Raw genomic sequence first — 56,770 nt, 5'->3', positions numbered from 1 at the left:
GCGTGCGATACTGGCAGCTCTACGCTCGCTTATCTCGTCGCCGTAACCGCGTCGATCACGATCCATGCGCCGATTATCGTCTGGATTGACCTGAATCCCGTTGGGCCCGATTTCGATGCTTTGGGCCTGTGCTGGAACGGTCGCCACAAGCGCTGTCACCATCACCGCTGCGATTGCCGAAAACTTATACATGGCACCTATCCTTATCTCGCGCCCGCCGTGCAAATGAACGGCCAGACCCGCCTGTGGTTCCTGTTGGCGCGGTCAACTCTTTATAACGGGGCGATATATTGATCGTTGCGCTGTTGGGCGTGGCGCGGTGCAGCGTCCATGAGAACGACAACGGGGGCGAGAGGCATAAGTGGTGTAGAAATTATGCCTCTCGCGGGGGCGGGCAATTGCTTAGGCTGCCCGGCTCGGGACTTAATACTCACGTGTTTTAGCTGCAACTTTTAAACGCATAGCGTGTGTCTTATTCGATCAGAACGGGACATTTCTGGCACGATTAGACAAGAAAGGGGGCCAGTCCGCTGCTTGTGCCGCAGAACGGCCCGAGCGGATGAATAAAAAACCCCGGACAAGCCGGGGTTTCAAGCTATTGCCGCCGTCTGGTATCCCAGAAAAGCATCGATACGACCCAGAGAAACGCAAAGAGGATCGTTCCCTCAATCAGAAAATACCAATGCATTGCCATTCCCTCATACAGGAACGCGGCCACCGCCATTGCCATGCGAAATCATCCACGGCATGGCGGCTTCAGGTTTTTCGAGAATATTTCGCTTTCGCGCAAATCCTTCAAATGCGTTTTGCGCCACGATCAGCGGCTTTTGTCCGCTGTGAGCGTCGCAACAGGCGCTCCATGCCACTTCATAGATGATATCGCGATCATCCTGTGGCCATTCATAAAGAAAATCGATTGCGTCGATCGGGCCTGCAATCTCCCTGATTAGAAATTTGCCGTCCTTCACAAAAACAGGACTGTCAAACAAACGGTCGCTCATCGGAACCTCCATTTGATCGAACGATAAAGTTGGAATGACGGCTTCGATTTAGTAATCGCTCCGACGGTTTCAAGAACCCCACAGCATGAATTTCACGAAAGTGCAGCGAGCAAAACAACACGCTTCGCAGATGCGAGGCGCGTGTTTTTAGCGACTATAAGAGGCGGCAGGCTTCAGCTGCAGAGGGGCGCGGCCCTGCTGCATGTGCAGATCAGTTTGCGGCAAGCAGCGCGCTTATTTTCTTCGTTCAGCCATGTCGAAATACGACAGATGACGTATGGCGTTTCATCCGGCTTTGTCGTCCTCTGTGTCAAGATCGTGCACGTCACCTGCACGGTCGTTTCTGTGTTTGGCGAATTGCTGGCGAGACCAGCAGAGGAGGGCATATGAAAGCCATAGCGATAATAGCAATCGGATCGATGATGGTGTCTGGCACTGCGCTTGCTGCGGCACCGGTCGTGGGCGCACAAAAACCTGCGGTAGCGACCAGCAAGGAAAACGGTAAGCCTGTTTTGCTGGCGGTCGGACCGACGCGAAATATAGGTCCAGGCAAAATATTTGGTACCAAAGGCGCTTAGCAGAGGCATTTGCCCCGGTTGACAGCGGGGCAAGTCTTCTATGACCCCATTCGTATACCAACGGCATTTCAGCGGGATTGGACAATCCCGCCGTGAAGCCGTTGTCGCTTGCGCGAAATCTCGCTAAATATGGGGCCACAAACGGGTGCACTTATGGGTGCACAAATATCGGATCGTGTTTGTAGGACCTCGCAATGATTGGATGCCTGCCGCCGCTTATCCTGCTGATTTTAGGGGCTGGCATTGGGGCATTGATCGGCGGCAACACCGATGCCGTCTATGGCGGTTTGATTGGTTTGGCGATCGGCCTCGTCGTAATGATCGTTCTCATCTGGATTCTGATGAAGGCCCGCAACCGATAGGCTCAGAGGCGCGCGTCGTCCTCATGCGCGCGCACTGGTGATAGCCTTTCATGGGCGCAGAAATAGTGAACTATCTCTGGCAGTTTTCTGTGCAATATTAAAAATATAACTATGCGTCATCTGTTACAGGAGTGGCGCATGCAGCGTATCGTTTTATCAATATTCTTATTGTTTTTAAATTTTCCTTTGGCCAATGCTGCGGACAAGGCCGCGGGGGTTCAATATACAAATATAGACAAAAGCTTCACCTTTTTAGGCGGTGTCGGCTACGCTTGGGTCAAGGCGGACGAAATCGTCTACAATGGCGGAAACCGCATGAGCCATTTGTTTTGGCAGTCGCAAATGCCTGTGCTGACCGGCGCTTTCAGGGCCGAGCCCATGAATAATATAACTGTGGTTGGCCGTGTGAAAATCGGGCTGGGTGGCACCCACAAGATGGAAGACTACGATTGGTTAGCGCCATATTTGAAAAGTTATGATTTTGATGACTGGACAGATCGTTCGGTTAGCGATGAGACAGATCTGGATCGTTACATCAATCTGGATATTGCCGTTGGGCATGATTTCGAGATCAATCAACATAACGTCTTCAATCTGCATGGCGGGTTCAAATATACGAATGTGAAATGGACCAGCGGTAACTCGCAATATGTCTACAGCGAAGAGGGATTTCGCGATAAAACGGGCGTCCTCTCTGGGAAGGGGATCAGCTACGAGCAAAGTTTGCCAGCGCTGTTTGTGGGCGGCGAATGGCGTTCAACATTCGAAAAATGGTCTTTTTCGTTGCTGGGGCGCGTAGGAGCAACTGTCGCTGCCAAGGACATCGACGATCATTGGCGCGGGGATAAGCGTTTTACCGATACGTTCGGAAGCCGGGCGTTTCTGGATACGCAGGCCGAAGTCGCTTATGCCTTTACCGAGCGCACAAATGTCTATCTCTCGGCGGCTTATGAAAAATACTTCCGCATGAGGGGCGACACGATGATGGAAAACAGAACAACGGGGGAGGTTAAGAGCTTCCCCGATGATGCAGGCGCCGGCTTGCAGGCGTTCACGCTTGGCGGCGGCCTGAAAGTCAGTTTCTAACATTGCAAAAAGAAAATCGGCCAGAGTTTTGCTCTGGCCGATTTTTAGGAATACTGAGGCTGGCGGCTTACCGGCCAGCGAGAATGCCCGCGATGATGCCCGTTGCCGTGGTGACCAGCAGGAACTGGTTGTCAACCTTCACCCAGCGCTGGCCCGGACCCGGACGGCGCAGACCATAACGCTTGTAGTCGCGCACTTCCGGCTGGCGGCGCCAGTCATTGTAGCGCTGGCCCTTGGACCAATGCTGACGGCCATGGTCACGCGGGTCTTTACGACCGAATTCCTTGCCATGCGGCGGACGCGGCTTCTGGTCCATGCGGTGCGGACCCGGCTTGCGCTGATAATCCTGCGCCTGTGCGGCCAGCGGTGCGCCGATGAAGGAAAGGGCTACGGCTGCAAGAATGACTTTTTTGAACATCATGTTCTCCTTTGCTGTTGGGTGGACACTATTGGGAGACGAATGAACGGAAGATGAATGTCTGCATTTTGAAACATTAAATAAAATCAATGTGATATTAACGCTTTGTTAACCATGGCTTTATGCGCTTGGGCAAACCGCCAAATGGAAACAGAGCCACTTGACCTCAGCGCAATGCGAACGTAATAGTATTACGACGGTTCCCCGACCGAGAGTGAAGGGGATTAATAGGGAACACGGTGAGGACGACCCGAAAAGGGACTGAGACCGTGGCTGCCCCCGCAACTGTAAGCGGATTGCTGTTCATCCTTGTGACGCCGACGGGCGTCATGCCACTGTGTTCAACCGGCGAAAGCTGAAAGACACGGGAAGGCAGATGGAAGCGATTATCTGCAAGCCAGGAGACCTGCCGTCATAGGGCCTTTGGGCCATCATTATCCATTGTCACGGGCGGGGATGCCCGGAGCAGGAGCAGGTTATGACAGCACATCGCGCCGCAAGGCGCTTTCTTTCATCGTCATCCATATCCCCGGATATCTCCGTTTGCTCACGGCGTCTTATCGCCGTCGCTTGCTGACGTGGCCATTTCTCTCACCATTTCGGGGTTTCCCATGACATTGCACGGCAAGACGTCGTTTCGCATCGCTTTATGCGCTCTTTTTCTGTTTGCAGGCGCGCCAGCACTGCAGGCGGCGGAAACGCAATATCCGCTGACGCTGAAGAACTGCGGACGCGACGTTACTTTCAAACAGGCCCCGACGCGCGCAGTGGCTGTCGGTCAAAGCAGCACGGAGATTTTGTACAGCCTTGGTCTGGGTGACAAGGTGGTCGGTACGGCGGTGTGGTTCGGCCCGGTACTGAAAGGCTTTGAAGAGGTCAACGCCAAGGTCAAGCGACTGGCCGATAACGACCCGAGCTTCGAAAGCGTGCTGGCGCAGAAGCCCGATATTGTGACGGCGGATTTCCAATGGCATGTCGGGCCGAATGGCATTGTCGCCAAGCCGGAGCAGTTCGAGGAACTGGGCATCCCGGCCTATACCTCGCCTTCGGATTGTGTCGGCAAGGATAATTCCGGCGGTGGCGACGGCGTGCGCACGGCAGCCTTCACGATGGATATCGTCTATCAGGAAATCGGCGAGCTGGCCGCAATCTTCAACGTGCAGGATCGCGGTGAAAAGCTCATTGCCGAGCTGAAAGGGCGCGAAGATGCGGCGCGCCGCAAGATTGGCGCCAGCGGGGCCAAGCTTTCCGCTGCGGTGTGGTTTTCCAGCACGCAGATTGACGCCGATCCCTATATCGCCGGAAAATTCGGCGCTCCGGCCTATATCCTGTCGGCGCTCGGCATCAGGAATGTGGTCGACAGCCAGGAAGAATGGCCGACCATCGGCTGGGAAACCATCGCCAAATCTGGCCCGTCGATGATCGTGGCAGCAAAACTTGATCGTCGCCGCTATCCGGCGGACGATATTGCCGTGAAGCGCAAATTCCTCGAAAGCGATCCGGTGACAAGCCTGATGCCTGCCGTCAAGGACGGCCACGTCTTTGACATGGATGCGCAGTCGATGAGCACCTCGCTGCGGGTGATTGAGGGCATCGAAACGCTGGCGGCGGCCATCGCTGCCTCGGACCTCAACAAATGACGGCATTGGTAGCCATAGGAAGGCTTCCGTTCAGCAACAAGGTGAGCGCCGGGGTTCTGGCGCTCATCCTGCTGCTTGCCGCCTTGTGGCTGGGCGCAGCGATTGGCGAAACCGCCATACCGCTCGATGTGGTGGCAAAGACCGTCGCCAACCGGCTGTGGCATGCAGGCTATGTGCTCGATCCCATCGATGAAGGGATTGTGTGGAGCTATCGTCTCAGCCGTGCCGTGGTGGCGGCGTGCTGCGGGGCGGCGCTGGCGCTTTCCGGCGTTGTGCTGCAATCGTTGCTGCGCAATTCTCTCGCTGACCCTTATATTCTTGGCATTTCCGCCGGGGCCTCGACCGGGGCTGTCAGCGTCGCCATTCTTGGCATCGGCGCTGGCGTTCTCACTTTGTCGCTTGGCGCATTCATCGGGGCGATTTTTGCCTTTGTGCTGGTGTCGCTGCTGGCGTTGAAGGCGGGGCGGGGCAACAGCGCGATCATTCTGGCCGGTATTGCCGGATCGCAGCTTTTCAACGCGCTGACCTCGTTCATCGTGACCAAGGCGGCCAATGCCGAGCAGGCGCGGGGCATTATGTTCTGGCTGCTTGGCAATCTGTCCGGCGTGCGTTGGCCGGATGTGACGCTGGCGCTGCCTGCTTGCCTGATCGGGCTGGTGGTCTGCCTGTGGCATGCGCGTGCGCTCGACGCCTTCACCTTCGGCGCGGAATCGGCTGCTTCGCTGGGCATTCCAGTGCGGCGTGTTTATGCCGTGCTGATTGGCGCAAGCGCCATGATGACGGCGGTTATGGTCTCCATTGTCGGGTCCATTGGCTTTATTGGCCTTGTCATTCCCCATGCGGCGCGGATGGTGGTGGGTGTCCGGCATGGCGTTTTGCTGCCCACATCCGCTTTGATCGGTGCGATCTTCATGATCGCAGCAGACATCGTGTCGCGCATCATCGTGCCGGGACAGGTGCTGCCCATCGGTGTGGTGACGGCGCTGGTCGGCGCTCCGGCCTTTGCGCTGCTGCTTGGACAGAGGAGGGCGCGGGCATGATGCTGTCGGCACAGAATCTTTCATGGTCGGCAGGCAGCGTCGAAATCCTGCGCGGGGTTTCGCTCGATGTCGTTGAAGGCGAGTTTCTTGGCATTATCGGGCCGAATGGTTCCGGCAAGACCACGCTTCTATCGCTGCTTTCAGGTCTGAAGCGCCCGCGCAGCGGTACGGTTTATCTCGGCGAGGCGCCGATTGAACGCTTCAACCGCCGCGAGATTGCGCGCTTGCTGGCGCTGGTCGAACAGCAGGCGGAAACGACCGAGCGCATCACCGCCCGGCAGGCAGTGGAGCTTGGGCGCACGCCTTATCTCGGTGCGCTTTCACCATGGTCTGCGGAGGATGACGCCATCGTCGATCAGGCGCTTGCGCATGTGGACATGTCGCATCTGGCCAAACGCAACTGGCACACATTGTCGGGCGGTGAACGCCAGCGCCTGCATATTGCCCGCGCTCTGGCGCAGCAGCCGCGCATCCTGTTGCTGGACGAGCCGACCAATCATCTCGATATCGGCCACCAGATCGGCCTTCTCGATCTCGTCCGGCGTCAAAGTCGAACGATGGGCCTGACGGTAGTGGCAGCGCTGCATGATCTTAATCATGCAGCCATGTTCTGCGACCGCATTGCGGTGATGGACCGGGGGCGTCTGGCGGCGCTGGGCGCGCCGCGAGAGGTTTTAACCGTGGAACGCATTCGCTCCGTGTTCGGTGTCGATGTGGAGGTCGAGCATAGCGGCGAGCGCGGCTGTCATATCCGTTACTGCGCCTGCGCCGCTTGACGGCTTACAGCGCCGCTTTCAACCGGCGCTGTTCCAGACCGAGCCCCAGCTCTTCCGCCCGCGCGATGATGGGCGCAAAGCGGCGCTGCTTCTTTTCCGCGTGATTGGAAGCAATATCGGCGATGCGGTGCTTCAGGAACGGGTTGAGAAAACGATTGCGCACGGAAACCACATAGGCTTCCGCTTCCGCGCCAAGCCCGTCTGCTGCGAAAACCGGCAGCACTTCCTCACGCCACAGGGCTTCCAACTCGCTGCGGATGGTTTCATCCTGCATGGCTTCCAGCACGATTTCGTCTTTCGGGCGATTGCCCTTCAGCCAGCGTTCGGCAATGAAACTATGGCCGAGATTGAGCAGATAAAGCTTCAACCGCTCATAGCGCGCCAGATCGTCGGTGACGACGATATCCTTGTGACGGCACGGCAATGTCAGTCCGTCGGCCTGCTCGATGGCCCAGATCGCATAGGGTTCGGCAATAGCACCGACCGGTTCGATGGCCTCGGAGACGATGCGGTCCACCAGACTATTGGCAAAGATGCATCGCGTTTCCAGCCAGTGGGCAAAGCTGTCCGGCAGTTTCCAGTCCTGCGTCAGCCTGATCAGAATTGCGCGCAGCTTGTCGCCATTGCGGGAAATCAGCTCGCACGGAAAAATCGAGAGCGGTGCATCCGGGTTGTTCTGCCAGCGATGGTGCAGAAGCACGAGCAACTTGGCCGGAAAGCTTTTCGGCAGGGTCTGCGGATTGGCGATGAGCGATGCGTCGTCGCTTGCATCCAGCTCATAACCTTTGTCGCCGGTGTTCGAGAGAATCACCTGGACCGTCGCGCCGAGATCGAGAATCGCGGCCCAGTCGGTATGCGCGGAATAGGCAGCGGTCACGCCCCTGGCGTTGTGCTCTGTTTCCGACGGCTTGCCATCGACCAGACCACGGATCACGACCGGATAACCCTTGCCCTCGTTCAGTGCGGCGATGCGTTGCGCGCTTTGCGGATTGGAGGTGGTCTGCACCACGGCAATCGTGCCGATTGCATCGCCCGTTGCCAGCGCTTCGGCGACGAAGAAATCGGCATGGGCGAGCAGAAAACGGCTGGTGCCGAACTGAAGAATCGCTGGCTTGTCTTGCATGGAATGCTCCCGAATTTGCAGGACACAACTAAGCAATCCGCACTAAATTGGTCAAGCCAATAGGCTTTATAGCCCGAAAATAGCGTTGAACTTTTCGGTGGTACTGCGCGATTTGCCGCATTTTCGCACCGATTCAGGCATATTGCGCTTCGGGCTGACCGGAATTATGGTAAGGCCAATTTGGGAGCGACCATGAGCGACTTTGCGGCCACAGCGGAACCCCGCAGGCTTTACCAGCAGATTGCCGACCGGTTGAGAGGTCTCATTCAGGCCGGGCAGTTTCCGGCGGGAAGCAGGCTTCCGGCTGAGCGCGAGCTTGCCCAGCAATTGGGCGTGTCGCGCCCGTCGCTGCGCGAGGCGCTGATCGCTCTCGAAATTGCCGGCAATGTCGAAATCCGTATGGGTTCCGGCATTTATGTCAGCGCCGAGCCGGAAAAGCGCGTTGTGACGCAAGGCGTTTCGATCGGCGAAAGCCCGCTTGAAATCATGCAGGCGCGCGAGTTGATCGAAGGCAGTTTGGTGGTGATGGCCTGTGCGCGCATGACGCCGGAGACCTTGGCTGCCTTGCGCGCCACGCTCGACGAAATGCGCGCCCAGGTGCATGTCGACCGCCGGGCGATGGAGCTTGACCGGCAGTTTCACCTGTTGTTGGCCGAACAGGCAGGCAATTCGGTGGTGGTACGAATTATCCGCGATCTCTTCGATGAGCGGCACAGCCCGCTGACGTCGCAGATCAGAACGCGGTTTGAGAATAACGATACGTGGGTTCTGGCCTTGGCAGAACACGAAATCGTCTATGCAGCGCTGGAGGCGAGGAATCCGCTTCAGGCGCAGGCGGCCATGCGAACGCATCTGGAGCAATCCAAGCAGCGTTGGATGGATAACGAGCCGCGCGACAGATCGCCTATAGCGACATGACCGCGACGACATGAATTGGGAGTGAGGTCAGACCCATGAATATTTCCGTTTCTCCGGCTGCCGCAGCGCCGGTCATTCTCTTGCATCCGTCCGACGATGTCGCGGTTGCGCGTATTTCCGTTCGTGCTGGCGACCCCATCGGTCTGGAAGGCATCAATGCACGCGAACTGATTGGACGCGGCCACAAGGTGGCGATCCGCGCCATTCCAGAAGGCAAGGAAGTTCTGAAATACGGACAGGTCATCGGCGTTGCCACCAAGGACATTGCGCCCGGAGAGCATGTGCATCTGCAAAACCTCGCCATGCTGCCTTCCGAACATGAACACCAGTTCTCCATCGATATCGAAGAACGCGGCATGTTGCCGGAAGCCGAACGCCGCCATTTCATGGGCTATGACCGCGGCGCTGGTGGCGTGGGCACGCGCAACTATATCGGCGTCATTTCCTCGGTAAACTGTTCGGCCACCGTGTCGCGCTATATCGCTGACTATTTCAACCGCATGGGCGGTCTCGACGGATTCGACAATGTGGATGGCGTTGTGGCGCTGACCCATGGCAGCGGTTGCGCGCTCAACACCAAGTCTGAAGGCTATCGCCTTTTGACCCGCACCATTCAGGGTTATGCCAAGCACCCGAATTTCGGCGGTATCCTGCTGATTGGCCTTGGCTGCGAAACGAACCAGATCGCGCCGATCCTCGAACATTACCGCATGGAAGAAGGCTCGCGCCTGCGCACCATGACGATCCAGCAGCACGGCGGCACACGCAAGACCATTGATCATGCGATTGCCGAGATCAAGGAAATGCTGCCGCTGGTCAATTCGGCGGTGCGCACCAAACAGCCGTTGTCGAAGCTGAAAGTGGCTCTGGAATGCGGCGGCTCGGATGGTTATTCCGGCATTTCGGCTAATCCGGCGTTGGGCTATGCCTCTGACCTGATCGTGCGTAATGGCGGCACGACCGTTCTGGCTGAAACGCCGGAAATCTATGGTGCAGAACATCTTTTGACGCGCCGCGCCGTGACGCCTGCGGTGGCGGAAAAGCTGCTGCAGCGCATCGACTGGTGGCGTGATTACACGGCGCGCAATGGCGACGAACTCAATAATAATCCATCGCATGGCAACAAGCTTGGCGGCCTGACCACCATTCTGGAAAAGTCGCTCGGTGCCGTTGCCAAGGGCGGCTCGATGCCGCTCAAGGCGGTCTATGAATTTGCCGAAACCGTCACGGAGCCCGGCTTCGTCTTCATGGATACGCCGGGCTATGATCCGGTTGCCGTGACAGGACAGGTGGCGGGCGGCTGCAATGTCATTTGCTTCACCACGGGCCGTGGTTCGGTTTCCGGCTTCAAGCCCTCGCCCTGCATCAAGATCGCCACGAATTCCGAAATGTACGAGCACATGAAGGAAGACATGGACATCAATTGCGGCGGCATCGTCACCGGCGAGGAGACCATCGAGGAATCCGGCACGCGCATCTTCGAATATATCATCGCGGCCGCCTCCGGCGAAAAGACGCTGAGCGAAATCTACGACTATGGCGACAATGAATTCGTGCCATGGCAGGTCGGCGCCGTTACCTGATCCGCATCTTTCAATCTGTAACCGACAGGAATATCCGATGGTCAAAGCTCTGCGTATAGAGAGCGAAAACGTTACCCGCTTCGCCGAAATCGACGAAGCGCCGCTGCTCCCCGGTCATGTGCGCGTCAAGGTGCGCCATGTCGGCCTCTGCGGCAGCGATCTGAACACCTTCAAGGGTCTCAATCCGCTGGTGCAGCTGCCGCGCATTCCCGGCCATGAAATCGGCGGCGAAATCATCGAGGCCGGTGCGGGCGTCAGTGCGGCCTATGCCGCAGGCACGCGCGTCATCGTGCTGCCCTATACGAATTGCGGCGAATGCTCGTCCTGCCGCAAGGGACGTCTCAATGCGTGCCGCTACAACAAGACGCTCGGCGTGCAGCAGAATGGCGGTCTGGCCGACCAGATCGTGCTGCCAGCCGAAAAGCTGATCCTCAACGATACGCTGGAACCACGCCATTTGGCGCTGGTCGAGCCGCTTTCGGTCGGTTTCCATGCGGTTGCTCGTGGCCGCGTCGAGGCGGGCGATACGGTTGCGGTGCTGGGCTGCGGCATGATCGGCATGGGTGTGCTGATCGGCGCTGTGGCGCGCGGCGCCAAGGTGATCGCCATCGATCCGAGCGCCGAAAAGCGCGAGCTGGCGCTGCAATTCGGTGCCACGCATGTTCTGGCGAGCGGCGAGGATGTGGTGCAAAAGGTCTTGGAACTGACCGGCGATGACGGCGTGGATGTCGCTTTCGAAGCGGTTGGCTTGCCCATCACTTTCACGCAGGCCGTCGATCTTGCGGGCTTTGCGGGACGTGTGGTCTATGTCGGCTACTCCAAGGCACCTGTCACCTATCAGACCCAGTTCTTCAATCTGAAGGAACTCGACATCATGGGCTCGCGCAATGCGACGCTGACCGATTTCGAGGCGGTGGTTTCGCATCTGGAGAAGCTTGGTGCCGACGCCGACAAGCTGATTTCAAAGGTGTTCCCGTTCGATGAAGCCGAACAGGCGCTGCCCTATTGGGATGGCGATCGCAATGTGCTGAAAATCGTGATCGAGCGGGCGTAAGCCGTGGCAAATCGAATAAAGGGGAGCCGGTCTGGCTCCCCTTTTTTTATCGCTTTAGGCAATGCCGATTCTCTTTCAGACCGCATTTGCCGGACCTTGCGTAAAAATTTTTTTGGGCGCTGCCGCGAGAAACCGGCAGATACTTTCCTTCTGCCATCGCAAGGCCGTGCACCGAAAAAATACGGGCTTCGTCGGCCATAAGAGATACCGCTAAAAATAGCGGATTCAGCCCGTTTGGGCGCAAATGGGGCAGGTTTCTGCCCATTTTCATGTATAGACCAATACATATCGGACGACAGTATAATCATACTGTTTTTCTATAATTATAGCGATTTCGTCTTCAATCTATAGTCGTCGGTCTGATGTCGCAGCTGATGGCATATTTGTCGCATGCCGTTCGTGCAATTGAGTGGCGGAGGACTACTATTGTCCTCATGCTGGCCGACTTCGACCTACTTAAGTAATGCCCCGGCCAGCCTGCATATTTCGTCGCGCAACCTTTCAAAAAAGCATTAAAGGGGATGGGTGCGCTTGGATGAATTCACCGCAGTGGGTGGACATGTCGGGAAATGACCTATATAGAATCAGGCAATCTTTCGCTAATCATTCCGTGCGAACCGTTCGCGGTTCGCAGATTGTGTGTGCGCGATTCGCGCTGGAATGAAGTCATATCAATCTTGAAAAGGAGATTAAGTCCGCCAGCACAGCGGGGTTAAACTTAATGCATGGTATTTTATACAAGGATGAAAGTATGAAGTCGCCGGCTAAGACAAAGATAAGCTTGAATGGCGTGTTTAAAGTCTTCGGCGACGACCCGAAGCGTGCAATGGAAGCGTTGCGCGCAGGCAAGTCAAAAGCGCAGATTTACAGCGATCTCGGGGCCACAATCGGCGTCGATGATGCAAGTTTCGATATTTATGAAGGCGAAGTATTCGTCATCATGGGTCTGTCCGGCTCGGGCAAATCGACCCTCCTGCGCCTGCTCAACCGGCTTATCGAACCGACCGCCGGATCCATCGAAGTGGAAGGCCGCGATATCGTCAAAATGACGAAGCGCGAGCTGATCGATCTTCGCCGCCGCGACATGAGCATGGTTTTCCAGTCATTCGCGCTGTTGCCCAATCGTTCGGTGCTGAACAACGCCGCCTTTGGCCTTGAAGTGGCCGGGATGGGCGAAGCCGAGCGCCACGCCAAGGCGTTGACCGCGCTCGCAGCCGTCGGTCTCGAACCCTATGCCAACAGCATGCCGGACCAGCTTTCCGGTGGTATGAAGCAGCGCGTCGGCCTGGCGCGGGCTCTGGCCAGCGAGCCGACGATCCTTTTGATGGATGAAGCGTTTTCTGCGCTCGATCCGCTGATCCGCACCGAAATGCAGGATGAGTTGAAGCGCCTTCAGGCCGAGCATAGCCGCACCATCATCTTCGTCAGCCATGACCTTGATGAAGCGATGCGCATCGGCGACCGTATCTGCATCATGCAGCACGGCAAGGTCGTGCAGGTGGGCACGCCGAACGAGATCGTCTCGGAGCCTGCCAATGATTATGTCCGGTCCTTCTTCCGCAATGTGGATGTGTCGCGTGTCTTCAAGGCCGCCGATGTCGCCCGTGAGGATGAGTTGATCGTGTTTGAACCCGAACAGCTTGCCACCGCTCTTGAGCGCTTTGACGCCAGCGGCAAGACCTTTGGTGTGCTGATCGATGCAGACCGCACCTATCGCGGTCTTGTCAGCCGGGATGCGCTGGCCAAAGGCGTCCCCGCCGAGGCAGGAACGCGACTTGACGATGTGGCCGCCATCGAGGCGGAAGCGCCACTGTCGGGTCTCCTGACGCAGGTTGCCGCCAGCCCGTGGCCGATGCCCGTCACCGACCAGCATAACCGCTACGTGGGCGCGATCAGCAAGTCGGCATTGCTTGAAACCTTGGGCCGGGCGGGCTGATTGCCCGTCGCCAATTCGCTCTCGCACGCTTTGTGTGACGCATTTCCAGCAAAACCGGTTACCACTTTTGCTGGAAATGTTTCCCACCCAGTCCAGAAATACGGAAATGGACGGTAAAACATGGATTTGAATTTCAGTGTTGGTGGTGCGGCTGATGTTGTGGTCAATTACATTCTCGACCACTTCACGCCTGCACTCGACATAATCGCAGCGACCATCGGTTTTGTGACCGATGGTATTCAAAACGCTCTCATCGCTATTCCACCCGTTGCTGGTGTGGCCATCCTCACCTTGCTCGCGCTGTGGCGCGTGGGCTGGAAGTTTGCGATCTTCACCCTTCTCGCATTGGCGCTCATCATCCATATGGAATTGTGGAGCGGCACAATGGAAAGCCTGTCGCTGGTGCTGGCATCGACCGTCATCGCGGTGGTGATTGGCATCCCGCTTGGCATCGCCATGGCGCGCAGCGACACGGTGGCGTCAGTCGTGCGCCCGGTGCTCGACCTGATGCAGACGATGCCAGCCTTCGTCTATCTTATTCCGGCGGCGATGTTCTTCGGCCTTGGCGCCGTGCCCGGCACGATTGCGACGGTAATTTTCGCCATGCCGCCGGTGGTGCGCCTGACCAATCTCGGCATTCGGCAGGTTCATGCAGAATTCGTCGAAGCGGGTCTAGCCTTCGGCTGCACATCGCGCCAGCTTCTGTTCAAGGTGCAACTGCCAAACGCCATGCCGTCGATCATGGCCGGTGTAAACCAGACGATCATGCTGTCGCTGTCGATGGTGGTCATCGCATCGATGATTGGCGCGGGCGGCCTTGGAAATACGGTCCTGACCGGCATTCAGCGCCTCAATGTGGGGCTTGGCTTCGAAGGCGGACTGGCCGTGGTCATTCTGGCGGTCATTCTCGACCGGATTACCCAGAGCTTCGGCAAGGGAAATGGCACCGGTTTCTTCAAGAGACTGGCATCGTTGAGAAAGGCGGCGGACACACAATCCGCCTCATCCTTTCGCAAGCAGGAAGCATGAGACAACCAGAAACAATAACGGGAACTGAATCCAATCGAAAAGGAGTAGGCATGTTGAAGAAACTTGCAGGTTTCGGTCTGGCTGCAGTGGTGGCGGGTACCATGACAATGGGCGCGGCCTTTGCGCAAGATAGCAAGACGGTGAAGATCGGCTGGGCCCCATGGTCCGACGCCGAATTCGTCACCAAGCTGGCGAAGAAGCTGATCGAAGACAATCTCGGCCAGAAGGTCGAACTGGTGCAGACTGATGTTGCACCGCTTTATCAGGGCGTCAGCCGTGGCGATATCGACGCCATGATGATGGCCTGGTTGCCGGAAACCCACGCCGATTATTACAAGCGCGTCGAGGGCAAAGTCGAAGATCTCGGGCCGCTCTATGAAGGCGCAAAGCTCGGCTGGATCGTGCCGGATTATATTCCGGAAAGCGAAATCAGCTCCATCGCCGATCTGAAGAAGCCGGAAGTGAAGGAAAAGCTGAAAGGCGAAATTCAAGGCATCGATCCGGGCGCCGGTCTGACGCGCCTTTCGCAGGAAGCGATCAAGAAATACGGGCTTGATTACAAGCTCAATATTTCGAGTGAAGCGGCAATGCTCACGACTGTTGACCGCGCGACGCGCTCGGATGGCTGGTTCGTGGCAACCTCGTGGAGCCCGCACTGGATGTTCGGCAAGTATAAGCTGCGCTATATTGCCGATCCGGAAGGCGCGCTGGGTGGTGCTGAACATATCAACGCCATTGCACGCAAGGGCTTCAAGGAAGACAACCCGAAAGTTGCTTCGCTGCTGACCAAGTTCAGCATTCCGATCAGCGAACTCGAAGCGGCGATGTTCGATGCGCAGGAAACCTCCTACGAGAAGGCTGTCGATAAATATATCGCCGATCATCCGGACCGCATCAAGGAATGGCTTGCCGAATAATTAGGTAAGCTCTGACAGGAAAAAGCCCCGCTCACGCGGGGCTTTTTTAGCCCCTGCGGGCGATCAGAATACCGGCAATGACGATTGCGCCGCCCAGCCCCTGCATCATGCCGAGCGGTTCGGACAAAATGGTCCAGGCGAGAAACGCCGCCACCACCGGCTGAAGCAGCAAGGTGAGCGACGAGAAGGAAGCCGGCAGAAATGCAAGCGCATAGGCGATCATGCTTTGTCCGGCGGCATGGGTGAGCCATGCAAGTCCTGCCAGTATCAGCCAGCCGTAGAGCGTGGTGGGCACGATCTGCCCTTCGGCAAAATAGGCGACTGGCAGCGAAACGATCGCCGCTATGGCGCTGCTCCAGAGCATGATGCGCATGGTCGAAAACCGGTTGCGCAGGCGTCCGACCGCCAGAATGTAACCGGCATAGAACACGGCAGCCAGCAGTGCGAGCGCATCGCCCGATGATTGCGAATGCAGGAGTTCGCCCGGCCCGCCTTTCAGCACGACCACACCCAGAATGGCCACAACCAACCCGATGATGAAGGACTGGCTGACACGCGCCTTGTAGAGCAGCCATGCGGCGAGCGTGACGAAGATCGGCGCCATATTGGCCAGAAGCGTCGCATTGGCGACCGACGTATAATGCAGCGACAAATGCCACGCGCCGAGATCGGCGGCGATGAACAGGCCGGGCACGGCCAGCAGCAGGCAATCCGTGAGGGTGAGGCGCTTGTTGTCTTTTATGTCGCTGCGTTCGCGTCCGCTCATCAGCAGCAGCGGGATGACCGCCAACGCCACGCGCCAGAAGCCGGTGGCAAGGGGGCCGACTTCCGACAGGCGGACAAAGATCGGCGAACTCGCAATGGCAAAGCCACCGGCCACCAGAATGGGCATGGCCCAACGCTGGCCAAAGGTCTGGGCGCTTGAAGGGGACGGGCCCGTTACGGGGCTTTCTGGAGCGGTCGTCTGCGACATTATCAAACTCGGGTCAAACTCGGGCGAAACCGGCGTTGCAGAGCGAATTCAGCATATTTTTTCTGCAACACATGTTCTGAAACCGTCTGTCATGTCGCAAAGCAGTCGAATTATAGAAATTCTTGACTGTTGGCATGCAGACGCCGAGATGCTTATTCCTGTTTGATGACAGCGTCCAGAAGAAAGAATGCGGGCATGACTGCTTTGCAGCCGTTGCTGCCACAACGCTTTCAGGAGGACGGTGCGTACAAAAAAGCGCCCCGCAGGGCGCTTTCCGATTGTCGATCTATGGCGCGTTACCGATAGGGCGAGACACATTGTCTGCGCGGGCCGCTGTTCGGCTGGAAGGTGTTATCCGATACGCGATAGGTGCGATAACGGTTCTGACACCAACGAACGTGGTTGTTGCTGTGAACAACGCGGGGCTGGTTCAGCGCGCCGCCGACGATTGCGCCTGCCGTGAAGGCTGCCAGCGGATACCACCAGCCATCACTGTGGCGGCGATAGCCGTTGCGGTAGTAGCGCGAGCCGTGATGGCCATGCCAGTAACCGGGACGGTTCGACGGACGGTGGCTGCTATGGGGCGGGCGACCGGGGCGATGGGCATTGCTTGGAGGGCGGCCCGGCCTGTGGGCGTTGCTCGGCGGACGTTTGTGGCGCTGGGCATGACCGCGCGGCGGACGGCGATCATCGCGAACCTGTTCGACGTTCTGATTGAGAGCAGGACGCTCAAGGTTCATCGGCGCAGCCATGGTTGTTACGATGGATGTAAATCCAAAGACCAGCGCCAAGGTCCCCGCGCACGCCTTTTTCAGAATTTTCATATGCAACCCTCCGTATGGAATGACGCAACTAAACGCCTGAAAACACAATTGGTTCCGTTTCCAGGCGATGATTGGCCCACAATTTTGACCGGAGGATTGTGAAATCTATTCCGTGCCGATGCGCACGATCTTGTCGACCAGAGCGGACGCCAGATGGAGCGCGCTGCCGGTAGCAGCCACGATCTGGGGCAGGATCATCCATTCCAGCATCCATGCCGCGCCCGAACGTTCCTGCTCATGCACCATGGATTGATGCAGGCCGGAAACTTGCACCGCGTTGAAACGGGCAAGGCTGACCAGCACTTCCGCGCCGACCGGATTTTGCTTGTGCGGCATGGCCGATGATCCGCCGCCGCCCGAAAGCGAAAGCTCTGCGCCAAGTTCGGCCATCAGCGCAATGTCCTGCCCGAATTTGCCGAGCGTTCCCGTGATCAGCGACAGAAGGCTGCCGAATTCCGCGATGAAAGCGCGCTGGCTTTGCCATTGCGGGCGGTCGTGCAGACCAAGTTTCTCTGCCAGAAGCGCGCGCAGGGCTGGGCCGCTCTCGCCGAACTTTTCAAGCGTTCCCGCCGCGCCGCCAAATTGCAGCGGAAAGCCGAGGGTGCTGAGCTTCTGGTCGTAACCGCCGAGCGGCGTCTGCCAGCTCGCAATCCGGTCGGAAACCGTGACGGGAATGGCGGCCTGCATCCGGGTATAGGCGGTGAGGCTGTTTTTGCCGAAGGTCGCGTCAAGCCATTTGAAGCGGTCGGAAAGATGATGCAGCCGACCGCGCAGAATACCATTCACCGCCTGCAGCCGCAGCATCAGGCTTGTGTCGATGACATCCTGACTGGTTGCTCCGAAATGCAGCTGTGCGGCGAATTCCGGGCCTGTCGCCTTGCGCAGTTCCTTCACGAGTGCCGGAACGATCACGCCATCCCGTGCCGTCCCGCTTTCAAGAACGGACAGGTCCGGTTCGAAAGTCTCAGCCGCCAACCTGATCGCATTGGCGGCTTCGACCGGGATTATGCCGAGCGAAGCCTGGGCATCCGACAATGCCACCTCGAAGCGGACCATTCCGGCGATGTCAGCCGCAGCCGTGAAGAGACTTAATATCTCTTCGTCATCGCCGAAAAGCCCGGCCAGAAACGGATGTTCGAATACCGAAATGCTCATGCGTCAAATATCGAAAAAGACGGTTTCTTTTTCGCCCTGCAAATAAATGTCGAAGTGATAGATGTCACCTTCGCGCTGGCCGATCAAGGTCTCAACGCGCGCACGATGCTCGACGCGCGCCAGAACCGGATCTTCCGCATTGGCGTCTGCCTCATCGGAAAAATACATCCGCGTCTGCAAGCCGAGATTGATGCCGCGTGCAACGATCCAGAACGTGATATGCGGCGCCATCAGGCGTCCATCCCGGAAGGGAACGCGACCGGGCTTGATCGTCTCGAACACGAACTCGCCAGTTTCCATATGGCTGGGGCAGCGGCCCCATCCACGGAAATTGGGGTCGGCCTTGCCGCCGGTTTCCGAAGGGCTGTTGTAAAGCCCCTTGGCGTCGGCCTGCCAGATTTCCACCAGCGCATCGCGCAGCGGCGCGCCCATGCCGTCGATAACGCGACCCTTGATGGTCACACGCTCGCCGGACGTCTTGTCGTTGGTGAGCGGGCCGGACCCGAGATCTTCCGCGAAAACGCCATTGATTCCGACGAAATTCGGCGTCAACCCGATATGGACGTAAGGGCCCGCAGTTTGCGATGCGCTTTCCTTGAGATAACCCAGTGGCTGTACCATATCAGTTGCCCTCCGGCCGGTTTTCAAAGAAGGTCGAGCGGCGTCCGCGCAACACTATGTCGAACTTGTAGGCCAGCATGTCCATCGGCAGGCTCGCATTCATGTCGAGCGGCGCAATGAGGCGCTCAACCGCGCTTCTGTCGGGAACAGTCTTGACGATCGGGCAACGCCAGATCAGCGGATCACCTTCGAAATACATTTGGGTGATCAGACGCTGCGAGAAGCCATGACCGAAGATCGAGAAATGGATATGCGCCGGGCGCCAGTCATTGACGCCATTTGGCCACGGATAAGCGCCGGGCTGGATCGTCTTGAACCAGTAATAGCCATTCTCGTCGGTGATCGTGCGGCCCACGCCGCCGAAATTCGGATCGATGGCCGCGAGATAGGTTTCCTTCTTGTGCCGGTAGCGACCGCCAGCATTGGCCTGCCAGAATTCGACAAGCGCACCAGGGATCGGGCGATTGCTTTCGTCCAGCACACGACCATGCACCAGAATGCGCGGGCCGACCGGCATTTCGCCGGGGCGCGCATAGTTGCGGATCAGGTCGTTATCGAGTTCGTTCAACATGCCATGGCCGAAAACCGGGCCGGTAATCTCGCTCTTGGTGCCTTCCAGCGAAAGCAGCGCGCGGGTGGGCGAGCGCAGAACGGATGTCTTGTACCACGGCGTATAGGCCGGTGGATGCATGGTGAGATCACGAGCGAAAAAAGGGCTCGTTTCCGGCGGTGTGTTTTTCATTTCTCGGCTTCCTCCGCTTCCATCTGCGCGTAGGTCTGTTTGGCGATCTTGAACGCGTGGTTCGATGCAGGCACGCCCGCATAAATCGCAACATGCAGCAGAGCTTCGCAGATGTCTTCCTTGGTTGCGCCCGTATTTTTCGTGGCGCGGATATGCATTGCAACTTCATCGTCCTGGCCAAGAGCGGCCAGAAGCGCAATCGTCACCATGGAGCGCTCGCGCTTTGTCCATTGCGGACGCGACCAGACCGTTCCCCATGCCGTTTCGGTAATAAGCTCCTGAAAGGGCGCATCAAGTCCCGTGGCAGCCTTCGATGCCCGGTCCACATGCGCATCGCCCAGAACCGAGCGACGGACGCTCATTCCAAGCTTGTAACGCTCGGAGCGCTCGACAGTGTCACCCATGGCTATTCTCCCTGTGGAAGCTTAATTTGAAAGTCGGGTTGAAAGAAAATCGCGCAATAGCGAGACATAGGCGTCTGGCTGTTCAACGCAGGGTATGTGGCCGCTATGCGCAATTTCAGCGAAATGCGCGCCGGGCACGAGGCTTGCCAGTTCCTTGACGAGCGCTGGCGGTGTTGCGCCATCCTGATCGCCGACGACACAAAGCACGGGCACGGCAATCGCCTTGGCCGCTTGCGTGAAATCCGCATCGCGCAGGGCTGCGCAGGTTGCCGCATAGCCATCGAGTGGCTGGCGCACGAACATGTTGCAATAGGCGCGGAAGGCGTCATTGTCGGGCTTGCGGAAATCGTCTGTGAACCAGCGCGGCATCGTGCCGTCGAGAATGCTGGCAAGACCGTTTTGCATAATGGCGTCGATGCGGGCGTTCCACATCTCCGCGGTGCCAATCTTGTGGGCGGTGTTGGACAGGACCAGACCGGCGACGAGATCGGGACGGGCGGCATAAGCGCCCTGCGCAATCAGTCCGCCGACCGAAAGGCCGCACAGAACCACGCGGCGGATGGACAGTTTTTCGAGAAGCGCGATCAGATCCTGCGCCAGAAGTTCGATGCTGTAGGGCGTATTGCCAATATCGGAAAGGCCGTGCCCGCGCTTGTCGTAAACCAGCGTCGGGATATCGTTGCCGAGCTTCGCCCTCACGTCATCCCAGATGCGCAGGTCGGTTCCCAGTGAATTGATGAAAACCAGAACGGGCTTTTCATCACCACTCCACTGCAAATCATAGTGAAGGACGATATCGTTGACGTTTGCGAACTGCACGGCTTTCTCCTCTTGATCAGCACTGTTGCGCTTTCCAATTGGTTAAGTAAAATGATATTATCAGTCAAAAACATAACTCATAGGTTATCCAATAAGTGATCGGAAACAGGATCAAGTTTCGCCATCTGCACACCTTTGTTGAAGTGGCGCGGCAGAAGAGCGTGGTCAAGGCGTCGGAAATTTTGAATATCAGCCAGCCCGCCGTCACCAAAACTATCCGTGAGCTGGAGGAGGTGCTGGGCGTTCCGGTTCTGGAGCGCGACGGTCGCGGCATTCGTATCACGCGGTTTGGCGAGGTATTCCTGCGCCATGCGGGCACGGCGCTGACGGCCTTGCGGCAGGGGCTGGATTCGGTCTCGCAGGAGCTCGACGGTTCCGGCCCGCCCATTCGTGTCGGCGCCTTGCCGACAGTTTCCACACGCATCATGCCCAAGGCCATGAGCCTGTTTCTGGCGGAAAAGGCGGGCAGCCGCGTGAAGATCGTCACGGGCGAGAATGCGGTTTTGCTGGAGCAGTTGCGCGTCGGCGATCTCGATTTGGTTGTCGGGCGTCTGGCCGCGCCGGAAAAGATGACCGGCTTTTCCTTCGAACACCTCTATTCCGAGCAGGTGCGGTTTCTGGTCCGGGCAGGGCATCCGCTGACCGACGGGCGACCCGTCTTCGACCATCTGGCGGATTATCCGGTGCTGATGCCGACTCAAAATTCGATCATCCGTCCTTTTGTGGAGCGGTTGCTGATTGCCAACGGCATTGGCGCGCTGCCCATTCAGGTTGAAACCGTGTCGGATGCTTTCGGGCGCGCTTTCGTTCGCGAGAGCGATGCAATCTGGATCATTTCCGAAGGTGTCGTGGCGCGCGATGTGGCGGAAGGCAAACTGGTCATGTTACCGATCGATACCAGCGAGACTGTCGGGCCGGTTGGTCTGACAATGCGGACGGATACGGTCAGCTCCGGGGCGCTGCAAATGCTTATCCAGATATTGCGCGACGTGTCCGGCGCGTCTCTGTCCCGCTCGTCCACAAGCAGACTGCGATGAGGCTAGTGGATTGAATTTGACGTTTGAATCCCGGCTGACATAGATGCTGTTTCAAACGTCAAATTCGAAAAATCCACTAGATACATATACTTGCTAGTGATCTTTTTGATTCCAACATTTGCTCAGCGCGTGAACCGAGGGATGCAAATGTTGGAATCAGACCACTAGTGGTGCAATAGTTCGCCCAGAAATTTGCGCGTGCGTTCCTGCTTCGGATTGGCGAAGAATTCGTCCGGGGGCGCCTGTTCAATAATCGCGCCTTCGGCCATGAAGATCACGCGGTCGGCCACCTGACGGGCAAAACCCATTTCATGGGTGACGCAGATCATCGTCATGCCTTCTTCGGCAAGGCTGACCATGGTGTCGAGCACTTCCTTGACCATTTCCGGATCAAGGGCCGAGGTCGGTTCATCGAAGAGCATGACCTTCGGCTTCATGCAGAGCGCTCGCGCAATCGCAACGCGCTGTTGCTGGCCGCCCGAAAGCTGCGACGGATATTTATCGGCCTGCTCGAGAATTTTCACCCGGTCCAGAAGCGCCCTGGCGCTTTTTTCCGCATCGGCCTTGCTGGCTCCAAGCGAGCGCATGGGCGCCAGCATGCAGTTTTGCAGCACAGTGAGATGCGGGAACAGGTTGAACTGCTGAAACACTATGCCGACCTCACGGCGCACCGCATCGATGGTTTTGCCCGCATGGCCGAGCAACATGCCGCCAACGTGGATTTCACCCTTCTGGTAGGTTTCGAGATGATTGATGCAGCGGATGAGCGTGGATTTTCCACTGCCGGAGGGACCGCAGAGAACGATCTTTTCTCCCTTGCGCACCGCCAGATTGACATCGTGCAAGGCTTGAAAATGGCCATACCATTTCTCGACATTCTGCAAGCGGATCATCGCTTCGGAGGGCTCGGCGGATGGCTGGTGGATCATCGGGTCACTCCGGGCATGGGTCAGGCTCAGCGGCTCGACGCGGCAAATTTACGTTCAAGATGCGCGCCGAAGATCGTCAGCGGGCAGCACATCAGGAAGTAGAGAATGCCCACAATGCCGAAGACGGTGAGCGGCTCGAAAATCTGGTTCGAAATGATGTTGCCAGCCCGCGTCAGCTCGGTGAAGCCGACGATGGAGGCAAGCGATGTTCCCTTGATAAGCTGCACCAGAAAGCCGATGGTTGCGGGCAGCGAAATGCGGATCGCCTGCGGCAGGATTACATCCTTCATGCGCCAGAAATAGCGAAGGCTCAGCGCTTTCGCGGCCTCCATCTGTCCCTTGGGAACCGCCTCAATCGAGCCGCGCCAGATTTCGCCAAGATAGGCGCTGGCATGCAGGGTCAGGCCGATGGCGACGGCCAGCCATGCATCGAGTTTCAGCCCGATCAGTGCAAGGCCATAATAGACGACGAAGAGCTGCATCAGGAGCGGCGTGCCCTGAAAGACCGCGATATAGCCAGCGGTCAATCGTTCCAGCACAGGAAAGCCCGATGTGCGAAGCAAGGCAATGCCAAGACCGGCCGTGCAGCCGCAGACGAAGCCCACGGCGGAGAGCGCGACCGTCCACTTCAATCCGATCAGCAGGAAGACGAATTCATCGTGACCCATGGGAATGCTCCTACTTGACCGGATAGGCGAAATAGCGCGCCGAAATGAAGGAGAAGAGGCGCATCATGACCCAGGAAATCACCAGATAGAACGCCGTGACGGTAAAATAGACCTCGAAGCTGCGGAAGCTGTCGGATTCGATGCGCTGGGCAACTGAGGTCAGTTCATAGGCCGAGATTGCCGAGGCGATGCTGGTCGTCAGCGTCAACAGGATGAACTGGCTGGTCAGCGATGGGAAAATTGCCCGCAAGGCCGGTTTCAGCACGATCAATCGGAAGACCTGCGCCTTATGCAGACCAAGCGCGATGCCCGCCTCGATCTGGCCTTTCGGAATGGATTGAACACCGCCACGAATGATTTCGATGGCATAGGCGCCGCCATTGATGCCGAGCGCAATGATGGCGGTCGGCGTCGGGTCGAGCCGGACACCGGCCAGCGGCAGAGCGAAATAGATGAAGAATATCTGGACGAGAAAGGGCGTGTTGCGGATGAGTTCGACAAAGCCGATGACCAGCCATCGCAAAAACCAGTAGCGCGAACCGCGCAGCAGAACACCGCCAATGCCGATGACGATTGCCAGCAACATGCCGAATATGGCCAGGGTAAAGGTGCCCAGACAGGCAAGCAGCAGGCTGGGGAGGCCATCGATGACCGGCGTGAAATCCAGAGTATAATTCATCGTTCGCTCTGTCTGTTTTTATCAAGGCGCGGCGAGATCGCCGTTGCTCTCTTGCTCCAATTGACCGGCGCGGCTGGCCAGATGTCTGTCGGTCAGTCCTTGTCGACCATTTTCGCCATGGCTTGCACGGCCAGTTCATACCCATTCGCGCCGAACCCGATCAGGATACCGGTTGCGACACGCGAAATGAGCGAATTGTGGTAGATGCTCTCGCGGGCATGGACGTTTGAGATATGCAGCTCGATCTTCGGGCCGTCGAACATTTTCAACGCATCGAGCAGGGCGACCGACGTGAAAGTATAGCCCGCGGGATTGACGATGATGCCGCAGGCTCCTTTGCGCGCCTGATGCACGCTTTCCACCAGTTCGCCCTCGAAATTGGTCTGGCGAAAATCGACCGCAAATCCCAGCGTCTCGGCCACCTGTGTCGCGCGGTCGCGAATATCGGCAAGCGTCGTGGTGCCATAGACTGTCGGCTCCCGCTCGCCGAGCAGATTGAGATTGGGGCCGTTCAAGATAAAGATTGTTCTGGACATGGTGCTTCCCGAAACGGCGGGTAAGCCGTTTTTACGACATGAGGAAACGGTTGCAGACGCTGGCGTTTTTAGGATCGGATTGGCGCCCCCCGGTGCCAATCCAAATCTTGTTTTTATGCATTTGAACGCAAAGCGGCTTCGCGCTTTTGCCGGGAATGCTTTTTAGCCAGCGTCTGCAATCGGGATCGCTGAATTATCAGTTCGCCGTGAAGGAAACGCCTTCAAGCTTTTCCGGGAATTCCGGAACCGGCACCTTCATCCACTTGTCGTAGATTTTCTTCAGCTCGCCATTGTCCTTGATCTTGTCGATGAAGCTGTTGATGGCGGCGTTGAGTTCCTTTTCGCCCAGACGCGTGCAGGCGCCGTTATAGAGCTTCTGGAATTCCAGCTTGTTTTCGAATTCGCCCGGACGGGCCTTCTCGACGCGGTCCATGTAGAAGATGTTTCCGCCCAATGCCTGCACCTGACCCGAAGCCAGAGCCTGAACGCTTGGCGCATCGCCGTCATAGCGGCGGATGGTGGCGCTGGATGGTGCGTTCTTGGTCACCTGCGTGTCCTGCGCAGCGCCCTTCGCAACCGCGATGGTGAGATTGGCCATATCTTCATTGGTCTTGATCGACATGGATTTCGGGCCGATCAGCACAATGGCATTGGCCACATAGGGCTTGCTGAACTGTACCGCCTTGGCGCGTTCCGGCAGCATCGCCATGGTTGCGAACAGCACGTCGACGCGACCGGTGGTCAGCGCGGGAATGCGGTTGTTGACTTCGAGCGGTACGAATTCGACCGGCACGCCCAGTTCCTTGCCGAACAGATTGGCAATATCGGCGTCAAGACCGTCCTGCTGGCCAGCGCTCGTCACGAAACCCCATGGCGGATTGTCGCCCTGAATACCAACGATCAGCTTGCCGCGCGCCTTGATTTCCTCCGGCGTGATGGCGGATGCGGGCTTGGTCATCCCGGCGGCGGCAACCAGCGCCGCCGCACCCAGCATCATGTTGCGACGTGTCAGCATCGATTTAAACATTCGTTCCTCCTCCCAAAAACTGGCGCTCTGTCGATCCTCTCCCGTGGATCAGATGGCCGTATGAGTATATTTTTGTCAGATGATGCTTGGCAAATCAACCGAGTTTATAAAAATCATATGAGATTTTGTATTTTGCACAAAACGCATTTTTCCGACAGACAACCGACGGATATGTACGAGCGAATGCGGTTCAGACGATGCGCCCGCTTTTGAGAATATGATCCATGCCGCTCAGGATATGGCGGCGCACAACGGCTTGCGCGCCTTCGACATCGCGCGCCACGGCCAGTTCGAATAGCAATTTGTGGTCATCCACGACGGGCCGTCCGCGAAAGGTCTGCGCCAGCATGTGATAGCGCAAAAAGCGGTCGAACACCGAGGACAGCGCCGTCAGCAGTGTTTGCGAATCGCATGCCGAGACGATGGCCTGATGAAACTCCCAGTCGTAACGCACCCAGTCCATGGTGCGCGATGCATCGCCCGCAAGCAGCACTCTTTCCGCAGCGGCGAGCTTGTGGTGGGCCGCAACGATACGCCCTTCCCATTCCAGATCGCCGACCGCGAAGGAAAGCCCGATGGCGTGGGTTTCGAGAACCGAGCGCAGATCGGCCAGTTCCTCAAGCTCCTTGCGGGAAGCCGGGCTCACTTCAAAACCGCGCTGCCCTTCAGCGACGACCAGATTTTCCGTGGTCAGCCGGTTGAGGATCTCGCGCAGCGACGAGACGCTGATCGAATAGCGCTCCTTTGCCTGTTCCAGCTTGATCTTGGCCCGTGGCGGTAATGTCCCGGAGATGATGTCCTTGCGGATCTGCCGGAAAACTACATCGCTGACGGTTTCGGTGGGTGCGCTTTCTTCCCGCAGCATGGTGTTTCCTTTTCCGTGGCGGTCACGATCAACGGCAGTGGCAAATCAGGGCAAGGTGCCCCCGGCCAGCGCATGTTGGACGCCGCCATCTATGTGCTTGATAAGAATAGCTTTTGCTTCGGTCGCATTGCGCGCTAGCGCAGCGTCGAGCAATTGCTTGTGTTCCTTTTCGGCGACATCGCCGCGATAGGACAACGCAACCATCTGATAGCGCAGATATTTGTCGAAGACGGTGGCGTGGGTTTCCATCAGCAATCTTGAACCGCAGGCGGAAATTAGCGCCTGATGAAACTCCCAGTCATAGCGTTTCCATTCTTCCGCCCGGCTGGCGTCGCCTGACGCCATGATCTGCTCCATCCGCGAAAGCTTGTAGTGCGCGGAGACCAGTTGCGCCTCCCAATCCATCCCGCCGAAAGCGAAGGATTGCTCCAGCGCGTGGGTTTCGAGCAACAGGCGCAATGCAGCGATTTCCTTGAGATCGGCATCCGACATGGGCGCGACTTCGAAGCCGCGCTGGCCTTCGGCAACGACAAAACCTTCCGATGACAGCCGGTTGAGGATTTCGCGCAACGTACTCACGCTGGTGTCGTAGGAATCCTTCAGGCTTTCCAGCCGCAACCGCTGCGCAGGCGCCAGCCGCCCGAAAATAATATCGGTCCGAATGCGGCGATAGCAGCTTTCAGCAATGGACTCATTGGAAGATTCGTAACGCATTTGGAGATATCTCAGATATTCGACACTTTATCATACATGTCTCGCGCTGCGGTTACAATGTGATATCCTGTCTTGCGGCAAGGTCCGACATTTTCTCGGATGATTTTTGGATCGTCCCTGAATACGGAGGCTGACCGGCCTCCACGGAATATCGCGGCAGCAGCACGATACGGACAGATCATTTGATATATTGCTGTTGGTGGATCGTGCTTACGGTTGGCGCTGTTGCAAGCTGATGGCTCCGCCTCGTCTTCGACTTGGATGTGGTTGCGGGATAGGCGCTGTTAGTGAAATCCGTAAAGAAGTCGGCGAAGCGAAGCTGATAGTACGAGCGGCTTGGCTCTTCCTTCTTGGGGTGTAAACTCTCAATAGTTGCATCTTTAGGTGGCAAAATGTGGGAAGAAGAATTAATAGAGGAAGTCGGCGTTACCGGCGAGGTGATTGCCGCCAGAGAATCGCGTGCTGCGGCAAAAGGAATGCGCGGCAACTCATCGTCGCCGCTTCGGCGAACCCAAAGCTTATCGAGCGGCAGTCGCGATGTTATTGGGAGCTTTAGCGTTGAACCAGTAAGTTATGGAAAAAACTCTAAGGTTCTTGGGCGTGTCCCGACCAATGTGACGCATCGCGCAAGCAACGGTTTCTTTTCAGAATTGCAGGCTCGCTCGTCGGAATTTGGAAAAGCGGCCAAAGACATAAACGACCGATATTTGAATCATATTGAGGCGGCATGGTCCAAATCAGAAGAGATATTAATAAGCAGATTAACATATCCTATTCCTGTGAATATTTTGGCAGATTTTGCAAAGTTAAATTATGAGGAAGCGTTGTCAAAAAAATTTGGGTTGTTCTCTAAATCGAATCATATCTTCGCAATAACGATTCTATAAATTGGCATGGTGAAGGTATTACTCTACCAGAATTAAATTTAAGATGGAAAAAGTTTATTAAATGGAAAGATAGAGTAACTAGGGCTGAAGAAGGTATAAGGCCAATAATTGATGAGCTTTCTGAATTCAATCGAATAATTGTAAATCATAAATAATAACTTAAAATATGTTTTTTTTGGATAGTGATATTTTATGATTTTACATTCGGATCTTTGGATCTATATTATTTCTACGAGACGAAGGTTATTTGACTTCGCCCGACGTGGAGTTATCGTGCTACGAAAGCTTCAATAGCAACCGGCAGAAACCGGTGCTACGACTTCTGCCGATCTTCATTTCGTTCCCGGTAGAAATAGCATGACCTCACAAACACCTATCCGTAAACCGCGTGGCCGCGATCTTGGCATCCCTTTCACCGGGCGCACTGGTCCGCATAATGCGATCACCGATGTTGATGGCGTCGGTGTCGGCTTTCAAACGATCATCGAGAACGAGCCGCGCCCGGGCCGCAAGCGTCCTGTCCGCAGTGGCGTGACGGCCATTCTGCCGCACATGCAGTCGGAAACGCCTGTTCCAGTCTATGCTGGTGTGCATCGTTTCAACGGCAATGGCGAAATGACCGGCACGCACTGGATCGCGGATGGCGGTTATTTTCTGGGACCCGTCGTCATCACCAATACGCATGGCATTGGCATGGCGCATCACGCCACCACCCGCTGGATGGTTGACCGCTATGCCTCGACCTACAAGACCGACGATTTTCTCTGGATCATGCCCGTTATTGCCGAGACCTATGACGGCGTGTTGAACGACATCAACTGCTTTCCGGTTACCGAAGCCGATGTGCGCAAGTCGCTCGACAGCGTTGCCTCCGGCCCGGTGCAGGAAGGCAATTGCGGCGGCGGCACGGGCATGATCACCTATGGTTTCAAGGGCGGCACGGGCACGGCATCGCGCGTCGTGGAATTCGGTGGTCGCAGCTTCACCATTGGCGCGCTGGTGCAGGCCAATCACGGCCAGCGCGACTGGCTGACCATTGCCGGTGTTCCGGTTGGCCAGCATATGCGCGACGGCACGCCGCAAAGCCAGTTGCAGGAGCGCGGTTCCATCATCGTGGTGCTGGCAACGGACCTGCCCTTGATGCCACATCAGTTGCAGCGGCTGGCACGTCGCGCCGCGATCGGCATCGGTCGCAATGGCACGCCGGGCGGCAACAATTCGGGCGATATTTTCCTGGCCTTCTCGACGGCCAATCAGCGCCCGATGCAACACCGTTCCGCGCCGTTCCTCCAGATGGAAGTGGTGAATGACGAGCCGCTCGATCCATTCTATCTCGCTGCGGTCGATAGCGTGGAGGAAGCAGTGGTCAATGCGATGCTGGCAGCTGAAGATATGGGCGGCACGCCTTACGACCGTCTGCGCGTTCAGGCTATCGATCACGACAGGCTGCGCGAAGTGCTGGCCCGTTACGGACGGCTGTCTGCATAAAGACGGCTGATTGCAAATATAGAAAGCAGCGACAGATGCGGGTTCTGTCGCTGCTCCCCCTTTTGTGATGCCCTTTTGACTGGAGGTCAGATCATCACAAACTGGTAGTGTTGGTGGGGCCCATTTTTGCCACTAGAACGACCGCTGGAAGCGCACCGTGCCGCCCCAGGCATCGTTGACCTTGTTGTCGCGAAAATCGGCTTCGTAACGCCTCCAGTTCCCACCGAATTTGGTGTAGTTGACTTCCGGCGTGATGGTGAAGCCGGGGACAATTTGGTAGGCAATATTGGCGGCAGCAGCCGTCTTGCCCCAATCGTCATGCGCACCTTGGAGATTGAACGCGACCTTGTCGGTTGCCAGGAATTTCAGGCCGCCCCAAACAGCCCAGTCGCCGCCCCATTGGCCGTACATCTGGTCCGGGTCTTCTTCCGAAGCATAGCCGCCCTGTAACCAGAGCGAGAAACGGTCGGTCAGATTGACGTCGCCGCGAAGCTTGGCCGCCCATTCTTCGATAACGGAATCATACGCAACGACGCCCGCAATAGAGCCCCAGCCGCCTGCATATTTCAGGCCGCCGACGACATGCGGCACATAACCGTCGATCGTGTAATGATGGCCTGTCGGATTTCTGTAACCGTTATCGTTGTCGCCGCCCTCTTCGAGAGCGATCACTGCGGAGAAGCCGCTGCTGCTTGCGAATGTGTAAGAGATCTTGCCTGTGCGATAGGCGCCGGGAGAAACCACGTCGTCGTTAATGACGTCGCCGAGATAGCCGGTGAAAGTGTGGAATTCTGACTCGTCGATGCCGACTTTGAGACCACCCAGTTCGATATAGGCGAATTGGAGAACGACTTCCGAGCCGCTCCAGCCATAAACGTCGGTTCTGCGCGAATTATTTGCCCAATAGTTGAATCGGGTCTCGGTGAAAGTCTTCAACGTGCCCAGTTCGGTTTCGGAAGCAGTCGAGGTGCGCAACGCAAAACGGGCGCCCTTGTCCCAGCCTTCTCGATCTATGCCCGAAAAGACATTATCAGCGCCATTCATGTCGTAACGCACATAGCCATGAATGCGCAGGCAGGTCTCGGTGCCGGGGATGTAAAAATAGCCCGCGCCATAGGTGTCGCAAACACGCACATATTCAACGGCTTCCGGCTCCGGTGCGATGATTGCGTCGGCAGCGTAAGATGAAAAAGACATCATCGTCGCTGCCGAAGAGATCAGAACGGTCTTCATTTTCATAAGAGTTGCCTCGATTCAGCGTGAACTTTGAGAGAGTTCATGTATATCGCGGCAAAGCTTCGGTCTCAATGGAACTTAAAGTAATTAAATCCAATAGAGTTGTTATGTTGCATAAGAGATACCAATTTATATAATAAATATCGATTTGTATTTTTACTTTTACATGATTAGATATGGATTACCAATAAATCAAACTATGAAATAGTTATATAACTAATTATAAAATTCTCATTATTTTTCAAAAAGTTGCGATTTTGCGAATTTGATTGATAGTATAATCATGCATTTCAAAATGAGAGGATTTAATCGTTCCTTTGGAGCGGCTAATTGGAAAAGAAGTTTATCGATGACGATTGACGCAGAAAAAATGATTTTATTGCGCGACTTGATGGCGAATATACTTGTCTCCGCGAAAATATGGCGATCACTGGCCAATGAGGCGCTGCTGGACCTTGGACTTGATTCCGGGGTTGCGGCCTGCCTGTTCTGGATCGCCTATGTGGGCGATGGCGCCAAGCAAATCGATATCGCGACGGAAATGGGGCTGACGGCTGCATCGCTGGTGCGGATGATCGATTCACTCGAAGCGCTGCAGCTGGCGCGCCGCGAGGTGGATGAGAACAACCGGCGGGCCAACCGGATCAGGCTGACCGACGAGGGGCGTCGTGTCGTTTCCATCATGCAGACGATCCTGGATAGTGTGCACCAGAATCTGTTCCGGGAATTTGAGAGTTCCGATATCAACACGGCCAATACTCTTTTGCGGCGCGTCATCAGTGAAAGGGCGTGATCCCTGTTCGATCACGGCCGAGCCGGCACGGTGTTGAAGAAACTGCGCCTGGTCCGGTTGTTGCCGGACAGGCGGTTCAAGGCTCATTTGTTGCGGAATGTTTCTGGCTTCGACGCGGAAATATTCGGTTACAAAAAAATGAAAACCGCCCGCCGTGAAGTGGCTATAGTGTTTTTCAACAACACCTGATTGATAACGTCACGAGCCCGAATGAGCGTTCCGCCCCATATACTGATCGTCGATGACGACCCGGAAATCCGCTCGTTGTTGTCGCGCTATATCAGCGAGCAGGGTTTTCGCGTTTCGGTGGCGGGCGATCGCCGCGAATGCGAAAAGCGTCTCACGGAGACCAACCCCAATCTGATTGTTCTGGATGTCATGTTGCCGGATGGTTCGGGCCTCGACATTTGCAGGCGGCTGCGTGACCGGGAGCCTAGCATTCCGGTCATCCTGCTGACTGCATTGAAAGAGGATGTGGATCGCATCATCGGTCTGGAAATCGGCGCGGATGACTATCTGGGCAAGCCGTTCAATCCGCGCGAACTGACGGCTCGCATCAAGGCTGTGCTGCGCCGCAGCCAGCATGTTCCATTATCCACTAATGATGATGTTACGCTTTTCCATTTCGGCGCCTTCGTCCTCGACCCGCAGCTGCGCAAGGTTGCGAGGGATGATGGCGCGCAGGTCGATCTGACGGCGGCTGAATTCGATCTGCTCAAAGTATTCGTGGAGCGTCCTGGTCGGCTATTGTCGCGTGACCAGCTGCTCGATTTCACACAGGGGCGGGGACGCGGCCCGCTTGATCGCTCGATTGACGTTCTTATGAGCCGGTTGCGCCGCAAGCTTGATGACAGTCAGGCTGGCGATGTATTCAAGACCGTGCGCAATGGCGGCTATCAGCTGACGATACCGGTCAAAACATCGGTTGTGACGCGATGAACACATTGCGCAATCGCATCGCTCTGTTGTTGATCTGCGCCATCGTCTCCGTTGTGGGACTGGCGACATTTGCGGCGGACCGCGTACTCAGTCCGCCGCCGCGCGAACTGACGTCTGATCCGCTGGCGCGCCAGATCATGCTGCAGGTGTCGCTGTTCACTCAGAACCCGGCAGCAGCGCAAGCCTATGGCCTTGTCGTTCAGGACAAACCCATTGATACGAATGTCGATGAGAGGGGAACCCGCTTCATCTCGCGCGCGCTGGCTGCAAACGGTAAGGACTGGCCGCTGATCGTCAGCCATGCGGACACGCCGAGGACGGACAATGTCTCGGTCAAACTTGGCGAGGATCGGTGGATCATTTTGCAAATTCCGCAAATGGGGCCGCCGGAAGGCGCCGCTCGCGTGCTGGCTTTGTGGGTCTGCCTGATTGTGCTGGGCAGTGCTGTCATTTCATTGTTCGCCGCTGCCAAGATCACGAAGCCGCTGCGCCTGCTCGAAGGGGCGGTGACGCGCATCGGGCCGGATGGCGTCCTGCCGCTGATCCCCGAAACCGGATCGGGCGAAGTGCGCGCAACTGCAAAGGCCATCAACCGCCTGTCAACGAGGCTCAAGACGGCAATGGAAAGCCGCATGCGGCTGGTTGCCGCCGCCGGTCATGATCTGCGCACACCGATGACGCGGATGCGGCTGCGCGCCGAATTCGTCGCAGATGAGGCGGAGCGTGCGAAATGGCTGGCAGATCTCGAAGAGCTCGATTCCATCGCCGACAGCGCCATTCGTCTCGTGCGCGAGGAAGTGGACAGCAACGGCGCGACGGAGATTTTGCAGCTCGACCGCCTCGTGACCGAACTGGTCGCGGAACTGCGGGCGATTGGCTATTCGGCAGAGTTGCAGCCGGTGAAAACCGCGCAGCCCCTCGTCGTGCAGGCCAACCCGATTGCGCTGACGCGCGCCTTGCGCAACCTGATGATCAACGCGGCAACCCATGGCCATCACGCTGTTGTGTCGAGTGTTGAGAAGAACGGCGAAGCAGTCGTTCTTATAGAAGATAACGGTCCGGGCATTCCTGAAGAATTGATAGGGCGCATTTTCGAGCCCTTCTTCCGGGTCGATGCGGGACGCCGGAAAATGCATCCCGGTGCGGGGCTTGGGCTGGCCATCGCCAAGGAAATTATCGAGCGCATGGGAGGGCGCATCGATATCGCCAACAAAACGCCGAACGGCATCGCGCAAACCGTGACGCTGCCGGTCGCAACCAAATCGCTCAGTAAACAAGGTTTATAGTATGGTTCAGCCGCTGATTTCCCGTAGCAAACCGTGTCGCTTCCTCCCAGATGCGCGGTCTTTCGGAATGGCGCTGGCCGCCGCGTCGCTTCTGCTGGTTTCTGCCTGTTCGCAGGAGCAATCCCAGAAGGCGGGCACCAATGCCGCGGCGCTGCCGAAACCGGAGGTTGGCGTTGTGACCTTGCAGCCGCAATCGGTCTCGATCAATGCCGAAATGCCGGGGCGCACCACCGCGTCGCTAGTGGCGGAAGTCAGACCACAGGTTGGCGGTATCATCGAGCAGAGGCTGTTTACGGAAGGCAGCGAGGTCAAAGAGGGCGATGCGCTCTATCAGATCGAACCTGCCAGCTATAAGGCTGCCTATGAGAGTGCAGCTGCCGATCTCCAGCGGGCGGAAGCGACTGTACCCAGCGCGCAATCCATGGTGACGCGCTATCAGGGGCTGATCAAGCAGAACGCCGTCAGCAAGCAGGACCTCGACAATGCGGTTGCATCGCTGGCGCAGGCCAAGGCCGATGTTGCGGCAGCGAAAGCCGCGCTGGAAACGGCGCGTATCAACCTTGATTATACGTCGATCAAGGCGCCGATCAGCGGACGCATCGACCGCTCGACCCTGACGCCCGGCGCGCTGGTGACAGCCAGCCAGGACACGGCGCTGACCACCATCCGCACGCTTGACCCCATCAATGTCGATGTGACGCAATCGAGCACCAATCTGCTCAATCTTCGTCAGGCCATCCAGGATGGGCGCATCAAGATCAGTGGTGAAAATGTCAGCGTGCGGCTCAAGTTGGAAAACGGCGCGATCTATCCGCTGCCGGGCAAGCTGGAATTTGCAGAATCCGCAGTCAGCGAGACGACGGGCACCTTTACGCTCCGCGCCACATTCCCCAATCCGGATCGACTGCTTCTGCCGGGCATGTACGTGCGCGCGCTGGTGGAAGAGGGCGTTGCGCCCAACAGCTTCCTCCTGCCGCAGCGCGGCGTTTCGCGCAATGCCAAGGGCGAGCCGACCGGCCTTTTCGTCAATGCCGAGAACAAGGTAGAGGAGCGCGTCCTCGAAGTCCGCCAGAGCGTCGGCAATAATTGGCTGGTCAACGGCGGCGTTGCGGCTGGCGACCGGGTCATCGTGGAAGGATCGCAGCTCGTCCGCGCCGGTCAGGAAGTGCAGGCGGTCGATGTCATTGTTGATGATACGACCGGCGAGGTGCGCGAGCGCAAACAGGCGCAGACGACCGATGGCGCTGGCAGTCAGTTGACCCAGAACCAGACCGGCAACGCGGCGGTGAAGGAATAGACCATGTCGAATTTCTTCATCAACAGGCCCAATTTTGCCTGGGTCATTGCGATTGTCATCATGCTTGGCGGTTTGCTGGCGCTGAGTTCCCTGTCGATCTCGCAATATCCGCAGATCGCGCCGACCACGGTGCGCATCAGCGCCACTTACGCGGGCGCAGATGCCGAAACGGTCGAAAACTCGGTTACCAAGGTGATCGAGCAGGGCATGACCGGCATCGACAATCTGGATTACATGACGGCCAACTCGACCTCGACCGGCTCGGCAACGATTACGTTGACCTTCACCAGCGCCGCCGATCCCGACGTGGCGCAAATGCAGGTGCAAAACAAGCTGCAGCTCGTCCAGTCGCAGCTGCCGGAGAGCGTACAGAGCACGGGTCTGACAGTCAGCAAGTCGTCCGAAAGCTTTCTGATGGTCATCGGCTTTGTCTCGACCGATAGCAAGCTGACAGCCAACGATCTGGCTGACTATATCGACAGCTCGCTCAACGATACGCTGAAGCGCGTCGAAGGCGTGGGCGATACGCGCATTTTCGGTTCCGGCTATGCAATGCGCATCTGGCTGGACCCCGACCAGCTTGCGAAATATGCGCTGATGCCGGGCGATGTCGCTTCGGCGATTGAGGCGCAGAACACGCAGGTTTCGGCTGGTCAGCTGGGCGCAATGCCAGCCAATAAGGGTCAACAGCTCAATGCGACGGTGACGGCGCAAAGCCGTCTTCAAACGCCGGAACAGTTCCGCAACATTATTTTGAAAAGTACGACCGATGGCGCGCTGGTGCGGTTGAACGATGTGGCCCGCGTGGAACTGGGTTCGGAAAGCTATACGAGTGAATCCAGTTATAACGGTCTGCCTTCGGGCGCCATCGGCATTTATCTCGCCACCGGCGCAAATGCGATCAGCACGGCGGAAGGGGTGCAGGAAGCAATCGGGAACCTGAAGGAAACGCTGCCAGCGGGGGTGGAGGTCGTTTATCCTTATGACACGACGCCCTTCGTGCGCTTGTCTATCGAGGAAGTGATCAAGACACTGATCGAGGCGATCATTCTGGTTTTCGTCGTGATGCTGGTGTTCCTGCAAAACATCCGCGCCACGCTTATTCCAACGCTGGCCGTTCCGGTGGTTCTGTTGGGCACGTTCGGGGTGCTGGCGATCTTCGGCTATTCCGTCAATACGCTCACCATGTTCGCCATGGTGCTGGCCATCGGCCTTCTGGTGGATGACGCGATTGTCGTCGTGGAAAATGTCGAGCGCGTGATGGAGGAGGAAGGACTTCCGCCAAGGGAGGCCACGATCAAATCCATGGGCGAGATCACCGGCGCACTGGTTGGCATCGCGACGGTGCTTTCGGCGGTGTTTATTCCGATGGCCTTTTTCGGCGGATCGGTCGGCGTCATCTATCGCCAGTTCTCGGTCACCATCGTATCGGCGATGATCCTGTCGGTGGTGGTCGCGCTGATCCTGACGCCCGCTTTGTGCGCCACGCTTTTGAAGCCGGTCCAAGGCCATGCGAAGCAGCGCGGCATTTCCGGTTGGTTCAATCGCGGTTTCGACCGGACAACGAATGCCTATCGCCGTGGCGTGAATGGAATCCTCACGCGGTCATTCCGTTACCTTCTGGTCTTCGCGCTGATCGTGGTTGCCATGGGCTGGATGTTCAACCGTCTGCCAAGCTCGTTCCTGCCGCAGGAAGATCAGGGCACGCTGATGACCAGCGTTCAGCTTCCCGTGGGCGCTACGCAGGACCGTACCGAACGGGTCATGAAGCAGGTGACGGATTTCTATCTCAATCAGGAGAAGGATGCGGTCGAAGGCGTGATGAGCGTAATCGGCTTTGGTTATGGCGGGCAGGGACAGAATGTCGGTCTGGCCTTCGTGCGTCTGAAAGATTTCGAAGCGCGCCAATCTGCTGATCTGTCGGCAAGCGCGGTCGCCGGACGCGCCATGAAATTCTTCTCGACAATTCGCGACGGCAAGGTTTTTGCGCTGGCGCCGCCTGCCATTCAGGGCATGGGCAATTCGAGCGGCTTCGATTTCTTTCTGCAAGATGTCAATGGCGCCGGTCACGCCAAGCTGATCGAGGCACGCAACCAGTTGCTGGCGCTGGCGGGCAAAAGCAACCTTCTGGCCAATACGCGCCCGAACGGGCAGGAAGATACGCCTGAATTCGCGATCAATATCGATCAGGAAAAGGCGAGTGCTTTGGGCGTTTCGCTGGCCGATATCAACAGCACGCTGTCGACAGCCTGGGGCAGCGCCTATGTCAATGATTTCATCGACAGGGGTCGCATCAAACCGGTCTATGTTCAGGGCGACAGCAATTTCCGCATGCAGCCGGAAGATCTGGAGAAATGGCAGGTCCGCAACGCCGATGGCATCATGGTGCCGTTTTCAGCCTTTGCAACCGGCTACTGGAAATATGGCTCGCCGCGACTGGAACGCTATAACGGCTCGTCCGCCGTGGAAATTCAGGGCGAAGCGGCACCCGGCGTCAGTTCCGGTGTCGCTATGGATGAAATAGACAATCTGATGACGCAATTGCCGTCCGGATTTGCCCATGAATGGACCGGACTTTCCTATCAGGAACAGCTTTCCGGCAATCAGGCAGCCTCACTCTATGCGATTTCGGTTCTGGTGGTGTTCCTATGTCTCGTCGCGCTTTATGAAAGCTGGTCCATCCCGTTTGCAGTCATGCTTTCCGTGCCGATCGGCATTTTCGGCGCACTTTTGGGCGCAACGATTTTCGGGCAGAGTAACGACGTTTATTTCAAGGTCGGTCTTCTCACCACCATCGGTCTTGCCGCAAAGAATGCTATTCTGATCGTCGAATTTGCGATAGAGCGGCAAGCGGCAGGCATGGGGCTGGTCGAGGCGACGCTGGAGGCCGCTCGACAGCGCCTGCGACCGATCCTGATGACATCATTCGCCTTCATTCTGGGCGTCACTCCGCTGGCCATTGCAAGCGGTGCCGGTTCGGGTGCGCAGAACGCAATCGGTATCGGCGTCATGGGCGGGATGATCGCCGCAACCGTGATAGGTGTCTTTCTTGTTCCGCTGCTCTTCGTTGCCGTTCGGCGCATCTTCAAGGGCAAATCCAGTCAAACTCAATCGGTGTCGCCGCAGACGCAGACGGAATCAAACCATGTCGACAAATGATCTCACCCGCCTTGCAGCGACTTTTGACCACAACCCCTGCACCAGACAGGATCAGCGCGTCCGCCGCATGATGAAAGTGCTGGCCACGTTGTGTCTTGTTGCGACCGTCAGCGGTTGTGTGGTCGGGCCGGACTATCAGTCGCCCCTGATCAACATGCCTTCCAACTGGGGCAACAAGAAGCAGCAAAAACCGGCAAAGCCCGCGGAACTGGCCGAATGGTGGAAGCGGCTCAACGATCCATTGCTCAATGCTTTCGTAGAGGAAGCGGTTGCGGGCAATCTGGATGTTGCAACCGCCAAGGCCCGCGTGCGCGAGGCGCGCGCTACCTATCGTCAGTCGGTCGGCACGCTGCTGCCGTCACTGGACGGTTCCGCTTCGGCGACCCGCAGCCGCACAGGCTCTTCGGTCAGTGGCACGGCGAGCACCAGCAGCCAGTTCCAGAGCGGACTGGATGCAAGCTGGGAAATAGATCTGTTCGGCGCCAACCGCCGGTCGGTGGAAGCCGCCAAATACGGCATGGATGCCTCGGAAGAAGACCTGCGCAATACGCTCGTGACGCTGATTGGCGATGTAACTACGAATTATGTCGAAGCACGCGGTTATCAGGCGCGTGCCGCGCTGGCCCGGCGGACCGCCGCTTCACAGCGCGAAACGGCGACCCTGACGCGCAACAAATTCGAGGCGGGCGCATCGTCGGCGGTCGATCTTTCCAACGCATCCGGTCAGGCGGCTTCGACAGAGGCCAATATACCGGACCTTGAAGCGGCCTATGCCGCTTCCGTGCATCGGCTTTCTGTGCTGACAGGTCGCGCGCCTGCCGCACTTGCCGAGCGCATGAACAAGGTTAAGGCGATCCCCAAGCCGAAACTGCCGATGCCCACGGGCATTCCGGCAGACATTCTTCTCTCCCGCCCGGATGTGCGGCTGGCTGAACGTCAATATGCGCAATACACGGCCAAGGTCGGTCAGGCGGAAGCCGCCCGCTATCCAGGTCTCAGCCTGACGGGCGATATTGCGACCTCGGCCACCAAGATCGGCGATCTCGGCAAAAGTTCGTCGATCAGCTGGTCGTTCGGCCCAACCCTCACGGTTCCGATCTTCAATGGCGGCCAGCTGAAGGCAGCCGTCGAGATGGCGCAGGCGCAGCGCGACCAGTATTTTATCGCCTACCGCTCTTCGATCCTGACCGGGCTTGAAGAAGTCGAAAACGCTATCGTTTCGCTGGCGCAGGAGCGCATCAAATCGTCCAAGCTTGCAACATCGGCTCGCCATTATCGCGAGGCGGCGTCGCTTGGACGTTCGCTCTATCAGTCGGGTACGCAGAGCTTCCTCGATCTTCTGGAGGCCCAGCGTTCGCTCTATTCGGCGGAGGATTCACTGATCGCCAGCCAGGTTCTGATCACTACCGACTATATCGCGCTCAACAAGGCGCTTGGCGGTGGCTGGAGTGGCGCCATTGAAGTTTCCAAACCGGAAGTCGTGGACGTGAATACGGGTCCGCGTCTTCCGAAGAGAAATGCGGTGGCCACTGCCGCCGCCAACTAAGTTAAATCCCCCTCATACGGATTTGGTGGTCGCATTCCGGCATGTGCTGCCAATGTCACACATTGGCCAAGGCAGATGCCGGAATTGAAAAGATTGCCAGCAATTATAGATTTCTACTGGATTTTTCGAATTCGACCCTTGATCATGCGGCCCTGTGAGGCCGGTTTCCGAGGTCACGTTCAATCCACGAGCATATGCAAGGTTCCCTGAATGCGCTTTAAACGTCTCGTCGTCACGACCGCAGTCCTCATCGCTGTGGCCGTGTGCGGATATTTTTACTGGCGCAGCCAATCGTCGTCCCAAACACCATCGATGATGACCGCCACTGCGACCCGCAGCGACATCGAAGTCACGGTGCTTGCCACGGGAACCATTAAGCCGGTTCGTCTGGTTGCGGTCGGCGCGCAGGCATCGGGCCGCATCACATCGGTCAAGGTGAAGCTTGGGCAGGTCGTGAAGGCGAATGACCTCATTGCTGAGATCGACTCCACCACGCAGAAAAACGACCTGCGAACATCCGAGGCGTCACTTGCCAACATGCAGGCGCAGTTGAAGGAAAAGCAGGCGACGCTGGCGCTGAACCAGCAGACGCTGAACCGCCAGAAAGCCATGCTTGCCAAACATGCTGTTTCGCAGGCCGATTACGACACGGCTGCTGCCGATCTGAATGTGACGCAGGCGCAGATTGAATCGCTCAGGGCCCAGATCAAGGCAGCCGAAGTTGCCGTCGAGACCGCCAGAGCCAATCTCGGGTATACGCAGATCACCGCGCCGATTGAGGGAACCGTTCTTTCCATCGTCAGCCAGGAAGGCCAGACGGTCAACGCAACGCAATCCGCACCGACGATTGTTATTCTCGGCCAGCTTGACCGGATGACGGTTTATACGGAAATTTCCGAAGCTGATATCGTCCGGGTGAAGCCCGGCCTGCCGCTTTATTTCACGGTGCTCGGCGATCAGGACCGCCGCTATGAAGCAAGCCTTGAATCGGTGGAACCGGCGCCGGAATCGATCAAGAGCGACAGCAGCTTCAGTTCCTCAAGCTCGTCCTCGTCGTCCTCTTCGAGCAGTACGTCGTCGGAGGCGATCTATTATAATGGCCTTTTCACCATCCCGAATGAAGACGGGCATCTGCGCACCTATATGACGGCGGAAGTGCACATCGTTCTCGGGCAGGAGAACAATGTCCTGACCATTCCGTCCTCTGCCTTGGGTGCGCCCGATGCGGATGGCCGCTATACGGTGCGCGTGGTCGATGACAAGGGCCAGATCTCACGCAAGAAGATTGAAATCGGCCTGAACAACAAGGTGATGGTTCAGGTGAAATCGGGCCTCGATGAAGGCGAACGCGTCGTCACCGGCCAATTGGCGGCAGGTGCTGCGGCAAGCCCCAGCCCGGGTGGCCGTCGCGGCCCGCCGATGGGCTTCTGATCATGACGGAACCGTTGATCCGCCTCAGAAAAGTCCGGCGGGAGTACCCGTCGGGGGACAGTTCCATCGCGGTCCTCAAAGACATCGACCTCACCATCAATTCTGGCGAGATGGTGGCGATTGTCGGTGCGTCGGGGTCGGGTAAATCCACGCTGATGAATATTCTCGGTTGTCTGGACCGTCCAACGTCCGGCAGCTACGAAATCGGCGGTCGCGAAACCGCCTCCATGGATGTGGATGAACTGGCCGCGCTGCGGCGTGAGCATTTCGGCTTCATCTTCCAGCGTTATCATCTGCTGCCAGAGCTGACGGCCATCGGCAATGTCGAGATACCGGCGATCTATGCTGGTATCGACCCGTCGGCGCGTGCCAAGCGCGCCGGGTCCTTGCTGACGCGTCTTGGCATGGGTGACCGGCTGCATCACCGGCCCGGCCAGCTTTCCGGCGGGCAGCAGCAGCGCGTCTCTATTGCGCGCGCGCTGATGAACGACGCTAGCCTTATTCTGGCCGACGAGCCGACCGGCGCGCTCGACAAGCATAGCGGCGAAGAGGTGCTGCGCATTCTGGGTGAGCTGCATGCCGAAGGGCGCACGGTCATCATCGTCACCCACGATATGTCGATTGCCAGCAAGGCAGAACGCATCATCGAAATCAGCGATGGCGAGATCATCGCCGACCGTCCGGTGGAAAAGACCGAAATCGTGGAAAGCGCCGTCAGCCCGGAAGATGCGGCCTCGAAGCGCAAGCGCGCGCTGTCGCTCTATGGATTGATGGGTTCGATCCGCGAGGCCTTTCTGATGGCATTGCTCTCGATGCGGGCGCATAAGCTGCGCACCTTCCTGACCATGCTGGGCATTATCATCGGCATCGCTTCGGTCGTCAGCGTCGTGGCGCTAGGGCGCGGTTCGCAGGAGCGGGTGCTGGCCAATATTTCCAGCCTCGGCACCAATACGCTGGAAATTTTCGCAGGCAAGGATTTCGGCGATGTGCGATCCGGGAAAATCACCACGCTGGTGGTTTCGGACGCTTTGGAACTGTCCAAACAGCCCTATGTCGCGGCTGCCACGCCAACAGTCTCGACAAACAGCACGGTGCGTTTCGGCTCGCAGGAGTCCAATGCGCTGGTAAATGGCGTCAGCGAGCAATATTTTGTCGCCAAGGGCAGCAAGATTGCCGATGGACAGTTTTTCGACCGCGAAAGCGTGCGAACCACGGCGCAGGATGTGGTCATCGACCAGAACACCAAAAACGCGCTGTTTGCCGATATCAATCCGGTGGGACAGGTGCTGCTGATCGGCAATGTTCCCGCGCGCATTGTCGGCGTGATGGAGCCGCAGCAGGGCGGTTTCGGCTCCAATCAAAACCTGTCGCTTTATCTGCCATACACCACCGTTCAGGCACGGTTTCTGGGAAGCAATTCGCTGCGCAGCATTACCTTGCAGGTCAAGGACGGGATCGATACGGCGCTGGCCGAGCAGTCGGTCACCGAATTTCTGTTGCAGCGCCACGGCACCAAGGATTTCTACATCCTGAACACCGACGATATTCGCAAGACGATCACCAGCACGACCCAGACGCTGACGCTTCTGGTGGCGGCAATCGCCATTATTTCGTTGATCGTCGGCGGCATCGGGGTGATGAACATCATGCTCGTCACGGTGTCCGAACGTGTTTCGGAAATCGGGGTACGCATGGCGGTCGGCGGGCGACAGAGCGATATCTTGCAGCAATTTCTGATCGAGGCGGTGCTTGTCTGCCTGATCGGCGGCGTTCTGGGCATTCTGACGGCGCTCGGCTTCGGCTTGCTCTTCAGCTTGTTCAGCTCGAATTTCAGCCTTGTCTATTCAACCACGTCGATTATCGCAGCTTTCCTGTGTTCGACGCTGATCGGTGTCGTGTTCGGCTATCTGCCAGCGCGAAACGCTTCGCAACTGGACCCGGTCATCGCGCTTTCCAAGGGGTAAGTGCGACGACTAGCGCCAAACGCAGGTTTGCAGCGGCACTCTTAAAAAAAATCAGCGGCAATAAAAGAAAATGCGTGTGTCTGTAGGGATTTTTGCTAAATCCCTACAAAATAATAAAAATTTATAAGCTGAACTCTGCCCCCGATCCTTTAAAAATACGGATAAAGGTTGCAGTGCTCACTGTTCGTCATCTGATTGTAACAGAAATGGGCGAAGCATCCGGACATTCGCAGTTCGTTGGGGGACAACGGCTGCGGGGATGTATTGAAGAGGGGTGAAATATGGCGGGTTTGGCTACCATCGAAAATGTTGAGGCGATGTCTTGCACGCTGCCAAGGCGGTGCATGATGTCGCTCGCTTGCACAATAGCTGCCCGCGGCATGTAGCGTTTCCACCATCTGCACGGGTTCCACCGGGAAGCTGCAGAAATCCTCAAAACAGCGCTCCGGGCATCCGGGGGATCGAAAATCCAGATCCCGCAAAAGTGGGAGAGCGGCGGGCCATGGCTAATTATGACTGTTGCAGAATTTCAACGGTCGCTAATGAAGTAACGGTCTGTATCTTATTGGGAAAAAACGCCATTGACTAACGAAACCATCAATGAAAATCGTATTATGCAATCGTAAAAAACGACTCGTAAAAAAATCGAAACTTCTATCAACTTGATCCTGGAGGTCAGAAATGAACATCAAGAGCCTTCTTCTCGGCTCCGCTGCAGCGCTCGTTGCAGTTTCCGGCGCACAGGCTGCCGATGCAATCGTTGCACCGGAACCTGAAGCAGTTGAATATGTCCGCGTTTGCGATGCTTACGGCGCTGGCTACTTCTACATTCCGGGCACCGAAACCTGCCTGCGCATCAGCGGCTACGTCCGTTACGACGTAAAGGGCGGCGATGACGTCTACACCGGCGTAGACCGTGAAGGCTGGGACAAGGGCGCACGCTTCACGCTTCGTACCCACACGGCTTCGGAAACCGAACTCGGCACCCTGAAGACCTACACCGAAACCCGCTTTAACTACGGCGCCAACAATAGCCGTGAAGATGGTGATTACGGTTATACGACGCAGGGCGTTGATTTCCGTATCGGTTACATCCAGCTCGGCGGCTTCAAGGTTGGTATCGACGAATCCGCATTCCACACCTTCACCGGTTACCTCGGCGGCGTCATCAACGATGACGTGGTCGGCGCAGGCAGCTACACCACCGGTCAGATTTCGTACACCTACAAGGGCGGCAACGGCTTCTCGGCTATCCTGGCTGTTGAAGAAGGCGGCTCGGGCTACGTCATCGACGGCTACACCCCGCACATCCTCGGCGGTCTGAAGTACGAAGGCGGCTGGGGTTCGATCGCAGCTGTTGCAGCTTACGACTCGGTCATCGAAGAATGGGCCGCCAAGGTTCGCGGTGACGTGAACATCACCGACCGCTTCTCGGTTTGGTTGCAGGGTGGTTACGCTTCGGAAGAATCTCCGGTGCAGAACTACGGCCAGTGGGGCGGCGATTGGGCTGTCTGGGGTGGCGCGAAGTTCAAGGCAACCGACAAGGCTACCTTCAACCTTCAGGGCGCACACGACGACTGGGGCAAGACTGCAGTTACGGCTAACGTAGCTTACCAGCTCGTTCCTGGCTTCACGATCACCCCGGAAATTTCGTACACCAAGTTCGGTGGCGAATGGCGTGATCTCGCTGTCGAGAAGGACGCTTGGGGCGGTATCGTTCGCTTCCAGCGCTCGTTCTAATAACACATATCAAGATCGGATATCGGGGCATCGTCCCGATATCCGGACAGGTTTCGTCTAGGTTTATGTTCGCAGTAATGTGTCGGGTTATCTGACGAAGCTTGAAAATATGAACTGATAATAATGTGACCTCCAGTCCATTGTTATAGACAGGCGACAGGTCTCCGATCTGTCGCCTGCTTTTTATCGGGGCGGCGGTATTGCCATTTGGGTTGCCCTTTGAAGCGCACCAGTTCGGGTCGAGCAAAGCGGCTCCCCGGCCGTAACTCCCGCTATTTTTCAGAAAACTGCTTTCCGTTTCGCCTCATCACGCGCCGATCACATTGGCGTGCCCTCAAGCGAATGGAACTCCCGCGCGTGCAGATTTTTGTTATAAATTTGTCACGGAGGATTTACCGCGCGTGAACATCATCGTAACAGCACCCCGGACGGACGGAACAGTGACGCAAACCGGTTTGAGCAATCTTCAGGTGGAAGTTGCGCATAAGATGCTGGCGCTTATCACCAAGGAGCGCTGGCAGATCGGTGATCGCATTTCCGATGCCGCGATTGCGCGCGAATTGCATGTCTCACGCTCGCCGGTCCGGCAGGTTTTGCATCTTCTGGTGGAGCGGGGGATCGTCGCGCAGGCACCGAACCGTGGTTATCTGTTGCAGCGTTTTCCGAAACAGGACGAGCTGTCGAACGAGATTTTGCCGCCGTCCGATTTCGAAGACCTCTATCACAGGCTGATGAGCGCGCGTGCTTCCGGTTCGATCGGCCTGGAAGTTTCTGAAGCAGCCCTCGCGGAACAGTTCGAAGTGACCCGTGGAACGGTGCGCCGCACATTGATGCGCTTTGCCGCCGAAGGACTGGCCGAGCGGCTTCCAGGCTACGGCTGGCGCTTTGCCGAAGCGCTCGACAATGAACATGCCGTCAATGAAAGCTATTCTTTCCGGGTGGTCATCGAATGCGGCGCGCTGACACAAGCTGATTACAGCCCGGTTCTCTCCGAGTTGCAGGAACTGCACCGCGAACAGCTTGAAATACTCGAACGCCCGATATCCGATTTTCCGGATGGGTTTTGGTTCGACGTCAATGCGAATTTCCATGAAACGCTGGTGTCATGGGCCAATAACCGGTTTCTCACCCAGGCTCTGCGCTGGCAGAACCATTTGCGGAGACTGACGGAATCCTGTGAGTTTGAGCGTATGGGCGAAGCGCGAATTCGTCAGGCCTGCGCGGACCATCTGGAAATTTTGCAGGCTATCGAGGCTGGGGATTTCGAATTTGCAGCCGCATTGCTGAAGCGGCATATCGCGCGTCCAGCTCACGATAGCGTTTGATTCCGCGCGGCATTTTTCAACGAATGAAATGGAAAAGGCCGGGATCCGAAGCGATCCCGGCCTTGTTCTTGGTTAGATTTTGGCGGCCTGCACAAAGCGCGGATCGAAAGTCTGCGCAAATGAAATATCCGCGCTGGAAAGCTCCGGATCGAGCGCCTTCAACATTTCATAGAGGCTCTTGAAGCCTTCTTCGGCAATCAGGCCCTTTTCGGAATACATGGCGCGGGATTTCTCAAAGCCGGTTTTGTAGAGTTCGCGGTCGCCAAGCAGATATTCCTCCGGCACGGCGTCGGCAACGTCGTCGGCGGATGCCTTGTGAATCCAGTCCAGCGACTTGACGAAGGCATTGACGACGCGCTGCGTGGTGATCGGGTTTGCGTCGATAAAGCTCTGCTGCACATAAACTGTCGCGGCCGGATTGGTGCCGCCGAACAGCTGTCGCGTGCCTTCTTCTGTGCGGGTGTCGATCAGCAGAGTGATATCGCCATCGACTTCGAGGCGGGTGATTACCGGATCGAGATGGACGAGAGCGGCGATTTCGCCTTTCTTGATGGCTGCAACCGCGCTTGCGCCGCCGCCAACGCCGATAATCGACGCGGCATCTTCCGACAGACCGTTCTTCATGAGTGCATATTGCAGGAACAGCGACGTGGAGGAGCCGGGCGCCGTAACGCCGACATTCTGGCCCTTCAGGTCGGCAATGGTCTTGATTTCGCCTGCGAGGTCCTTGCGCACGCCGATGCAGATGCCCGGGAAACGTCCAAGTTCGCAGACTGCCTTGATGTCCTGGCCCTTGTTCTGCATGCGGATCGTGTGTTCGTAAGCGCCCGTCACGACATCGACCGAACCACCGATCAGAGCCTGCAACGACTTCGCGCCGCCGCCAAAATCGTTGACCGTTGCCTTCAGGCCCTGTTCTTCAAAGAAGCCTTTGCGCTCGGCAATCGTTAGCGGCAGGTAGTAGAAAAGCGGCTTGCCGCCGACGCCGAACATCAGTTCGGGTTTTTCTGGCGTTGCCGATGCGTCCTGCGCATAGGCGGGCAGGCGGGAAGCAATGCCGGCCAGTCCAAGAGCTGCGGCGCCCAGCAGGGCGTCTCTGCGATTAATCTTCATGATTTTCCTCCTAGAGCATTTCCAGCAAAAGTGCGTAGCGGTTTTGCGTGGGATAATGCGTGAAAACAAATAGATAGAGCGGTTCCATGATTCCATTTTGACCGGAACCGCTCTCGTAAGCGCGACGCGCCGTTATGCGTTGTGGCTTGCGGCTTTGGGGCGCCAGACAAGCAGGCGCTCCTCGATGATGGTGACGCCCCAGTCGATGATCAGCACAAAGACGGTCAGCACGAGCATACCGGCGACAACGCCGGTCACGTCGAACACGCCTTCCGCCTGATGAATGAGGTAGCCAAGCCCCGCCGAAGAACCGAGATATTCGCCCACGACCGCACCCACGACGGCGAAGCCGACAGCGGTATGCAGGCTCGAAAACATCCATGACAAAGCCGAGGGCAGGTAGACGTTGCGCAACAATTGCCGCTCGTTCATGCCGAGCATGCGGGCATTGGACAGCACGGTCTGGTTCACTTCCTTCACGCCCTGATAGACGTTGAAGAAGACAATGAAGAACACCAGTGAAACGCCAAGCGCTACCTTGGACCAGATGCCGAGGCCAAGCCACAGCGCAAAAATCGGTGCCAGAACAACACGCGGCAGGGAGTTGGCGGCTTTCACATAGGGATCGAAAACAGCTGCCAATATGGGCTTGCGCGCAAACCAGAAGCCGATCAGGACACCCGCAATCGAGCCGATGGCAAAGGCGAGCATGGCTTCGAGCAGCGTGATGCCGAGGTGATACCAGATCGTGCCTTCGGCAAACCATTTATAGGTGCGCAAGGCGACATCGCCCGGCGTGGCGAAGAAGAATTTCGCCTTGGCGGGGTTGCCGAAAAGATGCGTGGCGGTAAAGACATGCCACACGAGAATAACGGCGACAGCAATACTGAGCTGCGCCAGAAACAGCATTGGCTTTTTCATGAACGTCCTCCGGCGCGGTCTCCACTCGTCTGCTGGTAGCCCTTGAGGACTTCTTCCTTGAGCGCGCTCCAGATTTCCCGGTGGATTTCGTGAAACTGGTTGTCGAGGCGGATTTCGGAAATCTCGCGAGGGCGTTCGAGCGGAATGCGATATTCCGCCATGATGCGCGCCCTCGGACCGGCAGACATGATGACAACGCGGTCAGCAAGCGCGATGGCTTCTTCGAGATCATGCGTGACGAACATGACCGCCTTCTTGTCTTGCGACCACAGATCGAGCAGCAAATCGCCCATGATGACGCGGGTTTGCGCGTCCAGCGGGCCGAATGGCTCATCCATCAGCAGATATTTCGGATTGCGGATCAGCACCTGCGCCAGACCCACACGTTTGCGCTGGCCCCCGGAAAGCATATGCGGATAGCGGTCGCCGAAGCTTGCAAGCCCGACACGGGCCAGCCATTCCTGCGCATGTCTGCGGGCTTCGGCCTTTGTCGAGCCCGCGATTTCAAGACCGATGGCGACATTGTCGAGCACCGTCTTCCAGGGCATCAGCGCGTCCTGCTGGAAGAGATAACCCGCCTTGCGATTTAGCCCTTGCAGGCGCTGGCCGTTGATCTCGACAATACCCTGCGCGGGCGTCAGAAGACCGGCCACAGCATTCAGCAAGGTGGATTTACCGCATCCGGTTGGGCCGACAATGGCGACGAATTCGTTTTCCGCGACCTTGAGATTGCTTTCGGCAACCGCATCGAACCGACCGCCATCGGCCAGTTTGAACGAAATCTCTACATTCTTCAGCTCGATGGCCGTCTTGTCGGTTCCACCCGCCTGCGCGTGCTTTACTTCGGCGCTCATCGTCTTCTCTCCTTGGGAAGTCGACGAGACGCCTTGCCGCAATATTGCATATAATCACTCCTCCGAAGGCGCACTTCAACGATGGGGGTTGGGCAAGACGGCCAGAAGTCAGGGTCCTGCACGTCGCGAATGAAGCGCGCGAACGTTTAATTTCAGCCTTCCTATACCGCTCTTGCAACAAGGCGCAATGGAAAGCTGACCGCGCTTTGCATTATATCTACATAAATAAGTCTATACGAAATAATATTGCCGTCTGGCAATGTGCCGCAAATTGGCAGCGCATATCGCCTCTTTCGTCCGTCGAAGCGGGGCTTTAAAGTCCCAATTTAAAAAGCCGTCCGGCGATGTTGGGAGGAGCTAGGCGTGACGCTTCGATATCAGATTCTGGCTCTGGCCATTGTGCCGTTGATCGTCGCGATCCTGACGGTCACGGCCTTCATCACGTGGCAATCGGCCAATCTCGTGCAGAGCAGCATCGCGACTTTTGAGAAAAACATGCTGAAGGCGAAGGAGACCGAGCTTCTGAACCTCACCAATCTGGCTCTGTCAGCAATCCAGAAAATCTATGACGAGGCCGGTCCCAACGATACAGCGGCCATGCAGAAGGTGACGAGCATTCTCACCTCGCTCGATTATGGGCGGGACGGCTATTTCTTCGTTTATGACTATGACGGCAACAATGTCGTGCATCCGCGCCAGACCTTTCGTCCCGGTCAGAACTGGCTCAATCTAGTCGATCCTGATGGTGATCATGTCATTGCCAATCTGATCGACAAGGCAAAGCAGGGGGGCGGGCTGCACCAATATAAATGGGAAAAGCCGTCGAGCGGCGAAATGGCCGACAAGCTGTCCTTTGCGGTTGGGCTGGATAAGTGGAAATGGATGCTGGGAACCGGCGTTTATCTGGATGATGTTTATGCGCAGACGGCGGCGGCCAATGCCGATTTTCGCGCCAATATCCGCAACACGTTTCTGGTGGTCAGTCTCATCGCCGTGCCTGCCGTCATGCTGGTTTTCGCAACATGCATGTTGTTGAACATTCGCGAGCGGCGCATGGCGGACAGCAAGCTCAAGGAGCTTGCCCAGCGCATCATCGATACGCAGGAGGAAGAACGCGCCCGTCTGGCCCGCGAACTTCACGACGGCATTTCGCAGAATCTGGTGGGCGTGCGCTATGCCATCGATCTGGCCAGCCGTCAGGTGCATACGGGCAGCGACGGTGCGCCGAGGGCCATTGAGAAGGCATCGGATGTGCTGAACGGCGCGATCAAGGAGGTGCGGCGGCTTTCGCATGATCTGCGACCGCGCATTCTGGACGATCTCGGCATGACGGTGGCGCTGAAAGCGCTCTTTGAGCATTTCGCGGAGCGGACGGGTATCGAGACCCGCTTTGAGGCCGATACGCTGCGGGTCAATCTGAAACCGGAGCCGAGCACGGCGCTCTACCGGGTGGCGCAGGAAGCGCTGACCAACATCGAGCGCCATTCGGGCGCGAGCGCGGTCTCTGTGCGCCTTTGGGATTCGAACGGGCGCGTGACGATGACGGTGAGCGACAATGGCAATGGATTTGCCGGTCATGATCTGAAAGGGGCGGCGTCGGGACTTGGCCTCAGAAATATGCAGGAGCGCATAGCACATTTCGGCGGTGTGCTCTTGGTGGAAACCGGCAGTGATGGTACGCAGTTGACCGCGCGCCTGCCGCTTTCGGCAGTCGAAAGACCTATGACGAAGCCGTCCATGTTCAAACCGGAAGTCGCATGACGAAAGAATGCAAGATTCGCGTATTGCTGGTCGATAATCATCCGCTGGTTCTCGACGGCTTGCGCGCCGTGCTTGAAACCTATGACGACATTGAAATCGCGGGCGCTGCATCCAATGCGCGGCTGGCGCTGGATATGGCGCAGACCGCCAAGCCCGATGTCGTGCTGATGGATATCAATATGCCGCTTCTCAACGGTATCGATGCCATCGAGCTTTTCAAGCGGCAACTGCCGGGTACGCGCATTCTGATGCTCTCCATGCATGACAGTCGCGAATATATCTCGACCTCGATCATGCGCGGTGCTTCGGGCTATGTGCTGAAGGATGTTTCGACGAGTGAAATCGTCGCCGCCATCCATGCGGTCGCATCGGGCGGAGCCTATTTTTCCTCCGGCGTTTCGGAAGCACTTCTCGACAATGCCGAGAAGAAGGCGGAAGGCCTGTCGTCGCGTGAAAACGATGTGCTGGTTCTGGTTGCCGAAGGTAGCAGCAATCGCGAGATTGCTTCCGCGCTCGGCATATCGGAAGCAACAGTCGAGACTCACCGCAAGAACATCAAGAAAAAACTCGGTATCGCCAGCACCGCCGGATTGACCCGTTATGCCATTGAAAACCGGCTTGGCTTTTCAGAAAGTTAGCCGCCGGAAGACGGGAAAGCTCTGCTTATTACCCACTAGTGGGTAATTGTGCTTTTGTTGCGACTATCGTCTGCTTGCGGGTGGATTCCCGCGCACTTATTCTCTTTTGCAAAACGGCTTGAGGAGGCCGAAACAAAAGGGGAGGAGCAATGTCAGTTTTGCTGGCGTTGTCGCGCGCTATTGACGCGGCCAATAATTTCATCGGAAAAGCAGTATCCTGGCTGATACTCGTGGCGGTGCTGATCAGCGCCATCAATGCGGTTTCGCGCAAGCTTTTCAATCTCAGTTCCAACGCATGGCTGGAAGCGCAATGGTATCTGTTTTCGGCGGTTTTCCTGATCGCCGCCGGTTACACGCTGCTACACAGCGAGCATGTGAAGGTCGATCTGCTCTACAGCCGTTATTCGCGCCGCACCCAGCTGCTGGTCGAGATTTTCGGCACTATCGTCTTCCTGCTGCCCTTCTGCCTCATCACGATCTATCTTTCATGGCCCATTGTGGAAGCGAAGTTCGCCAGCGGTGAAACCTCCAACAATACAGGCGGGCTGGTTCTCTGGCCTGTCTGGACGCTGATCCCCATCGGTTTCGGACTCTTGGCGCTGCAAGGCCTGTCCGAACTCATCAAACGCATTGCCATTCTGCAAGGGCGTCTACCGGACACGGTGGCAGCTGAAGACGCAGAAGCCCAAGCGCTCTGAGGGGGACGGATATATGGTTGCTTTCTTCGCGGAAAATCTCGCGCCGCTGATGTTCCTCTCGCTGATCGTCGTGCTTTTGCTCGGCTATCCGGTGGCTTTTGCGCTTGCCTTTGTCGGGTTTGCCTTCGGTTTCGTCGGCATCGAAATGGGGCTTTTGCCGGTCAATCTGTTCGGGGCCATACCCGACCGCATCTTTGGCCAGATGTCGAACGAAACCCTGCTCGCCATTCCTTTCTTCACCTTCATGGGGTTGATATTGGAGCGAAGCGGCATGGCCGAAGACCTGCTCGACACGATCGGGCAGTTGTTCGGCCCCGTGCGCGGTGGCCTGGCCTTTGCGGTGATTATTGTCGGCGCACTTCTGGCGGCGACCACCGGCGTCGTTGCCGCTTCGGTGATTTCGATGGGCCTGATATCGCTGCCGATCATGCTGCGCTACGGCTATGATCGAAAAGTGGCCAGCGGCACTATTGCCGCTTCCGGCACATTGGCGCAGATCATTCCGCCGAGCCTCGTTCTGATCGTTCTCGCCGACCAGCTCGGTCGGTCGGTTGGGGATATGTATAAGGGCGCGCTCGTGCCGGGCCTGATGCTGGTCGGCTTTTATTGCGCCTACATCATCGGCATGTCGATCCTACGGCCTCAGACTGTTCCAGCCTTGCCGTTGCAGGCCCGCACCTTGAAGGGGTGGAAACTGGCGCAGCGCGTGGTGGTCTCGCTCGTGCCGCCGCTGGTGCTGATCTTCCTCGTTCTGGGCACGATCTTCATCGGTGTCGCTACGCCGACGGAGGGCGGCGCAATGGGCGCGGTCGGTGCGCTTCTGCTTGCGATCATCAATCGCCGCCTGAACATGAAGATGCTGACCTCGGCGCTTTACGCCACGGCGAAGCTTTCGTCTTTCGTCATTTTCATTCTGCTTGGCGCACGTGTGTTTTCGCTCACCTTCTACGGTGTCAACGGTCACGTCTGGGTTGAGCATCTGATGACGTCGATTCCCGGCGGCGAAGTCGGCTTCCTGATCGTCGCCAATATTCTCGTCTTCTTTCTGGCCTTCTTCCTCGATTATTTCGAGCTGGCCTTCATCATCATCCCGCTTCTGGCGCCGGTTGCCGACGCGCTCGGCATCGATCTCGTCTGGTTCGGCGTCATGCTGGCGGTAAACATGCAGACATCGTTCATGCATCCACCGTTCGGCTTCTCCCTGTTCTATCTGCGTTCGGTGGCGCCGTCGCGCGCCTATAAGGACAAGGTAACGGGAGCCACGATCCAACCGGTCACGTCGGGCCAGATCTATATGGGGTCAATCCCGTTCCTGCTGATCCAGCTGGTGATGGTCGCGATCATCATCGCGTTTCCCGGTATCGTTACCCATTACAAATCCGGCCATCCGGTCGCCGATCCGTCGACGATCCAGATCAACGTGCCGATGCCGGGTGCGGATGGCGGCAATCCGTTCGGCACTGCGCCCGCCCCATTCGGTGCGCCTTCGCCGTCCACGGACCCGCTGCCCGCCCCATCGTTCGGATCGCCGCAGCCAAGCTTCGGACAACCGGAAAAGCCAGCGCAGTAACCGAGGGGAGACCAGTTACCGCGCCGGTGATAAGTGAAACAGTTTTGGAGGAGGAAAACATGAAACAGGATTTGAACCGCCGTACATTTCTAACCAAGGGGGCGGCCATCGGAGCCGCCGCCGCCACAAGCGGTGCGGCGCTGGCCACACCGGCAATCGCAGATGAATTGCCGAACATACGCTGGCGTCTGACATCGGGCTTCCCAAACAATCTCGACACGATCTATGGCGGCGCGGTCTTTATGGCCAATGCTCTGTCGAAGATGACGGACGGCAAGTTCCAGATACAGGTGTTTCAGGCGGGCGAACTGGTGCCCGGTCCGCAGGCTATTGACGCGGTGCAGGCCAATACCGTCGAAATCGCCCATACCTGCGGCTATTATTTCACCGGCAAAAACCCGGCTTTCGCCATCGGCACCGCTATTCCCTTCGGCATGAACACGCGCCTGCAAAATGCATGGCTCTATCATGGCGGCGGCAATGAGCTTTATAACGAATTCCTTTCCGATTACGGCGTTGTCGGTATCGTCGGCGGCAACACCGCTGCACAGATGGGCGGCTGGTATCGCAAGGAAATCAAGAGCCTCGAAGACCTGAAAGGTTTGAAGATGCGCATTGCCGGTGTGGCTGGTGAAGTCATGTCGCGCCTTGGCGTCGTGCCGCAGCAACTGCCCGGCGGCGACATCTATCCGTCGCTGGAACGCGGAACCATCGATGCCGCCGAATGGGTCGGCCCGTATGACGATGAGAAGCTCGGCTTCTACCAGATCGCGCCTTACTACTACTATCCGGCGTTCTGGGAAGGTGGCGCTTCGGTGCATTTCTTCGTCAACAAGCAGCAATATGAAAGCCTGCCGGAAGCCTACAAGGTGGCGCTGAACACCGCCGCTCAGGCTGCAACGCAGAACATGATTTCGCTCTATGACGTGAAGAACACCGGTGCAATCCGCTCGCTGGTGTCGAAGGGCGTAAACTTGCGGCCTCTCCCGCGCGACGTGCTGGATGCCGCTTACAAGGTCACCTTCGATCTCTACGCTGAATATACCGAAAAGAACCCGGCCTGGGCGAAGATCTATCCGAGCTGGAAGAAATTCCGCGACGAGGGTTTCGAGTGGTTCCGCGTCGCTGAATATACCTATGACAGCTATGTCTATGCCGCGCAGGCGGCGGGCAAATAGCGTAGCGTCAAGCCTGTTGAACTTAGAGAAGGGGTCGGTTTACCGTCCCCTTTTCCATTTGCGCATGTATGACAGTGCCCCGTGCTTGCCCCTCGCTGAACTATGCGCCTATATAACCCACCAGTTGGTACATTTTAAAAGGCGGCCAGACGATCACGATGGACAGCGCAGTCGAGCTTGCACAGGCCCGCGCGGGACGGAAAAACGATCCCGACAGCACCAGGGAAAACATCCTTGAGGTCGCGACCGAAGAATTCGTTCGGGCAGGTTTTTCCGGTGCGCGTGTTGATACGATTGCCGAGAAGACTAAGACGTCGAAGCGGATGCTCTATTATTATTTCGACAACAAGGAAGGGCTTTATCTGGCTGTGCTGGAGCGCGCCTATGCCAAGATAAGGGCGCTGGAAAACCGCCTTCAGCTTCAGGATTTCGAGCCGGAAGAAGCGATGCGGCGGTTGATCGAGGCCACATTCGATCATGACGACGCCAATCCCGATTTCGTGCAACTGGTCAGCATCGAGAACATCCATCGCGCCGAGCATCTGAAGAATTCCAGCGTTTTCCAGCGCACCAATTCCGGTGTGATCGGGATCATTGCCGAGATTCTGGCACGCGGGGAAACAAGCGGTGTATTCACCCGCAAGGTCGATCCGGTCGATCTGCATCAGATGATCAGCGCCGCCTGTTTTTTCCGGGTCGCCAACCGGCACACATTTGGCGCGCTTTTCGACCGGGACCTCATGGCCGATGAGTACCGAACGCGGCATCGTCAGCTTATCGCGGATATGATCCTGGCTTACCTGAAATCGTGAGGCTCAATAGCGGTTCCGGTTGAAACGGAATCGTTGGACCGTTCTAGATAGTTGTTTTCACGTATTATCCGACGCCAAACCGCTACGCACTTTTGCTGGAAATGCTCAAAGCACATTCAATTCGGTGTGCATTGCAAAAATAGTCGCCATGTCCGATTGACGTTACTAACCAGTTCGTACATTTTCAAAAGCAAGAAACCTGCCGTGCGAAAATGGCGGGACGATAGGGGTGGAGTTTAAATTCCGTGACGGAAACAGTGACGCGGTCGGTTCGCGTGGGCTTGATTGGCAGCGGCATCGGTGCCTCTCGCACTCCAGCCATGCATATGCATGAAGGGCGCATGAACGGCATCGATTACCGCTATGACCGATTCGATCTTTCGGTGCTGGGCGTGGGCGTTGAGGCTTTGCCGCAGCTGATGGATCAGGCGGAGAAAGACGGGTTTGCAGGGCTCAACATCACCTATCCCTGCAAACAGGCGGCGATTCAGTTTGTCGATGAATTGTCGCCCGATGCGGCGGCACTCGGCTCGATTAATACGGTGACATTCAAAAACGGTCGCAGAACCGGCTATAACACCGACTGGTGGGGCTTTTCGCAGGGCTTCCGGCGCGCTTTGCCCGATGCCCCGGTCGACAATGCAGTATTGATCGGTGCCGGTGGTGCGGGTGTTGCGGTT

At 57.2% G+C, this 56,770-nt stretch carries 55 protein-coding genes and 1 riboswitch (2 of these 56 only partly in view); of the genes, 33 read left to right on the top strand and 22 right to left on the bottom strand.

Annotation, left to right across the window (positions count from 1 at the left end; all coding sequences use genetic code 11):
* Both HWD97_RS14485 and HWD97_RS14480 read right to left on the bottom strand, forming a co-directional pair.
* On the bottom strand, positions 1-192 hold the 5' portion of the coding sequence (locus tag HWD97_RS14485; RefSeq protein WP_371835161.1) for a PepSY domain-containing protein. Its footprint begins 135 nt before the window's first position; only the first 192 of its 327 coding nucleotides appear in the window; it begins with the start codon at positions 190-192; its stop codon lies off the left edge, out of view.
* Positions 193-698: 506 nt separating this feature from the next.
* Complete coding sequence (locus HWD97_RS14480; protein WP_109367117.1) at positions 699-1,001, bottom strand: DUF982 domain-containing protein; 303 nt, start codon at positions 999-1,001, stop codon at positions 699-701.
* A 386-nt stretch (positions 1,002-1,387) separates the two neighbouring features.
* Here HWD97_RS14480 and HWD97_RS14475 point away from each other — a divergent pair, with 386 nt between their 5' ends.
* From HWD97_RS14475 to HWD97_RS14465, 3 genes are all read left to right on the top strand, one after another.
* Entirely contained in the window at positions 1,388-1,579 is a 192-nt protein-coding gene (locus HWD97_RS14475) for a hypothetical protein (RefSeq protein WP_109367119.1), read from the top strand.
* 194 nt (positions 1,580-1,773) lie between these two features.
* On the top strand, positions 1,774-1,941 hold the full coding sequence (locus tag HWD97_RS14470; RefSeq protein ID WP_167836071.1) for a hypothetical protein: 168 nt from the start codon (positions 1,774-1,776) through the stop codon (positions 1,939-1,941).
* Between the two features lie 138 nt (positions 1,942-2,079).
* The gene (locus HWD97_RS14465; RefSeq protein ID WP_109367120.1) at positions 2,080-3,027 is read left to right on the top strand and encodes an omptin family outer membrane protease; all 948 of its coding nucleotides are present in this window, start codon (positions 2,080-2,082) and stop codon (positions 3,025-3,027) included.
* Between the two features lie 67 nt (positions 3,028-3,094).
* Here HWD97_RS14465 and HWD97_RS14460 read toward each other — a convergent pair whose 3' ends face one another.
* Positions 3,095-3,445 (bottom strand): RcnB family protein, encoded by a 351-nt coding sequence (locus HWD97_RS14460; RefSeq protein WP_109367121.1) that lies wholly within the window; start codon positions 3,443-3,445, stop codon positions 3,095-3,097.
* Between the two features lie 180 nt (positions 3,446-3,625).
* Positions 3,626-3,874: riboswitch (cobalamin riboswitch) on the top strand.
* 182 nt (positions 3,875-4,056) lie between these two features.
* Between HWD97_RS14460 and HWD97_RS14455 the strand changes: the two genes are divergently transcribed.
* Genes HWD97_RS14455 through HWD97_RS14445 form a run of 3 tightly spaced genes read left to right on the top strand, consistent with a single transcriptional unit; the run spans position 4,057 to position 6,901 of the window.
* The gene (locus HWD97_RS14455) at positions 4,057-5,085 is read left to right on the top strand and encodes an ABC transporter substrate-binding protein (protein WP_109367122.1); all 1,029 of its coding nucleotides are present in this window, start codon (positions 4,057-4,059) and stop codon (positions 5,083-5,085) included.
* Positions 5,082-6,125: an iron ABC transporter permease gene (locus HWD97_RS14450; RefSeq protein ID WP_109367123.1), complete on the top strand. Its 1,044-nt coding sequence runs from the start codon at positions 5,082-5,084 to the stop codon at positions 6,123-6,125. Before HWD97_RS14455 ends, HWD97_RS14450 begins: the two co-directional genes overlap by 4 nt.
* Positions 6,122-6,901, top strand: coding sequence for an ABC transporter ATP-binding protein (locus HWD97_RS14445; RefSeq protein ID WP_109367124.1), 780 nt, complete (start codon positions 6,122-6,124; stop codon positions 6,899-6,901). Before HWD97_RS14450 ends, HWD97_RS14445 begins: the two co-directional genes overlap by 4 nt.
* Before the next feature lie 4 nt (positions 6,902-6,905).
* Here HWD97_RS14445 and HWD97_RS14440 read toward each other — a convergent pair whose 3' ends face one another.
* Positions 6,906-8,024: a mannitol dehydrogenase family protein gene (locus HWD97_RS14440; protein WP_121538177.1), complete on the bottom strand. Its 1,119-nt coding sequence runs from the start codon at positions 8,022-8,024 to the stop codon at positions 6,906-6,908.
* A 192-nt stretch (positions 8,025-8,216) separates the two neighbouring features.
* Here HWD97_RS14440 and HWD97_RS14435 point away from each other — a divergent pair, with 192 nt between their 5' ends.
* From HWD97_RS14435 to HWD97_RS14410, 6 genes are all read left to right on the top strand, one after another.
* Entirely contained in the window at positions 8,217-8,942 is a 726-nt protein-coding gene (locus HWD97_RS14435) for a FadR/GntR family transcriptional regulator (RefSeq protein ID WP_109367126.1), read from the top strand.
* Positions 8,943-8,977: 35 nt separating this feature from the next.
* The gene (locus tag HWD97_RS14430; protein WP_140023945.1) at positions 8,978-10,525 is read left to right on the top strand and encodes a UxaA family hydrolase; all 1,548 of its coding nucleotides are present in this window, start codon (positions 8,978-8,980) and stop codon (positions 10,523-10,525) included.
* A 37-nt stretch (positions 10,526-10,562) separates the two neighbouring features.
* A complete protein-coding gene (locus HWD97_RS14425; RefSeq protein ID WP_121538181.1) occupies positions 10,563-11,579 on the top strand; it encodes a zinc-binding alcohol dehydrogenase family protein in 1,017 nt (338 codons plus the stop codon).
* Between the two features lie 751 nt (positions 11,580-12,330).
* Positions 12,331-13,515, top strand: coding sequence for a glycine betaine/L-proline ABC transporter ATP-binding protein ProV (gene proV / locus HWD97_RS14420; protein ID WP_121538356.1), 1,185 nt, complete (start codon positions 12,331-12,333; stop codon positions 13,513-13,515).
* Positions 13,516-13,635: 120 nt separating this feature from the next.
* On the top strand, positions 13,636-14,544 hold the full coding sequence (locus HWD97_RS14415) for a proline/glycine betaine ABC transporter permease (RefSeq protein ID WP_121538183.1): 909 nt from the start codon (positions 13,636-13,638) through the stop codon (positions 14,542-14,544).
* A 50-nt stretch (positions 14,545-14,594) separates the two neighbouring features.
* Positions 14,595-15,461 carry a glycine betaine ABC transporter substrate-binding protein gene (locus tag HWD97_RS14410; protein WP_109367130.1) on the top strand — a complete coding sequence of 289 codons (867 nt, stop codon included), beginning with the start codon at positions 14,595-14,597 and terminating at the stop codon, positions 15,459-15,461.
* A gap of 46 nt (positions 15,462-15,507) precedes the next feature.
* On the opposite strand, the gene HWD97_RS14405 is transcribed toward HWD97_RS14410, so the two are convergent.
* From HWD97_RS14405 to pcaD, 7 genes are all read right to left on the bottom strand, one after another.
* Positions 15,508-16,434 (bottom strand): DMT family transporter, encoded by a 927-nt coding sequence (locus HWD97_RS14405; RefSeq protein ID WP_121538185.1) that lies wholly within the window; start codon positions 16,432-16,434, stop codon positions 15,508-15,510.
* 296 nt (positions 16,435-16,730) lie between these two features.
* Entirely contained in the window at positions 16,731-17,258 is a 528-nt protein-coding gene (locus HWD97_RS14400) for a BA14K family protein (RefSeq protein ID WP_371835160.1), read from the bottom strand.
* Positions 17,259-17,363: 105 nt separating this feature from the next.
* The gene (locus HWD97_RS14395) at positions 17,364-18,413 is read right to left on the bottom strand and encodes a 3-carboxy-cis,cis-muconate cycloisomerase (protein ID WP_121538189.1); all 1,050 of its coding nucleotides are present in this window, start codon (positions 18,411-18,413) and stop codon (positions 17,364-17,366) included.
* Positions 18,414-18,416: 3 nt separating this feature from the next.
* Entirely contained in the window at positions 18,417-19,034 is a 618-nt protein-coding gene (gene pcaG / locus HWD97_RS14390; RefSeq protein WP_121538191.1) for a protocatechuate 3,4-dioxygenase subunit alpha, read from the bottom strand.
* 1 nt (position 19,035) lies between these two features.
* Entirely contained in the window at positions 19,036-19,776 is a 741-nt protein-coding gene (pcaH, locus tag HWD97_RS14385) for a protocatechuate 3,4-dioxygenase subunit beta (protein WP_121538193.1), read from the bottom strand.
* Positions 19,773-20,180 carry a 4-carboxymuconolactone decarboxylase gene (gene pcaC, locus HWD97_RS14380; protein ID WP_121538195.1) on the bottom strand — a complete coding sequence of 136 codons (408 nt, stop codon included), beginning with the start codon at positions 20,178-20,180 and terminating at the stop codon, positions 19,773-19,775. Before pcaC ends, pcaH begins: the two co-directional genes overlap by 4 nt.
* 21 nt (positions 20,181-20,201) lie before the next feature.
* On the bottom strand, positions 20,202-20,999 hold the full coding sequence (pcaD, locus tag HWD97_RS14375; RefSeq protein WP_109367137.1) for a 3-oxoadipate enol-lactonase: 798 nt from the start codon (positions 20,997-20,999) through the stop codon (positions 20,202-20,204).
* A 95-nt stretch (positions 21,000-21,094) separates the two neighbouring features.
* Here pcaD and pcaQ point away from each other — a divergent pair, with 95 nt between their 5' ends.
* On the top strand, positions 21,095-22,036 hold the full coding sequence (gene pcaQ / locus HWD97_RS14370) for a pca operon transcription factor PcaQ (RefSeq protein WP_109367138.1): 942 nt from the start codon (positions 21,095-21,097) through the stop codon (positions 22,034-22,036).
* Positions 22,037-22,200: 164 nt separating this feature from the next.
* On the opposite strand, the gene HWD97_RS14365 is transcribed toward pcaQ, so the two are convergent.
* The 7 genes from HWD97_RS14365 to HWD97_RS14335 form a co-directional block, all read right to left on the bottom strand.
* Entirely contained in the window at positions 22,201-22,929 is a 729-nt protein-coding gene (locus tag HWD97_RS14365; protein WP_371835165.1) for an amino acid ABC transporter ATP-binding protein, read from the bottom strand.
* Between the two features lie 62 nt (positions 22,930-22,991).
* Complete coding sequence (locus HWD97_RS14360) at positions 22,992-23,633, bottom strand: amino acid ABC transporter permease (RefSeq protein WP_109367139.1); 642 nt, start codon at positions 23,631-23,633, stop codon at positions 22,992-22,994.
* A 10-nt stretch (positions 23,634-23,643) separates the two neighbouring features.
* Positions 23,644-24,312, bottom strand: coding sequence for an amino acid ABC transporter permease (locus HWD97_RS14355; RefSeq protein ID WP_109367140.1), 669 nt, complete (start codon positions 24,310-24,312; stop codon positions 23,644-23,646).
* Between the two features lie 92 nt (positions 24,313-24,404).
* The gene (locus tag HWD97_RS14350; RefSeq protein WP_109367141.1) at positions 24,405-24,848 is read right to left on the bottom strand and encodes a type II 3-dehydroquinate dehydratase; all 444 of its coding nucleotides are present in this window, start codon (positions 24,846-24,848) and stop codon (positions 24,405-24,407) included.
* A 196-nt stretch (positions 24,849-25,044) separates the two neighbouring features.
* Entirely contained in the window at positions 25,045-25,875 is an 831-nt protein-coding gene (locus HWD97_RS14345; RefSeq protein ID WP_109367142.1) for a transporter substrate-binding domain-containing protein, read from the bottom strand.
* A gap of 190 nt (positions 25,876-26,065) precedes the next feature.
* Positions 26,066-26,740 (bottom strand): GntR family transcriptional regulator, encoded by a 675-nt coding sequence (locus HWD97_RS14340; RefSeq protein WP_109367143.1) that lies wholly within the window; start codon positions 26,738-26,740, stop codon positions 26,066-26,068.
* A 45-nt stretch (positions 26,741-26,785) separates the two neighbouring features.
* Positions 26,786-27,454: a GntR family transcriptional regulator gene (locus tag HWD97_RS14335; protein ID WP_109367144.1), complete on the bottom strand. Its 669-nt coding sequence runs from the start codon at positions 27,452-27,454 to the stop codon at positions 26,786-26,788.
* 392 nt (positions 27,455-27,846) lie between these two features.
* Between HWD97_RS14335 and HWD97_RS14330 the strand changes: the two genes are divergently transcribed.
* Positions 27,847-28,341: a hypothetical protein gene (locus HWD97_RS14330; protein ID WP_109367145.1), complete on the top strand. Its 495-nt coding sequence runs from the start codon at positions 27,847-27,849 to the stop codon at positions 28,339-28,341.
* 357 nt (positions 28,342-28,698) lie between these two features.
* Positions 28,699-29,829 (top strand): P1 family peptidase, encoded by a 1,131-nt coding sequence (locus HWD97_RS14325; protein ID WP_124916280.1) that lies wholly within the window; start codon positions 28,699-28,701, stop codon positions 29,827-29,829.
* Between the two features lie 132 nt (positions 29,830-29,961).
* Here HWD97_RS14325 and HWD97_RS14320 read toward each other — a convergent pair whose 3' ends face one another.
* Positions 29,962-31,068, bottom strand: coding sequence for a porin (locus HWD97_RS14320; RefSeq protein ID WP_109367147.1), 1,107 nt, complete (start codon positions 31,066-31,068; stop codon positions 29,962-29,964).
* Between the two features lie 280 nt (positions 31,069-31,348).
* Between HWD97_RS14320 and HWD97_RS14315 the strand changes: the two genes are divergently transcribed.
* The 11 genes from HWD97_RS14315 (at position 31,349) to HWD97_RS14265 (ending at position 46,545) form a co-directional block, all read left to right on the top strand.
* Positions 31,349-31,858: a MarR family winged helix-turn-helix transcriptional regulator gene (locus HWD97_RS14315; protein WP_121538201.1), complete on the top strand. Its 510-nt coding sequence runs from the start codon at positions 31,349-31,351 to the stop codon at positions 31,856-31,858.
* Positions 31,859-31,888: 30 nt separating this feature from the next.
* Positions 31,889-32,047 carry a hypothetical protein gene (locus HWD97_RS14310; protein ID WP_167836076.1) on the top strand — a complete coding sequence of 53 codons (159 nt, stop codon included), beginning with the start codon at positions 31,889-31,891 and terminating at the stop codon, positions 32,045-32,047.
* A 21-nt stretch (positions 32,048-32,068) separates the two neighbouring features.
* Positions 32,069-32,797 carry a response regulator gene (locus HWD97_RS14305; RefSeq protein WP_109367149.1) on the top strand — a complete coding sequence of 243 codons (729 nt, stop codon included), beginning with the start codon at positions 32,069-32,071 and terminating at the stop codon, positions 32,795-32,797.
* Complete coding sequence (locus tag HWD97_RS14300) at positions 32,794-34,083, top strand: ATP-binding protein (protein WP_109367150.1); 1,290 nt, start codon at positions 32,794-32,796, stop codon at positions 34,081-34,083. The genes HWD97_RS14305 and HWD97_RS14300 overlap by 4 nt, the downstream gene beginning before the upstream one ends.
* 67 nt (positions 34,084-34,150) lie before the next feature.
* The gene (locus HWD97_RS14295; RefSeq protein ID WP_235858951.1) at positions 34,151-35,380 is read left to right on the top strand and encodes an efflux RND transporter periplasmic adaptor subunit; all 1,230 of its coding nucleotides are present in this window, start codon (positions 34,151-34,153) and stop codon (positions 35,378-35,380) included.
* A gap of 3 nt (positions 35,381-35,383) precedes the next feature.
* Positions 35,384-38,539, top strand: coding sequence for an efflux RND transporter permease subunit (locus tag HWD97_RS14290; protein WP_121538205.1), 3,156 nt, complete (start codon positions 35,384-35,386; stop codon positions 38,537-38,539).
* Positions 38,540-38,606: 67 nt separating this feature from the next.
* Complete coding sequence (locus tag HWD97_RS14285; RefSeq protein WP_371835164.1) at positions 38,607-40,085, top strand: efflux transporter outer membrane subunit; 1,479 nt, start codon at positions 38,607-38,609, stop codon at positions 40,083-40,085.
* A 210-nt stretch (positions 40,086-40,295) separates the two neighbouring features.
* On the top strand, positions 40,296-41,516 hold the full coding sequence (locus tag HWD97_RS14280) for an efflux RND transporter periplasmic adaptor subunit (RefSeq protein WP_121538207.1): 1,221 nt from the start codon (positions 40,296-40,298) through the stop codon (positions 41,514-41,516).
* 2 nt (positions 41,517-41,518) lie between these two features.
* A complete protein-coding gene (locus HWD97_RS14275) occupies positions 41,519-43,480 on the top strand; it encodes a MacB family efflux pump subunit (RefSeq protein WP_121538209.1) in 1,962 nt (653 codons plus the stop codon).
* 681 nt (positions 43,481-44,161) lie between these two features.
* On the top strand, positions 44,162-45,220 hold the full coding sequence (locus tag HWD97_RS14270; protein WP_109367155.1) for a porin: 1,059 nt from the start codon (positions 44,162-44,164) through the stop codon (positions 45,218-45,220).
* A 401-nt stretch (positions 45,221-45,621) separates the two neighbouring features.
* Entirely contained in the window at positions 45,622-46,545 is a 924-nt protein-coding gene (locus tag HWD97_RS14265; protein WP_235858952.1) for a GntR family transcriptional regulator, read from the top strand.
* 72 nt (positions 46,546-46,617) lie between these two features.
* Here the strand turns inward: HWD97_RS14265 and HWD97_RS14260 are convergent, their stop codons facing one another.
* The 3 genes from HWD97_RS14260 to HWD97_RS14250 all read right to left on the bottom strand — a co-directional run bounded on the left by HWD97_RS14260 (position 46,618) and on the right by HWD97_RS14250 (position 49,433).
* Positions 46,618-47,658 carry an ABC transporter substrate-binding protein gene (locus HWD97_RS14260; RefSeq protein WP_109367157.1) on the bottom strand — a complete coding sequence of 347 codons (1,041 nt, stop codon included), beginning with the start codon at positions 47,656-47,658 and terminating at the stop codon, positions 46,618-46,620.
* A 132-nt stretch (positions 47,659-47,790) separates the two neighbouring features.
* Entirely contained in the window at positions 47,791-48,579 is a 789-nt protein-coding gene (locus HWD97_RS14255; protein ID WP_121538211.1) for an ABC transporter permease, read from the bottom strand.
* Positions 48,576-49,433, bottom strand: coding sequence for an ABC transporter ATP-binding protein (locus HWD97_RS14250; protein WP_171317548.1), 858 nt, complete (start codon positions 49,431-49,433; stop codon positions 48,576-48,578). The genes HWD97_RS14255 and HWD97_RS14250 overlap by 4 nt, the downstream gene beginning before the upstream one ends.
* A 363-nt stretch (positions 49,434-49,796) precedes the next feature.
* On the opposite strand from HWD97_RS14250, the gene HWD97_RS14245 reads away from it, so the two are divergent.
* From HWD97_RS14245 to HWD97_RS14215, 7 genes are all read left to right on the top strand, one after another.
* Positions 49,797-51,194 carry a cache domain-containing protein gene (locus HWD97_RS14245; protein WP_121538215.1) on the top strand — a complete coding sequence of 466 codons (1,398 nt, stop codon included), beginning with the start codon at positions 49,797-49,799 and terminating at the stop codon, positions 51,192-51,194.
* Positions 51,191-51,832, top strand: coding sequence for a response regulator transcription factor (locus HWD97_RS14240; protein WP_121538217.1), 642 nt, complete (start codon positions 51,191-51,193; stop codon positions 51,830-51,832). Before HWD97_RS14245 ends, HWD97_RS14240 begins: the two co-directional genes overlap by 4 nt.
* A 149-nt stretch (positions 51,833-51,981) precedes the next feature.
* Positions 51,982-52,530: a TRAP transporter small permease subunit gene (locus HWD97_RS14235; protein ID WP_109367162.1), complete on the top strand. Its 549-nt coding sequence runs from the start codon at positions 51,982-51,984 to the stop codon at positions 52,528-52,530.
* Positions 52,531-52,543: 13 nt separating this feature from the next.
* Positions 52,544-54,100, top strand: a complete 1,557-nt coding sequence (locus tag HWD97_RS14230; protein WP_109367163.1) for a TRAP transporter large permease subunit — start codon at positions 52,544-52,546, stop codon at positions 54,098-54,100.
* A 59-nt stretch (positions 54,101-54,159) separates the two neighbouring features.
* Complete coding sequence (locus HWD97_RS14225; protein WP_109367164.1) at positions 54,160-55,278, top strand: TRAP transporter substrate-binding protein; 1,119 nt, start codon at positions 54,160-54,162, stop codon at positions 55,276-55,278.
* Positions 55,279-55,436: 158 nt separating this feature from the next.
* Positions 55,437-56,090 carry a TetR family transcriptional regulator gene (locus tag HWD97_RS14220; protein WP_109367165.1) on the top strand — a complete coding sequence of 218 codons (654 nt, stop codon included), beginning with the start codon at positions 55,437-55,439 and terminating at the stop codon, positions 56,088-56,090.
* A 245-nt stretch (positions 56,091-56,335) separates the two neighbouring features.
* Positions 56,336-56,770 carry the beginning of a shikimate dehydrogenase gene (locus HWD97_RS14215; RefSeq protein WP_109367166.1) on the top strand. The gene runs 438 nt beyond the window's last position, so only the first 435 of its 873 coding nucleotides appear in the window; its start codon is at positions 56,336-56,338; the stop codon falls past the right edge of the window.

The sequence above is a fragment of the Ochrobactrum sp. C6C9 genome (assembly GCF_022627935.1).
Lineage (GTDB): Bacteria > Pseudomonadota > Alphaproteobacteria > Rhizobiales > Rhizobiaceae > Brucella > Brucella teleogrylli.
The sequence above is the reverse complement of the archived record's forward strand: the minus strand, read 5'-3'. Positions and strand labels throughout refer to the sequence as shown.

What these genes read in the sequence shown, in the direction of transcription:
- HWD97_RS14280 (WP_121538207.1), top strand. Translation starts at nt 40,296, where the DNA reads ATGCGCTTTAAACGTCTCGTCGTCACGACCGCAGTCCTCATCGCTGTG.
- HWD97_RS14230 (WP_109367163.1), top strand. Translation starts at nt 52,544, where the DNA reads ATGGTTGCTTTCTTCGCGGAAAATCTCGCGCCGCTGATGTTCCTCTCG.
- HWD97_RS14365 (WP_371835165.1), bottom strand. Translation starts at nt 22,929, where the DNA reads ATGATCCGCTTGCAGAATGTCGAGAAATGGTATGGCCATTTTCAAGCC.
- HWD97_RS14260 (WP_109367157.1), bottom strand. Translation starts at nt 47,658, where the DNA reads ATGAAGATTAATCGCAGAGACGCCCTGCTGGGCGCCGCAGCTCTTGGA.
- HWD97_RS14340 (WP_109367143.1), bottom strand. Translation starts at nt 26,740, where the DNA reads ATGCTGCGGGAAGAAAGCGCACCCACCGAAACCGTCAGCGATGTAGTT.
- HWD97_RS14425 (WP_121538181.1), top strand. Translation starts at nt 10,563, where the DNA reads ATGGTCAAAGCTCTGCGTATAGAGAGCGAAAACGTTACCCGCTTCGCC.
- HWD97_RS14395 (WP_121538189.1), bottom strand. Translation starts at nt 18,413, where the DNA reads ATGAGCATTTCGGTATTCGAACATCCGTTTCTGGCCGGGCTTTTCGGC.
- HWD97_RS14320 (WP_109367147.1), bottom strand. Translation starts at nt 31,068, where the DNA reads ATGAAAATGAAGACCGTTCTGATCTCTTCGGCAGCGACGATGATGTCT.
- HWD97_RS14355 (WP_109367140.1), bottom strand. Translation starts at nt 24,312, where the DNA reads ATGAATTATACTCTGGATTTCACGCCGGTCATCGATGGCCTCCCCAGC.
- HWD97_RS14405 (WP_121538185.1), bottom strand. Translation starts at nt 16,434, where the DNA reads ATGTCGCAGACGACCGCTCCAGAAAGCCCCGTAACGGGCCCGTCCCCT.
- pcaG (WP_121538191.1), bottom strand. Translation starts at nt 19,034, where the DNA reads ATGGTACAGCCACTGGGTTATCTCAAGGAAAGCGCATCGCAAACTGCG.
- HWD97_RS14315 (WP_121538201.1), top strand. Translation starts at nt 31,349, where the DNA reads ATGCATTTCAAAATGAGAGGATTTAATCGTTCCTTTGGAGCGGCTAAT.
- HWD97_RS14470 (WP_167836071.1), top strand. Translation starts at nt 1,774, where the DNA reads ATGATTGGATGCCTGCCGCCGCTTATCCTGCTGATTTTAGGGGCTGGC.
- HWD97_RS14450 (WP_109367123.1), top strand. Translation starts at nt 5,082, where the DNA reads ATGACGGCATTGGTAGCCATAGGAAGGCTTCCGTTCAGCAACAAGGTG.
- proV (WP_121538356.1), top strand. Translation starts at nt 12,331, where the DNA reads ATGAAGTCGCCGGCTAAGACAAAGATAAGCTTGAATGGCGTGTTTAAA.
- HWD97_RS14290 (WP_121538205.1), top strand. Translation starts at nt 35,384, where the DNA reads ATGTCGAATTTCTTCATCAACAGGCCCAATTTTGCCTGGGTCATTGCG.
- HWD97_RS14325 (WP_124916280.1), top strand. Translation starts at nt 28,699, where the DNA reads ATGACCTCACAAACACCTATCCGTAAACCGCGTGGCCGCGATCTTGGC.
- HWD97_RS14415 (WP_121538183.1), top strand. Translation starts at nt 13,636, where the DNA reads ATGGATTTGAATTTCAGTGTTGGTGGTGCGGCTGATGTTGTGGTCAAT.
- HWD97_RS14410 (WP_109367130.1), top strand. Translation starts at nt 14,595, where the DNA reads ATGTTGAAGAAACTTGCAGGTTTCGGTCTGGCTGCAGTGGTGGCGGGT.
- HWD97_RS14255 (WP_121538211.1), bottom strand. Translation starts at nt 48,579, where the DNA reads ATGAAAAAGCCAATGCTGTTTCTGGCGCAGCTCAGTATTGCTGTCGCC.
- HWD97_RS14435 (WP_109367126.1), top strand. Translation starts at nt 8,217, where the DNA reads ATGAGCGACTTTGCGGCCACAGCGGAACCCCGCAGGCTTTACCAGCAG.
- HWD97_RS14270 (WP_109367155.1), top strand. Translation starts at nt 44,162, where the DNA reads ATGAACATCAAGAGCCTTCTTCTCGGCTCCGCTGCAGCGCTCGTTGCA.
- HWD97_RS14220 (WP_109367165.1), top strand. Translation starts at nt 55,437, where the DNA reads ATGGACAGCGCAGTCGAGCTTGCACAGGCCCGCGCGGGACGGAAAAAC.
- pcaC (WP_121538195.1), bottom strand. Translation starts at nt 20,180, where the DNA reads ATGGGTGACACTGTCGAGCGCTCCGAGCGTTACAAGCTTGGAATGAGC.
- HWD97_RS14465 (WP_109367120.1), top strand. Translation starts at nt 2,080, where the DNA reads ATGCAGCGTATCGTTTTATCAATATTCTTATTGTTTTTAAATTTTCCT.
- HWD97_RS14430 (WP_140023945.1), top strand. Translation starts at nt 8,978, where the DNA reads ATGAATATTTCCGTTTCTCCGGCTGCCGCAGCGCCGGTCATTCTCTTG.
- HWD97_RS14440 (WP_121538177.1), bottom strand. Translation starts at nt 8,024, where the DNA reads ATGCAAGACAAGCCAGCGATTCTTCAGTTCGGCACCAGCCGTTTTCTG.
- HWD97_RS14275 (WP_121538209.1), top strand. Translation starts at nt 41,519, where the DNA reads ATGACGGAACCGTTGATCCGCCTCAGAAAAGTCCGGCGGGAGTACCCG.
- HWD97_RS14235 (WP_109367162.1), top strand. Translation starts at nt 51,982, where the DNA reads ATGTCAGTTTTGCTGGCGTTGTCGCGCGCTATTGACGCGGCCAATAAT.
- HWD97_RS14455 (WP_109367122.1), top strand. Translation starts at nt 4,057, where the DNA reads ATGACATTGCACGGCAAGACGTCGTTTCGCATCGCTTTATGCGCTCTT.
- HWD97_RS14480 (WP_109367117.1), bottom strand. Translation starts at nt 1,001, where the DNA reads ATGAGCGACCGTTTGTTTGACAGTCCTGTTTTTGTGAAGGACGGCAAA.
- HWD97_RS14460 (WP_109367121.1), bottom strand. Translation starts at nt 3,445, where the DNA reads ATGTTCAAAAAAGTCATTCTTGCAGCCGTAGCCCTTTCCTTCATCGGC.
- HWD97_RS14330 (WP_109367145.1), top strand. Translation starts at nt 27,847, where the DNA reads ATGTGGGAAGAAGAATTAATAGAGGAAGTCGGCGTTACCGGCGAGGTG.
- HWD97_RS14345 (WP_109367142.1), bottom strand. Translation starts at nt 25,875, where the DNA reads ATGTTTAAATCGATGCTGACACGTCGCAACATGATGCTGGGTGCGGCG.
- HWD97_RS14445 (WP_109367124.1), top strand. Translation starts at nt 6,122, where the DNA reads ATGATGCTGTCGGCACAGAATCTTTCATGGTCGGCAGGCAGCGTCGAA.
- HWD97_RS14305 (WP_109367149.1), top strand. Translation starts at nt 32,069, where the DNA reads ATGAGCGTTCCGCCCCATATACTGATCGTCGATGACGACCCGGAAATC.
- HWD97_RS14295 (WP_235858951.1), top strand. Translation starts at nt 34,151, where the DNA reads ATGGCGCTGGCCGCCGCGTCGCTTCTGCTGGTTTCTGCCTGTTCGCAG.
- HWD97_RS14240 (WP_121538217.1), top strand. Translation starts at nt 51,191, where the DNA reads ATGACGAAAGAATGCAAGATTCGCGTATTGCTGGTCGATAATCATCCG.
- pcaH (WP_121538193.1), bottom strand. Translation starts at nt 19,776, where the DNA reads ATGAAAAACACACCGCCGGAAACGAGCCCTTTTTTCGCTCGTGATCTC.
- HWD97_RS14300 (WP_109367150.1), top strand. Translation starts at nt 32,794, where the DNA reads ATGAACACATTGCGCAATCGCATCGCTCTGTTGTTGATCTGCGCCATC.
- HWD97_RS14360 (WP_109367139.1), bottom strand. Translation starts at nt 23,633, where the DNA reads ATGGGTCACGATGAATTCGTCTTCCTGCTGATCGGATTGAAGTGGACG.
- HWD97_RS14335 (WP_109367144.1), bottom strand. Translation starts at nt 27,454, where the DNA reads ATGCGTTACGAATCTTCCAATGAGTCCATTGCTGAAAGCTGCTATCGC.
- HWD97_RS14285 (WP_371835164.1), top strand. Translation starts at nt 38,607, where the DNA reads ATGATGAAAGTGCTGGCCACGTTGTGTCTTGTTGCGACCGTCAGCGGT.
- HWD97_RS14225 (WP_109367164.1), top strand. Translation starts at nt 54,160, where the DNA reads ATGAAACAGGATTTGAACCGCCGTACATTTCTAACCAAGGGGGCGGCC.
- HWD97_RS14350 (WP_109367141.1), bottom strand. Translation starts at nt 24,848, where the DNA reads ATGTCCAGAACAATCTTTATCTTGAACGGCCCCAATCTCAATCTGCTC.
- HWD97_RS14250 (WP_171317548.1), bottom strand. Translation starts at nt 49,433, where the DNA reads ATGAGCGCCGAAGTAAAGCACGCGCAGGCGGGTGGAACCGACAAGACG.
- HWD97_RS14400 (WP_371835160.1), bottom strand. Translation starts at nt 17,258, where the DNA reads ATGAAAATTCTGAAAAAGGCGTGCGCGGGGACCTTGGCGCTGGTCTTT.
- HWD97_RS14475 (WP_109367119.1), top strand. Translation starts at nt 1,388, where the DNA reads ATGAAAGCCATAGCGATAATAGCAATCGGATCGATGATGGTGTCTGGC.